This window comes from Pseudomonas putida (assembly GCF_004357765.1).
Classification (GTDB): Bacteria; Pseudomonadota; Gammaproteobacteria; order Pseudomonadales; family Pseudomonadaceae; genus Aquipseudomonas; species Aquipseudomonas putida_U.
Genome location: NZ_SMTE01000003.1, coordinates 223,235 through 279,295, shown reverse-complemented (window position 1 = coordinate 279,295; position 56,061 = coordinate 223,235). Strand labels below are relative to the sequence as shown.

The following is a 56,061-nucleotide window of genomic DNA, read 5'->3' as shown; positions in this document are numbered from 1 at the left end:
GGTGCAAGCTTGGTAGTTGGATATGCGTTGAGCAACGCCGGTGAGGGGTCGGCAGTCGGTGACCTGCTGATGATGGCTGCAGTTATCGCATGCGGCTTGGGCTACGCAGAGGGTGCGAAGCTTTCCCTGAGATTGGGCGGATGGCAAGTAATCAGTTGGGCCTTGGTAGCAGCGTTACCCCTGATGCTTTTGATGACCATTGTCAGTCTTCCCACAGCTGAGGCGCTAGACCAGGTGAGCGTCCCTGCATGGTTCAGCCTTGGTTATGTGTCGCTGTTCAGCATGCTGATCGGATTCGTCTTCTGGTACCGGGGACTTGCCCAGGGTGGCATTGCAGCTGTTGGTCAACTGCAGCTCCTGCAGCCGTTCATGGGGCTTGGGTTAGCGGCACTGTTACTTCACGAGCACGTGAATTGGATGATGCTCGTGGTCACTTTGGGAGCTGTCCTGTGTGTGGCCGGGGCGAAGAAGTTCGCCCGCTAGCCACGGCGCCGCTGCAGAGTGCACAGGTACAAAAAAGCCCGCTAGTGCGGGCTTGAAGGGGAAACCGTGCAGATTTTCTGTGAACCTACACTCGATCAGAAGTCCAGGTTCGAAACCGACAAGGCATTGCTCTCGATGAAGTCACGACGTGGCTCGACCGCATCACCCATCAGGGTGTTGAAGATCTGGTCAGCGGCGATGGCGTCTTCGATGGTGACCTTGAGCATGCGGCGCACAGTCGGGTCCATGGTGGTTTCCCACAACTGATCCGGGTTCATTTCACCCAGACCTTTGTATCGCTGGATGGTGTGGCGCTTGGTGGTCTCGTTCATCAACCAATCCAGGCCTTCCTTGAACTCGACGATCGCCTTACGACGCTCACCACGCTGCACGTACGCGCCTTCGCCCAGCAAGCTGGCGAGTTTGGCGCCGACGTTGACCACGGTGCGATAGTCGTTGCTGCCGAAGAAGTCGCGGTTGAAAGTCACGTAGCTCGCCAGGCCATGGGAGATGATCTCCACTTCAGGCAGCCAGATATTACGTTCCTTATCCTCACGCAGGCTGGTCTTGTAAGCCAAGCCCGACTTCTGGTTGTTGCTCAGACGCTCTTGGAACTTGGCCAACCACGCCTGCATGACGTCGTGATCACCCAGCTGCTCCAAAGTGACTTCCGGCAGATAGATGAAATGCTCGGTCAACTCTTCCGGATACAGACGCGACAGACGCTTGAGGGTCTTCATCACGCTACGGAACTCATTCACCAGGGCTTCCAGCTGCACGCCGGACACAGCAGGGGCCGATTCGTCCAGGTGCAGGCTAGCATCTTCGAGGGCCGACTGAGTCATGTATTCTTCCATGGCCTCGTCGTCCTTGATGTACTGCTCTTGTTTACCTCTCTTCACCTTGTACAGTGGCGGCTGGGCAATATAGATGTAGCCACGCTCGACCAGCTCTGGCAACTGACGGAAGAAGAAGGTCAGCAGCAGGGTACGAATGTGCGAACCGTCGACGTCAGCATCGGTCATGATGATGATGTTGTGATAGCGCAACTTGTCGATGTTGTACTCTTCGCGGCCAATACCACAGCCCAACGCAGTGATCAGCGTGCCCACTTCCTGAGACGAGATCATCTTGTCGAAACGGGCTTTCTCGACGTTCAGGATCTTGCCCTTGAGCGGCAGGATCGCCTGGGTACGACGGTTACGACCTTGCTTGGCCGAGCCACCTGCGGAGTCACCCTCCACTAGGTACAGTTCGGAAAGAGCAGGGTCCTTCTCCTGACAATCCGCCAGTTTGCCTGGCAGGCCGGCGATATCCAGTGCGCCTTTACGGCGGGTCATCTCGCGGGCTTTACGGGCCGCTTCACGGGCGCGGGCAGCGTCGATCATCTTACCGACGACGGCCTTGGCTTCGTTGGGATTCTCCAGCAGGAAGTCTGCGAAGTACTTGTTCATCTCCTGTTCCACGGCAGTTTTCACTTCCGAGGAGACCAACTTGTCCTTGGTCTGGGAGCTGAACTTCGGATCCGGCACCTTCACAGAAATGATCGCGGTCAGGCCTTCACGTGCGTCGTCACCAGTGGTGGCGACCTTGTTCTTCTTGGCCAGACCCTCCTGCTCGATGTAGCTGTTGAGGCTACGTGTCAGTGAGGAACGGAAGCCCACCAGGTGGGTGCCGCCATCACGCTGCGGAATGTTGTTAGTGAAGCACAACAGGTTCTCGTTGAAGCTATCGTTCCACTGCAGGGCGATTTCGACACCGACGCCATCATCACGCTGAACGCTGAAATGAAACACCTGAGAGTTGATCGGCGTTTTATTGGTATTCAGGTATTCGACGAAAGCACGCAGACCACCTTCGTACTTGAAGAACTCTTCCTTGCCGGAGCGCTCATCTTTCAGCAGGATGCCGACGCCCGAGTTGAGGAACGACAACTCGCGAATACGCTTGGCCAGAATGTCCCAGCTGAAGTGAATGTTCTTGAAGGTTTCAGCCGAAGGCTTGAAATGAATATGGGTACCGGTGGTTTCGCTATCACCTACCACGGCCATCGGCGCCTGTGGCACGCCATGAACGTAGGTCTGCTCCCAGATCTTGCCACTGCGGCGAACGGTGAGGACCAGCTTCTCCGAGAGAGCATTGACGACCGAGACACCTACACCGTGCAATCCGCCGGAAACCTTATAGGAGTTGTCATCGAACTTACCGCCGGCGTGCAGTACGGTCATGATGACCTCGGCGGCGGAAACGCCTTCCTCTTTATGCACATCGACAGGGATGCCGCGACCGTTGTCGCGCACACTAATGGATTCGTCCGGGTGGATGATCACCGTGATGTCATCGCAGTGCCCGGCAAGGGCTTCGTCGATCGAGTTGTCGACCACTTCGAAGACCATGTGGTGCAGGCCGCTACCGTCATCGGTGTCGCCAATGTACATGCCGGGACGCTTGCGCACGGCATCCAAACCTTTCAGCACCTTGATGCTGGAGGAATCGTACGTTTGATTTTCGCTCATGCCTTCACTCCCGATGGTCGTGGGTCTGGGTGATACGGCCCTGTTCCACGTGGAACAAAGCAACTGGCGTTTCCGTCTGCCAGCCTTCCCTCAGTAATTCGTGATCCACACAGGTGATGAACACCTGGCAGCGTAATTCTTCTAGCAAGCGACACAGCGCACGGCGATGCTGGTCGTCCAATTCGGACGGCAAGTCATCCACCAGATAAATACAGTGACCGCGACGAGCCTGGCTGACGAGGTGGCCTTGGGCAATGCGCAGTGCGCACACCACCAACTTCTGCTGACCACGAGACAAAATGTCAGCTGCGTTATTGGCAGCCAGACGCAGGCGTAGATCAGCACGTTGCGGGCCGGCTTGGGTATGGCCCATCTGCTGATCACGCAGGAGAGAGGAGGCGAGTACTTCGTTGAGTTCCCGGTCCTTGTCCCAGCCTCGGTAGTAGCTAAGGGTCAACCCATCCAGCTCGACCAGTTCGCTCAGGGTTTGCTCGAAGACAGGCTTCAAGGCCTTGATATAGTTGCGACGGTATTCATCTATTTCCGCGCTGGCCAGGCATAATTCCCGGTCCCAGGCGGCTTGCGAAGCTGGGTCAAGTGTACCATGCCGCAACCATGAGTTCCGCTGCCGCAGCGCCTTCTGCAAACGCTGCCATGCGGGCATGAACCGGGGTTCCACGTGGAACACTCCCCAGTCGAGGAACTGCCGGCGAATTTTTGGGGCTCCCTCCAGCAGACGGAAGCTGTCGGGGTTGATCAGCTGAAGCGGCAACAATTCTGCCAACTGCGCCGCACTGCGGGCATTCTGCCCGTCGATACGGATGGTGAACTCCCCCTGACGTTCCCGGGAGACGCCCAAGTTACTGGTTCCACCCTCGATCAGCTGCACTTCGCCGAACACCGTGCAAGCCGGCTGTTCGTACTGGATCACCGGATTCAGACGTGTGCTGCGAAAAGAACGGGCTAACCCGAGCAAATGCACAGCTTCTAGCACGCTGGTTTTGCCGCTGCCGTTAGCGCCGTAAAGAATGTTGATGCGGGGGGAGGGAGAGAGAGTCACCGGGTGCAAGTTGCGCACCGCGGTGACCATGATACGTCGAAGAGACATTGTGCCTATTACGGGTTACAGACGCATCGGCATGACAACGTAGGACGAGTCGTCATTGCCAGCCTCCTGCAACAGGGCGCTGCTGTTGGAATCCGACAGAATCAGGCGCACCTGCTCGGTCGTCATCACACCCAGCACGTCCAACAGGTAGCTGACGTTGAAACCGATCTCCAACGAGCTGCCATCGTAATCGACGCTGATTTCTTCTTCTGCCTCTTCCTGCTCGGGGTTGTTGGCCTGAATCTTCAGCTGACCGGCCGCCAGTTGCAGCCGAATACCGCGGTACTTCTCGTTGGACAGAATCGCGGTACGGCTGAATGCCTCACGCAGCGCCTGGCGGTCACCCAGCACCAGCTTGTCACCGCCCTTGGGCAGCACGCGCTCGTAGTCGGGGAACTTGCCATCCACCAATTTGGAAGTGAAGGTAAACTCGCCGGTGGTGGCACGAATGTGGTGCTGGCCGAGGACGATGCTGACCATACCTTCCGGGTCGGTGAGCAGGCGAGCCAGTTCCAGGATGCCCTTGCGTGGAACGATGACCTGGTGGCGATCGGATTGGCCGATCTGCGCCTGCATCGAGCACAGTGCTAGACGGTGACCATCGGTAGCCACGGCGCGGAGGGTGTCGGTCGACACTTCCAGCAACATGCCGTTGAGGTAGTAACGGACGTCCTGCTGCGCCATGGCGAAGCTGGTGCGCTCGATCAGGCGACGCAACTTGCTCTGCTCGAGGTTGCAGGTCAGCGAGCCTGGGCCTTCCTCAACGGTGGGGAAGTCGTTGGCCGGCAGGGTCGACAGGGTGAAGCGGCTGCGGCCAGCTTTGACCAGCAGCTTCTGCTCATCGACCTTGATGTCGATCAGCGCATCGCTGGGCAGGCTCTTGCAGATGTCCATCAGCTTACGCGCCGGGACAGTGATCTCGCCCGGCTCGGCCGGCTCTTCCAGTTGTACCCGACCAACCAGCTCGACTTCCAAGTCGGTACCGGTCAACGACAGCTGCTGGCCTTGCACGACCAGCAGTACGTTGGACAGCACCGGCAAGGTCTGACGGCGCTCGACGACACCGGCGACCAGTTGCAGAGGTTTCAACAGGGCTTCGCGTTGAATGGTGAAATGCATGGTCTAGTCCCTTGCCTTCAATAAGCTGCGCCGACGCCCATCAGGTCGTCAGCGTGCGCAGCAGGTTCTTGTAGTCCTCGCGGATGTCCGCGTCGGATTCCTTCAATTCGTTGATCTTGCGGCAGGCGTGCAACACCGTGGTGTGGTCCCGACCACCGAACATGTCGCCGATCTCCGGCAGACTGTGGTTGGTCAGCTCCTTCGACAGTGCCATGGCTACCTGGCGCGGGCGCGCAACAGAGCGTGAACGGCGCTTGGACAATAGATCGGCGATCTTGATCTTGTAGTACTCGGCTACCGTGCGCTGAATGTTATCCACACTCACCAGCTTGTCCTGCAGGGCGAGCAGGTCTTTCAGCGATTCGCGAATCAGCTCGATGGTGATGTCGCGGCCCATGAAGTGGGAGTGTGCAATGACGCGCTTGAGCGCGCCTTCAAGTTCACGCACGTTGGAACGGATACGCTGGGCGATGAAGAACGCGGCATCGTGAGGCAACTCGACCTTGGCCTGGTCGGCTTTCTTCATCAGGATCGCTACGCGGGTTTCCAACTCGGGCGGCTCTACCGCCACGGTAAGGCCCCAGCCGAAACGAGACTTCAGGCGCTCCTCAAGGCCTTCGATCTCCTTCGGATAACGGTCGCTGGTGAGAATCACCTGTTGACCGCCTTCGAGCAGGGCGTTGAAGGTGTGGAAAAACTCCTCCTGCGAACGCTCCTTGCGTGCGAAGAACTGAATGTCATCGATCAGCAATGCGTCCACCGAACGGTAAAAACGCTTGAATTCATTGATGGCATTGAGCTGCAGCGCCTTCACCATATCGGCAACGAACCGCTCGGAATGCAGGTAAACCACCTTGGCATTCGGATTTTTCTTCAAAAGATGGTTGCCGACCGCGTGCATCAAGTGGGTCTTACCCAGGCCAACGCCGCCATAGAGGAACAGCGGGTTGTAGCCATGCTTGGGATTGTCGGCGACCTGCCAGGCAGCCGCGCGCGCCAGTTGGTTCGACTTACCTTCCACGAAGGTCTCGAAGGTGAAGGTGCGGTTCAGGTAGCTGGTGTGCTTGAGCGCCCCCTCGACCTGCACGGTGCGTTGTTCGGTACGTCCCGTTGCAGACGGCGCAGGAGCGTTGTCGGCCATGGCGTCGAAGCTATCACGAGAAGACGTCTCTGTATCGTCATTGACAGGCGTGGGCTCGGCGACAGGTGCCGCCGCGGGTTCCACAGGCATGGCCACCGCTGCAGCTGGCTTGGCCTGGCTCTGCGCCAGCGAAGCTGCCACTGCGGCGCTGACCGGCGCATTGGGCGCCGCGCGTGGCGCGGAACTGCGACGGCTGCCTATTAATAAGGAAAGGGCAGGCGCCATCCCACTGCCTTGCTCACCCAGCAGCTCGAGCAAACGCCCCAGGTACTTTTCATTGACCCAATCGAGAACGAAACGGTTAGGCGCATAGACGCGCAACTCGTCGCCTTCGGCTTCGACCTGTAGCGGACGGATCCAGGTGTTGAATTGCTGGGCAGGCAGTTCGTCGCGCAGAAGCTCCACGCACTGCTGCCAAAGTTCCACTGACACGGATATCCCCTGAGTTGAAAGCCGGATGAGGCAAAAACAAACCGCCATTGTACCGGTCGAGAGCGCACTTATCCACATGTGGAAACGCTAGGAATCGCGACAAAACAGCCATTTAGCGACCGAAATGTCTTTTCGACTCGGTGAATAAGGTCTGTGGATAACCCACCATGAGGGCTATGCACAACCCTGGTCACCAGCCTGTTGATAACTCGCCTGTGGATAAGCACGCATTCGTTCCACAGGTTCTACCCATGTCCAGCACAAGCGCAGCACCTGTTACCGACAAGGTTTCGATTTTCTGTACAGCCCATGAATAAAGGGCTGCAACTAGTTATCCACAGAAGGTTATCCACTTAAGATCTATAAGTTCTTCAGAAAAGCTTTTTATATGTCTCTTCTTTTTTTAAGTGTTTGTCGATCTGCTTGCCTGCCCCAAGCCGACCGCTGCCTGACATCTCGAGGGTCCACTACTTACCTGTTCAGCAACACCGTCCGGCAAGGAAAGGCTGGTTGGAAATTGACCTATGGGCTTGCTTTCTCTAGAATCGCCGATCTCTTAAAAAGGGGGCCATTCCGGCCCGTAGTCGACAAACCCAGGTAACACGCCATGAAACGTACTTTCCAACCAAGCACCATCAAGCGCGCTCGCACCCACGGCTTCCGTGCCCGTATGGCTACCAAGAACGGCCGTGCTGTTCTGTCGCGTCGTCGTGCCAAAGGCCGTAAGCGTCTGGCCATTTGATTTTTCGGCACAGGTGGTGAGTCAGGACTTCAGTCGGGAAAAGCGACTGCTTACACCCCGGCACTTCAAAGCGGTCTTCGACTCCCCAACCGGCAAGGTTCCAGGGAAAAACCTGCTGATCCTTGCACGCGAGAACGGTCTCGATCATCCACGCCTTGGCCTGGTGATCGGTAAGAAGAGCGTCAAGCTCGCTGTTCAACGCAATCGCCTAAAGCGCCTGATGCGCGATTCCTTTCGTCTGAACCAGCAGATGCTCGCTGGCCTGGACATCGTGATCGTCGCGCGCAAGGGATTGGGTGAGATAGAAAACCCGGAATTGCACCAACACTTTGGCAAGCTCTGGAAACGCCTGGCCCGTAGCCGGCCTAAGCCAGAGGCAAACGCCGATTCCGCAGGGGTAGACAGCCGAAATGCGTAAACTGGCACTCGTTCCGATCCAGTTTTACCGTTATGCCATCAGTCCCCTGATGGCCAGCCACTGTCGTTTCTACCCCAGTTGCTCCTGTTACGCCTATGAAGCCATCGAAAACCATGGCCTCTTGCGTGGTGGGTGGCTAGCCGTTCGTCGCCTGGGGCGTTGTCATCCGTGGAACGACGGCGGTTTCGATCCCGTTCCACCCGCTCCTTCCTCCCGAACTTCTTCGATAGCCGAGTAATCATGGATATTAAACGCACGATCCTGATCGTCGCCCTGGCAATCGTGTCCTACGTCATGGTCCTCAAGTGGAACCAGGACTACGGTCAGGCTGCTCTGCCGACTCAGCATACTGCTGCCAGCACCCAAGCCCCGGCCTTGCCCGATGGCGTGCCGGCCGGTACCGCCGGCGCCAGCGCCGATGTGCCGAGCGCTAATGCCGAATCCAGCCCTGCGGAACTTGCCCCGGTCGCGACCAGCAAGGACCTGATCCGGGTCAAGACCGATGTCCTGGACCTGGCTATCGATCCGGTCGGTGGTGACATCGTCCAACTGACCCTGCCGAAATACCCACGTCGCCAAGACCATCCGGACATTCCGTTCCAGCTGTTCGACAACGGCGGCGAGCGCGTCTACCTGGCACAAAGCGGCCTGACCGGCGCCAACGGCCCGGACGCCCGTCCTTCCGGTCGCCCCCTGTACGCTGCCGAACAACGCAGCTACCAGCTGGCCGATGGTCAGGAACAACTGGTGGTCGACCTCAAGTTCAGTGACAACGGCGTCAACTACATCAAGCGCTTCAGCTTCAAGCGCGGTGAGTACGACCTCAACGTCACCTACCTGATCGACAACCAGAGCACCCAGACCTGGAACGGCAACATGTTTGCCCAGCTCAAGCGTGACGCCAGCTCCGACCCATCGTCGAGCACTGCCACCGGCACCGCCACCTACTTGGGCGCGGCCATGTGGACAGCGTCCGAGCCGTACAAGAAAGTGTCGATGAAAGACATCGACAAGGGTGGCCTGAAAGAAAGCGTTTCTGGTGGCTGGGTTGCCTGGCTGCAGCACTACTTCGTGACCGCCTGGGTACCTGCCAAGTCGGATACCAACACCGTCCAGACCCGCAAGGACAGCCAAGGCAACTACATCATCGGCTATACCGGCCCGACCATCAGCGTTCCGGCTGGCGGCAAGGTCGAGACCAGCGCGATGCTGTACGCCGGTCCCAAGATCCAGTCCAAGCTCAAGGAACTGTCCCCAGGCCTGGAGCTGACTGTCGACTACGGTTTCCTGTGGTTCATCGCCCAGCCGATCTTCTGGCTGCTGCAACATATCCACAGCCTGTTGGGCAACTGGGGCTGGTCGATCATCGTCCTGACCATGCTCATCAAGGGTCTGTTCTTCCCACTGTCGGCTGCCAGCTACCGTTCGATGGCGCGTATGCGTGCCGTTTCGCCGAAACTTGCTGCACTGAAGGAGCGCTTCGGTGACGATCGCCAGAAGATGTCTCAGGCGATGATGGAGCTGTACAAGAAAGAGAAGATCAACCCGCTGGGTGGCTGCTTGCCGATCCTGGTGCAGATGCCAGTGTTCCTGTCGCTGTACTGGGTACTGCTGGAAAGCGTCGAGATGCGTCAGGCTCCGTGGATGCTGTGGATCACCGACCTGTCGATCAAGGATCCGTTCTTCATCCTGCCGATCATCATGGGCGCGACCATGTTCATCCAGCAGCGTCTGAACCCGACTCCGCCCGATCCGATGCAGGCCAAGGTGATGAAAATGATGCCGATCATCTTCACCTTCTTCTTCCTGTGGTTCCCGGCTGGTCTGGTGCTGTACTGGGTTGTGAACAACTGCCTGTCGATCGCACAGCAGTGGTACATCACCCGCAGCATCGAAGCAGCGAGCAAAAAAGCTGCTGCATAACGGGCTACTACGCTAGCCTGTGAATAAAAACGCCCCCTCGGGGGCGTTTTTGCTATCTGTCGTTTTGTCGTAGAGGCTCTCGAGCATGAACACTGTGCGTGAAACCATTGCTGCCATCGCCACCGCCCAGGGCCGCGGCGGGGTCGGTATCGTCAGGCTGTCCGGACCGCTGGCCAGCCAGGCCGGGCAGTTGATCACCGGCCGCACACTGACGCCGCGCCATGCCCACTATGGGCCGTTCCGTGACGAGCAGGGGTTGGTGCTGGATGAAGGCATCGCGCTGTTCTTCCCCGGTCCCAACTCGTTCACCGGTGAGGATGTGCTCGAACTACAGGGCCATGGCGGTCCCGTGGTGCTGGACATGCTGCTACAGCGCTGTGTACAAGTCGGCTGCCGACTGGCGCGCCCAGGCGAATTCAGCGAACGTGCATTTCTCAACGACAAGCTCGACCTGGCTCAGGCCGAAGCGATCGCCGACCTGATCGAAGCCAGTTCCAGCCAGGCTGCCCGCAACGCCTTGCGCTCGCTGCAGGGCGAATTCTCCAAACGTGTGCACAGCCTGACCGAGGCGTTGATTGCGCTGCGTATCTACGTGGAAGCAGCGATCGACTTCCCAGAGGAGGAAATCGACTTCCTTGCCGACGGCCACGTGTTGTCGATGCTCGATGCCGTGCGTGCGGAGTTGTCCACAGTCCAGCGTGAGGCCGGGCAGGGCGCCTTGCTGCGTGACGGGATGACCGTGGTGATTGCTGGCCGGCCCAACGCCGGTAAATCGAGCCTGCTGAACCAGCTGGCCGGGCGCGAGGCCGCGATCGTCACCGATATCGCCGGCACCACCCGGGACATTCTTCGCGAACATATCCACATCGACGGCATGCCCCTGCACGTGGTCGATACTGCCGGCTTACGTACCACCGATGATCATGTGGAAAAAATCGGCGTGGAACGTGCGCTCAAAGCCATCGGCGAGGCGGACCGCGTGTTGTTGGTGGTGGACTCGACCGCGCCCGAGGCCGACGATCCCTTCGCGTTGTGGCCGGAATTTCTCGACCAACGGCCAGACGCCGCCAAGGTCACGCTGATTCGCAACAAGGCTGATCTCAGCGGCGAGCGGGTTGCCCTGGAACAATGTGATGACGGCCATGTCACCATCACCTTGAGCGCCAAGGGCGATGATCAAGGTCTCCAGCTACTGCGCGACCACCTCAAAGCTTGCATGGGTTATGAGCAGACCGCAGAAAGCGGTTTCAGCGCCAGACGGCGTCATCTGGATGCGCTGCGCCAAGCCAGCTCGCACCTGGAGCACGGACGCGCCCAACTGACCCTGGCCGGCGCAGGCGAGCTGCTGGCCGAAGATTTGCGGCAAGCGCAGCAGGCATTGGGTGAAATCACCGGCGCGTTCAGCTCCGATGACTTGCTGGGGCGCATCTTCTCGAGTTTCTGCATCGGTAAATAATCCACAGCCACTGGCTGACCAAAGCCGCTCCTTCGGGGGCGGCTTTTTTTTGCCTGTGAGTTGTGCAGATGGCGAGGATGAGCGGAAAAATGCTTCAAGGTATTTCATGCACAGGCACGATGACGCCCTCAGGAGGTCTGTGGATAACCGACCTTCAGCTCCGTTGATAACCGGGCTTTTTTGTTGAGGACAATCACGCTTGTGGGTAAACAGTCATTTAATCCACAGGCTGAATGACGTTATCCATAGCCCTCAGGGTCGCTAAGCCACAGGGTTTAATTTCTCTGTACAGCACGTCAATAAAGGGATACAGCATCTTATCCACAGAAAAGGCTGTGCATAAGAATAAACATAAAAACAAAGCTTTTATAAATTTCTCTTCTTTGATTTCTGTTGTCTGCCACTCATCCACAGACTGTTCAAATTTTGCTCAGAAGGTTCCTTTGCAGGGGGTTAAGTCCCTATACTTGTCCGCTTATCTTCTCTATTCGCAAAACAGGCACGAGGTGCGTGGTGGATTTCCCTTCCCGTTTTGAAGTGATCGTCATCGGCGGCGGCCATGCCGGTACCGAGGCTGCGCTTGCGTCTGCACGCATGGGTGTGAAAACCCTGCTGCTGACCCACAACGTGGAAACCCTCGGTCACATGAGCTGCAACCCGGCCATCGGTGGCATCGGTAAAAGCCATCTGGTCAAGGAGATCGATGCGCTCGGCGGCGCCATGGCGCTGGCTACCGACAAGAGCGGCATCCAGTTCCGTATCCTGAATAACCGCAAGGGCCCGGCGGTGCGCGCTACTCGCGCCCAGGCCGACCGCGCCATCTACAAATCGGTGGTGCGGGAGATCCTGGAAAACCAACCCAACCTGTGGATATTCCAGCAGTCCTGCGACGACCTGATCGTCGAACAAGACCAGGTCAAAGGTGTGGTCACCCAGATGGGTCTGCGCTTCTTCGCCGAATCCGTGGTCCTCACCACAGGCACCTTCCTCGGTGGTCTTATCCACATCGGGCTACAGAACCATTCCGGTGGCCGCGCCGGCGATCCACCTTCGATCGCCTTGGCTCACCGCATGCGTGAACTGCCGCTGCGCGTCGGTCGCCTGAAAACCGGTACCCCACCGCGGATCGATGGTCGCTCCGTGGACTTCTCGGTCATGACCGAGCAACCCGGCGACACGCCGATCCCAGTGATGTCCTTCATGGGCAACGCGCAGATGCACCCGCGTCAGGTCAGTTGCTGGATTACCCACACCAACGCCCGCACCCACGAGATCATTGCCTCGAACCTCGACCGGTCTCCGATGTACTCTGGTGTGATCGAAGGCGTCGGTCCGCGTTACTGCCCGTCGATCGAAGACAAGATTCATCGCTTCGCCGACAAGGAAAGCCACCAGGTGTTCATCGAGCCGGAAGGCCTGACCACCCACGAGCTGTACCCCAACGGTATTTCCACTTCGCTGCCATTCGATGTGCAGCTGGAGTTGGTGCGCTCGATCCGCGGTATGGAAAACGCCCATATCGTGCGTCCGGGATACGCTATCGAGTACGACTACTTTGACCCGCGTGACCTCAAGTACAGCCTCGAGACCAAGGTCATCGGCGGTCTGTTCTTCGCCGGCCAGATCAACGGCACCACCGGTTACGAAGAAGCCGGCGCTCAGGGCCTGCTGGCCGGGACCAACGCCGCGCTCCGGGCCCAGGGCCGCGAAAGCTGGTGCCCACGTCGCGACGAGGCGTACATCGGCGTATTGGTTGACGACCTGATCACCCTGGGAACTCAAGAGCCGTACCGCATGTTCACTTCGCGCGCCGAGTACCGCTTGATTCTGCGCGAGGACAACGCCGATCTCCGCTTGACCGAAAAAGGCCGCGAGCTGGGTTTGATCGACGATGAGCGCTGGGCCGCCTTCTGCGCCAAGCGCGATGGTATCGAGCGTGAGGAACAACGCCTGAAATCCACCTGGGTGCGGCCGAATACCGACCTGGGCCAGGCCATTGTGGATAAGTTCGGCACGCCGCTGAGCCACGAGTACAGTCTGCTCAACCTGCTGGCCCGTCCGGAAATCGACTACGCTGGCCTGATCGAGGCGACGGGGGGTGAGGTGATCGATCCACAGGTTGCCGAGCAGGTCGAGATCAAGACCAAGTACGCGGGGTATATCGATCGCCAGCAAGACGAGATCGCCCGGCTGCGTGCCAGCGAAGACACCCGCCTGCCTGTGGATATCGACTACACCACCATTTCTGGCCTGTCCAAGGAGATCCAGGGCAAGCTCGGCCAGACCCGCCCGGAAACCTTGGGCCAGGCTTCGCGCATTCCCGGTGTCACCCCGGCGGCGATTTCCCTGTTGTTGATACATCTGAAAAAACGCGGCGCTGGCCGCGAATTGGAGCAAAGCGCTTGAGTTCCCTGGTCACCCCGCAACACGCTGAAGAGTTGTCCACAGGTGCGCGCCAGCTCGGTGTCGAGCTTGGCGCCGAGCAGCACGAGAAGCTGTTGGGTTACCTGGCCCTGTTGATCAAATGGAACAAAGCCTACAACCTGACCGCCGTGCGCGATCCCGATGAAATGGTGTCCCGCCATCTGCTCGACAGCCTGAGTGTCATGCCGTTTATCCACAGCGAGCGTGAGCGGTGGCTGGATGTCGGCAGTGGCGGTGGTATGCCTGGAATCCCTCTGGCGATCCTGCATCCGCACAGGCAGGTGACGGTGCTCGACGCCAACGGCAAGAAAACCCGCTTCCTGACCCAGGTGAAAATGGAGCTCAAGCTGGACAACCTCACGGTTATCCACAGCCGGGTCGAAGCCTTCCAGCCTGCACAACCGTTCGACGGCATCATCTCCCGCGCCTTCAGCAGCATGGAGAATTTCACCAACTGGACCCGCCATCTGGGCGACACCGGGACGCAATGGCTTGCAATGAAGGGGCTGCATCCTGCCGATGAACTGGTAGCATTGCCCGCAGACTTCACAGTGGAAAGCGAGCAGGCCCTGACCGTTCCGGGTTGCCAGGGCCAGCGCCATCTGCTGATACTGCGCCGCAAGGCTTGACTGGGAACACACGCAACAATGGCTAAGGTATTCGCAATCGCGAACCAGAAAGGTGGTGTGGGCAAGACCACCACCTGTATCAATCTCGCTGCATCGCTGGCTGCGACCAAGCGTCGTGTGCTGCTGATCGACCTCGATCCGCAGGGCAACGCGACCATGGGCAGCGGTGTGGACAAGCACGAGCTCGAGCACTCGGTCTACGACCTGCTCATCGGCGAATGCGATCTCACCCAGGCCATGCATTACTCCGAGCACGGCGGCTACCAACTGCTGCCGGCCAACCGCGACCTGACCGCCGCGGAAGTGGTACTGCTGGAGATGCAGGTCAAGGAGAGCCGCCTGCGCAACGCGCTGGCGCCGATCCGCGAGAACTACGACTTCATCCTGATCGACTGCCCGCCGTCGCTGTCGATGCTGACACTGAACGCATTGGTCGCCTCCGACGGGGTAATTATCCCCATGCAGTGCGAGTACTACGCACTGGAAGGTCTCAGCGACCTTGTGGATAACATCAAGCGGATTGCCGCCCGTCTGAACCCTGAGCTGAAAATCGAAGGCCTGCTGCGGACCATGTACGATCCGCGGTTGAGCCTGAACAACGACGTTTCGGCCCAGCTCAAGGAGCATTTCGGCGAGCAGCTGTACGACACGGTGATCCCGCGCAACATTCGTCTGGCCGAGGCGCCGAGTTTCGGCATGCCTGCACTGGCCTACGACAAGCAATCGCGCGGCGCGCTGGCCTACCTGGCCCTGGCCGGGGAAATGGTCCGCCGGCAACGCCGTCAGTCACGCACTGCACTAACAACTTAAGGAATCCGCATGGCCGTTAAGAAACGGGGACTCGGACGTGGGTTGGATGCACTGCTCAGTGGTCCTTCCGTCAGCGCGCTCGAAGAGCAGGCTGTCAAGATCGACCAGAAAGAACTGCAACACTTGCCCGTCGAGTTGATCCAGCGCGGCAAATACCAGCCGCGCCGCGACATGGACCCGCAGGCGCTGGAAGAACTGGCGCACTCGGTTCGCACCCATGGCGTGATGCAGCCGATCGTGGTTCGCCCCATCGGTGACAACCGCTACGAGATCATCGCCGGCGAGCGCCGCTGGCGCGCCACTCAGCAGGCCGGCCTGGATACCGTTCCGGCCATGGTCCGCGAGGTGCCTGACGAAGCCGCCATCGCCATGGCGCTGATCGAGAACATCCAGCGCGAGGACCTCAACCCACTGGAAGAGGCCCTGGCACTGCAGCGCCTGCAGCAGGAATTCGAACTGACCCAGCAACAGGTTGCCGATGCCGTCGGCAAGTCGCGGGTGACCGTGGCCAACTTGCTGCGCCTGATTTCACTGCCCGAGGCGATCAAGACCATGCTCGCCCATGGCGACCTGGAGATGGGCCACGCTCGTGCCTTGCTCGGTCTGGAAGAAGATCGTCAGGAAGAGGGGGCGCGTCATGTTGTCGCACGTGGTCTGACCGTGCGCCAAACTGAGGCACTGGTGCGCCAGTGGCTCAGCGACAAACCTGATCCGGTCGAACCGAGCAAGCCCGATCCGGATATCGCACGCCTTGAACAGCGGCTCGCAGAGCGCCTGGGCTCTGCCGTGCAGATTCGCCACGGCAACAAGGGCAAAGGCCAGTTGGTTATTCGTTATAACTCGCTTGACGAGTTGCAAGGCGTGCTTGCTCACATCCGCTGAAACAATTCCAGTTGTAGCGCGCAGTCGGAAATCACTACCCAATAGTTGAATAGGGGTTAATCCACCCCTATACTCTGCGCGCATTTTGTCGGCACAAATTATGCCAAGTCATAGCTGACTTGTTGGTCGACTTCGAAGGAGCAGTTGTGATGGAAATACGCACGCCAAACCGCTTGCCTTTCCATCGCTGGGCGGTTTTTCCCGTACTGCTGGCCCAATGCATCGTGTTTCTGTCGGCAACCTTGGTGTTGTGGCAGTGGCAAGGGGGAGTCAGTGGTTACTCGGGTCTCTGCGGAGGTCTGATCGCCTGGCTGCCCAACGTGTATTTCGCCTGGAAGGCATTCCGCTTTAGCGGAGCCCGGGCAGCGCAGGCCATCGTCAAGTCGTTTTACGCGGGCGAGGCAGGCAAGATGATTTTGACGGCAGTGCTGTTCGCACTGACCTTTGCAGGAGTGAAGCCATTGGCGCCGTTGGCAGTATTCGGCGTCTTCGTGCTGACCCTTTTGGTCAGCTGGTTCGCGCCCCTGCTGATGAATAAAAGACTTTCGAGACCTTAGGGCGTTTGAGGCAACCATGGCAGCAGAAACCGCTTCGGGCTATATCCAGCACCACTTGCAGAACCTGACCTACGGTCAACTACCAGACGGCAGCTGGGGCTTCGCCCATTCGGCTGCAGAAGCCAAGGCAATGGGCTTCTGGGCGTTCCACCTGGACACCCTGGGTTGGTCCGTCGCGCTGGGTCTGATCTTCCTGTTCATCTTCCGCATGGCGGCCAAGAAGGCGACTTCCGGCCAACCAGGCGGTCTGCAGAACTTCGTGGAAGTCCTGGTGGACTTCGTCAACGGCAGCGTGAAGGACTCCTTCCACGGCCGTAGCCCAGTGATCGCCCCACTGGCACTGACCATCTTCGTCTGGGTGTTCCTGATGAACGCCATCGACCTGGTACCGGTCGACTGGATTCCTCAACTGGCCATCCTGATCTCCGGTGATCCGCACATTCCGTTCCGCGCCGTGTCGACCACCGACCCGAACGCGACCCTGGCCATGGCCTTCTGCGTGTTCGCCCTGATCATCTTCTACAGCATCAAGGTCAAAGGCCTGGGCGGCTTCATCGGTGAGCTGACCCTGCACCCGTTCGGCAGCAAGAACATCTTCGTGCAGATCCTGCTGATCCCGGTGAACTTCCTGCTGGAATTCGTCACCCTGATCGCCAAGCCGATCTCGCTGGCACTGCGTCTGTTCGGCAACATGTACGCCGGCGAACTGGTGTTCATCCTGATCGCCGTGATGTTCGGCGCAGGCATCCTCTGGCTCAGCGGCCTGGGCGTGGTGCTGCAGTGGGCGTGGGCTGTGTTCCACATCCTGATCATCACCCTGCAAGCCTTCATCTTCATGATGCTTACCATCGTCTACCTGTCGATGGCTCACGAAGATAACCATTAAGACCGCCTGGCGTGTCTGAATAGCCTTCCCCGCTCGTTTGGGGGGAAGGCTTTATAAAGTCCGCAAGGGCAGCTGTACCAAACGATTTGTTTTACCGCTTCAAACTAAAAACCTAACCAATACGACGTAAAAGTCGGGAGGAAAGATGGAAACTGTAGTTGGTCTGACCGCTATCGCTGTTGCTCTGCTGATCGGCCTGGGTGCTCTGGGTACCGCCATTGGTTTCGGCCTGCTGGGCGGCAAGTTCCTGGAAGGCGCTGCTCGTCAGCCTGAAATGGTCCCGATGCTGCAGGTCAAAATGTTCATCGTTGCCGGTCTGCTCGACGCCGTAACCATGATCGGTGTTGGTATCGCCCTGTTCTTCACCTTCGCGAACCCCTTCGTAGGTCAGATCGCCGGCTAATCACTCGTTTCCAACGAGTTGATTGATGTGATGGACAAAGACCGAGCGAGGTGTTGGCGTGAACATTAATGCAACCCTGATTGGCCAATCCGTTGCTTTCCTGATTTTTGTACTCTTCTGCATGAAGTACGTATGGCCTCCGGTCATCACTGCTCTGCAAGAGCGCCAAAAGAAGATTGCTGACGGCTTGGACGCTGCCAACCGCGCAGCTCGCGACCTGGAGCTGGCCCAAGAGAAAGCGGGTCAGCAACTGCGTGAAGCTAAAGCACAGGCAGCCGAAATCATTGAGCAAAGCAAGAAACGCGCTGCTCAGCTTGTCGAGGAAGCCCGTGATCAGGCCCGCGTCGAAGCTGACCGTGTGAAGGCTCAGGCTCTGGCCGAGATCGAACAGGAACTGAACAGCGCTAAAGACGCTCTGCGTGCCCAAGTGGGTGCTCTGGCCGTTGGTGGTGCTGAAAAGATCCTTGGCGCCACAATCGATCAAAACGCGCATGCGGAGCTGGTTAACAAACTGGCCGCTGAAATTTAAGCGAGGGCGATCATGGCAGAACTGACCACGTTGGCCCGACCTTACGCTAAGGCTGCCTTTGAGCATGCCCAGGCCCATCAGCAACTGGCCAATTGGTCAGCCATGCTCGGCCTGGCTGCTGCGGTGTCGCAAGACGACACCATGCAGCGCCTGCTCAAGGCCCCGCGACTGACGAGCGCAGAAAAGGCCGCCACGTTCATTGACGTGTGCGGTGACAAGTTCAATGCACAGGCACAGAATTTCATTCATGTTGCCGCGGAAAACGACCGTCTCCTGCTTCTGCCGGAGATTGCCGCCCTGTTCGACCTGTACAAGGCCGAGCAAGAGAAATCCGTGGACGTGGAAGTCACCAGTGCCTTCGCGTTGGACCAAGAACAGCAAGACAAACTCGCCAAGGTTCTCAGTGCACGGTTAGGCCAGGAAGTGCGCCTGCACGCGTCGGAGGATGCCAGCCTGATTGGCGGCGTCGTCATCCGCGCAGGTGACCTGGTAATCGATGGCTCTGTTCGCGGCAAGATCGCGAAACTGGCCGAAGCATTGAAATCTTGAGTTTGAAGGGGCAGCAGAGCAATGCAGCAACTCAATCCTTCCGAAATTAGTGAAATTATCAAGGGCCGCATCGACAACCTCGATGTGAGCTCCCAAGCCCGTAACGAAGGTACCGTTGTTTCGGTATCCGACGGTATCGTGCGAATCCACGGTCTGGCCGACGTCATGTACGGCGAAATGATCGAATTCCCCGGTGGCGTCTACGGCATGGCCCTGAACCTGGAGCAAGACTCCGTAGGTGCAGTGATCCTGGGTGCCTATGACACCCTCGCCGAAGGCATGAGCGCCAAGTGCACCGGCCGCATCCTGGAAGTTCCGGTCGGTAAGGAACTGCTGGGTCGCGTCGTTGACGCACTGGGCAACCCGATCGATGGCAAAGGTCCACTGGGCAACACTCAGACCGACGCGGTCGAGAAAGTCGCTCCGGGCGTGATCTGGCGTAAGTCGGTAGACCAGCCTGTACAGACTGGCTACAAATCCGTCGACGCCATGATTCCTGTCGGCCGTGGCCAGCGCGAGCTGATCATCGGTGACCGTCAGATCGGTAAGACCGCCATGGCCATCGACGCCATCATCAACCAGAAAGACTCCGGTATTTTCTGTGTTTATGTTGCTGTCGGTCAGAAGCGCTCCACCGTCGCCAACATCGTTCGCAAGCTGGAAGAAAACGGCGCCCTGGCCAACACCATCGTGGTCGTTGCCAGTGCTTCGGAATCCGCTGCGCTGCAGTTCCTGGCTCCTTACGCCGGCTGCACCATGGGCGAATTCTTCCGTGACCGCGGTGAAGATGCCCTGATCGTTTACGATGACCTGTCCAAGCAGGCCGTTGCCTACCGTCAGATCTCCCTGCTGCTGCGCCGTCCACCAGGACGTGAAGCGTACCCAGGTGACGTGTTCTATCTCCACTCCCGTCTGCTGGAGCGTGCTTCCCGCGTTTCGGAAGAGTACGTCGAGAAGTTCACCAATGGCGCAGTCACTGGCAAGACCGGTTCCCTGACCGCCCTGCCGATCATCGAAACTCAGGCTGGCGACGTTTCCGCGTTCGTTCCGACCAACGTGATCTCGATCACCGACGGTCAGATCTTCCTGGAATCGGCCATGTTCAACTCGGGCATCCGCCCTGCAGTGAACGCCGGTGTTTCGGTATCCCGTGTAGGTGGTGCCGCTCAGACCAAGATCATCAAGAAGCTGTCCGGTGGTATCCGTACCGCTCTGGCTCAGTACCGTGAACTGGCTGCATTCGCCCAGTTCGCTTCCGATCTGGACGAAGCGACCCGCAAGCAGCTGGAGCATGGTCAGCGCGTAACCGAGCTGATGAAGCAGAAGCAGTACGCGCCGATGTCCATCGCAGACATGGCTCTGTCGCTGTACGCCGCTGAGCGTGGTTTCCTGACTGACGTAGAAGTCTCCAAGGTCGGCAGCTTCGAGCAAGCGCTGATCGCCTTCTTCAACCGTGATCACGCTGAACTGATGGCGAAGATCAACGTGAAGGGTGACTTCAACGACGAAATCGACGCAGGCCTGAAAGCCGGTATCGAGAAGTTCAAGGCCACCCAGACCTGGTAAGCCGCAGCGGGGGCCCTGGCCCCCGCTTGCTAACCTGATAGGTGATACATGGCAGGCGCAAAAGAGATTCGCAGTAAGATTGCGAGCATCAAAAGCACGCAAAAAATTACCAGCGCCATGGAGAAAGTGGCGGTCAGCAAGATGCGCAAGGCACAAATGCGCATGGCTGCTAGCCGTCCTTACGCGGAGCGTATCCGCCAGGTAATCGGTCATCTGGCCAACGCCAACCCGGAATACCGCCACCCGTTCATGATCGAGCGCCCTGTAAAGCGCGCCGGTTATATCGTGGTGAGCAGTGACCGTGGTCTGTGCGGTGGCTTGAACACCAACCTGTTCAAGGCCCTGGTCAAGGACATGAACGTAAACCGCGAACAGGGCGTTGAAATCGACCTGTGCGTGATCGGCAGCAAGGGTGCGGCATTCTTCCGTAACTTTGGCGGCAACGTCGTAGCTGCGATCAGCCACTTGGGCGAAGAGCCATCGATCAACGATCTGATCGGCTCCGTCAAAGTGATGCTGGACGCCTACCTGGACGGCCGCATCGATCGCCTCTCGGTGGTTTCGAACAAGTTCATCAACACCATGACCCAACAACCGACGGTCGAGCAATTGGTACCGTTGGTGGCAACCCCGGATCAGGATCTCAAGCATCACTGGGATTACCTGTACGAACCCGACGCAAAAGAGCTGCTGGACGGCTTGATGGTGCGTTACGTGGAGTCGCAGGTCTACCAGGCGGTGGTCGAGAACAACGCTGCTGAACAAGCGGCCCGGATGATCGCCATGAAGAACGCCACAGACAACGCCGGTGATTTGATCAAAGAGCTGCAATTGATCTACAACAAGGCGCGTCAGGCTGCGATCACCCAGGAGATCTCGGAAATCGTCGGCGGCGCTGCCGCGGTTTAACGGTTCACATATTCAGAGGATCCAGCTATGAGTAGCGGACGTATCGTTCAAATCATCGGCGCCGTCATCGACGTGGAATTCCCACGTGACGTCGTGCCGAGTGTATACAACGCGCTGAAAGTACAAGGCGCGGAAACCACCCTCGAAGTTCAGCAGCAGCTGGGCGACGGCGTGGTTCGTACCATTGCGATGGGCTCCACCGAAGGCTTGAAGCGCGGTCTGGATGTCGTCGACACCGGCGCTGCCATCTCCGTTCCTGTTGGTAAGGCCACTCTGGGCCGCATCATGGACGTTCTGGGCAACCCGATCGACGAAGCCGGCCCGATCGGCGAAGAAGAGCGTCGCGGTATCCACCAGCCAGCGCCTTCGTTCGCTGACCAGGCAGGCGGCAACGACCTGCTGGAAACCGGCATCAAGGTTATCGACCTGGTTTGCCCGTTCGCCAAGGGTGGTAAGGTTGGTCTGTTCGGTGGTGCCGGTGTCGGCAAGACCGTTAACATGATGGAACTGATCCGTAACATCGCCATGGAACACAGCGGTTACTCCGTGTTCGCTGGTGTGGGTGAGCGTACTCGTGAGGGTAACGACTTCTACCACGAGATGAAGGACTCCAACGTTCTCGACAAAGTAGCGCTGGTCTACGGTCAGATGAACGAGCCACCAGGAAACCGTCTGCGCGTAGCGCTGACCGGCCTGACCATGGCCGAGAAGTTCCGTGACGAAGGTAACGACGTTCTGCTGTTCGTCGACAACATCTATCGTTACACCCTGGCCGGTACCGAAGTATCCGCACTGCTGGGCCGTATGCCGTCGGCGGTAGGTTACCAGCCGACCCTGGCTGAAGAGATGGGCGTTCTGCAAGAGCGCATCACCTCCACCAAGGAAGGTTCGATCACCTCCGTTCAGGCCGTATACGTACCTGCGGACGACTTGACCGACCCGTCGCCAGCCACCACCTTCGCCCACTTGGACGCCACCGTCGTTCTGTCCCGTGACATCGCCTCCCTGGGTATCTACCCAGCGGTCGACCCACTGGACTCGACTTCGCGCCAGCTGGACCCGAACGTGATCGGCAACGAGCACTACGAGACCGCTCGTGGCGTTCAGTATGTTCTGCAGCGCTACAAAGAGCTGAAGGACATCATCGCGATCCTGGGTATGGACGAACTGTCCGAAAGCGACAAGCAACTGGTTGCCCGTGCTCGTAAGATCCAGCGCTTCCTGTCGCAGCCGTTCTTCGTGGCCGAAGTCTTCACCGGCTCGCCAGGCAAGTACGTGTCCCTGAAAGACACCATCGCTGGCTTCAGCGGCATCCTCAAAGGTGACTACGACCACCTGCCAGAACAAGCGTTCTACATGGTCGGCAGCATCGACGAAGCGATCGAGAAAGCCAAGAAACTGTAATCCCGGCGCCCCGCAAGGGGCGCTAATCAGGTTGAGGCAAGCAGATGGCTATGACAGTCCATTGCGATATCGTCAGCGCGGAAGGAGAAATCTTCTCCGGTCTGGTCGAGATGGTGGTTGCGCACGGCAACCTGGGCGATCTGGGTATCGCTCCGGGCCACGCGCCGCTGATCACCAATCTGAAACCAGGTCCGATCACGTTGACCAAGCAGGGTGGCGATCGCGAGGTGTTCTACATCTCTGGTGGCTTCCTCGAAGTGCAGCCGAACATGGTCAAGGTACTCGCCGATACCGTGCAACGTGCCGCCGACCTGGACGAAGCCTCCGCTCAGGATGCCGTCAAGGCAGCTGAGAAGGCCCTGCATGAGAAAGGCGCGGATTTCGACTACTCAGCCGCATCCGCACGTCTGGCCGAGGCCGCAGCCCAGCTGCGCACCGTCCAGCAGATCCGCAAGAAGTTCGGCGGCTAACACCGCTGGCTTCATGTAGATTGAGAAAAAGGGTAGCCATCGGCTACCCTTTTTCTTTTTCTGTTCCCCCTCAGTCGGTCGTGTCTGACCGCCCCGGATTGGTAGCCAGTCAATGTCACTCGATATCGTTATCCTCGCCGCCGGCCAAGGTACCCGTATGCGCTCGGCGCTGCCCAAGGTGCTCCACCCGGTCGCCGGCAACTCCATGCTCGGCCATGTTATCCACAGCGCTCGCCAGTTGCAGCCGCAGGGCATTCACGTGGTCATCGGCCACGGCGCCGAGCTGGTGCGTGAGCGCCTGGCCGCCGACGACCTGAACTTCGTCATGCAGGACAAGCAGCTGGGTACCGGCCACGCCGTGGCCCAGGCCCTGCCGGCGATCACTGCCGACACCGTGCTGGTGCTCTACGGCGACGTACCGCTGATCGAGGTGGAAACCCTGCAGCGTCTGTTGGCCAAGGTCAGCGACCAGCAGCTCGGCCTGCTGACCGTGACCTTGCAGGACCCTACCGGCTACGGCCGCATCGTGCGCGACGCCCAAGGTCAGGTGACCGCCATCGTCGAGCACAAGGACGCAACCGACGCGCAGAAGGCGATCAAGGAAGGCAATACCGGCATCCTTGCCTTGCCAGCCGCCCGCCTGGCTGACTGGATGAGCCGTCTGTCCAACGACAATGCCCAAGGCGAGTACTACCTGACCGACGTCATCGCCATGGCCGTGGCCGACGGCCTGGTGGTGGCCACCGAACAGCCCCATGACCCGATGGAAGTGCAGGGCGCCAACGACCGTCGCCAGTTGTCCGAGCTCGAGCGCCATTACCAGTTGCGTGAAGCCCGCCGACTGATGGCCCAGGGGGTGACGCTGCGTGATCCGGCACGTTTCGACGTGCGCGGTGAGGTAACGGTTGGGCGTGATGTGCTGATCGACATCAACGTGATTCTCGAAGGCAAGGTCGTCATCGAGGATGACGTGCAGATTGGCCCGAACTGTGTGATCAAGAACAGCACCTTGCGCAAGGGTGTGGTCGTCAAAGCCAACAGCCATCTGGAAGGCGCGATGATGGGCGAGGGCAGCGATGCCGGCCCGTTCGCTCGCCTGCGCCCGGGCAGTGTGCTGGACGCCAAGGCCCATGTGGGTAACTTCGTCGAGTTGAAGAATGCACACCTGGGCGAAGGCGCCAAGGCCGGCCATCTGACCTACCTGGGTGATGCCGAGGTCGGCGCACGCACCAACATTGGTGCCGGTACCATCACTTGCAACTACGATGGCGCCAACAAGTTCAAGACCGTGATGGGGGAGGACGTGTTCATCGGGTCCAACAATTCGTTGGTGGCGCCTGTGGATATCAAGGATGGCGCGACTACCGCAGCCGGTTCGACCGTTACCCAGACCGTGGAAGCAGGTCAGTTGGCCGTGGCGCGGGCGCGTCAGCGCAACATCGATGGGTGGAAGCGTCCCGAGAAGATCAAGAAGAGCTGAGTTATACACAGCTGCTTCGATCGAAAGCCGACTTATGTGCATAAGTCGGCTTTTTTATTGCTTTACCGCTCCTACAGGGGACGAATTCGTCTTTAAACTTATCCACAGCTTGACGAATCGATGATCTTAGGTTTTGATTGCAACCATTATCTTTCGAATCGAAACTTAAGCGCTCATGTCGAAACGCAATACCCCTCAGCGTCGTCACAATATCCTGGCCTTGCTCAACGAGCAGGGCGAGGTGAGCGTGGACGCCTTGGCACGGCGCTTCGAGACCTCGGAAGTGACCATCCGCAAGGACCTCGCCGCCCTGGAGGCCAACGGCCTGCTGCTGCGTCGCTACGGTGGAGCGGTGCCTGTACCACAGGAGATGCTCGGTGAAACCGCGCAACCGGTATCGGCCTACAAGAAGGCCATCGCCCGCGCTGCGGTCGCACGCATTCGCGAACACGCCCGCATCATCATCGACAGCGGCAGCACCACTGCCGCCATGATCCCGGAGCTAGGGCGCCAACCCGGTTTGGTCGTGATGACCAACTCGTTGAACGTCGCCCGCGCCATCAGCGAACTCGAACACGAGCCGGTGCTGTTGATGACCGGCGGCACCTGGGACCCGCATTCCGAGTCGTTCCAGGGCCAGGTCGCCGAGCAGGTACTACGCTCCTACGATTTCGACCAGCTTTTCATCGGCGCGGATGGGATCGACCTTACCCGTGGCACCACCACCTTCAACGAACTGCTCGGCCTGAGCCGGGTCATGGCCGAAGTCGCCCGTGAAGTGATCGTGATGGTCGAGTCCGATAAGGTTGGGCGAAAGATCCCAAACCTCGAGCTGCCCTGGAGCAGCGTGAGCACCCTGATTACAGACGAACGCCTGCCCGCAGCGGCACGCGAACAGATACAAGCCCGCGGCATCAATCTGATCTGTGCCGCGATCAGCCAGGAGCAATGACTATGTGTGGAATCGTCGGAGCAGTAGCCGAGCGCAACATCACCGCCATCCTGATCGAAGGCCTCAAGCGCCTGGAGTACCGCGGGTACGACAGTGCCGGCCTGTCCGTCTACACCCAGCAAGGCGAGCTCCAGCGTCTGCGTCGCATCGGCAAGGTCGCCGAGCTTGAGGCGGCTAATACCGCCGACCCACTGATCGGCCAGTTGGGCATCGCCCATACCCGCTGGGCCACCCACGGTGCGCCGACCGAAGGCAATGCCCACCCTCATTTCTCCGGCAACGAAGTTGCCGTGGTGCACAACGGCATCATCGAAAACCACGAAGAACTGCGTGAAGAGCTCAAGGACCTGGGCTACGTGTTCGCCTCGCAGACCGACACCGAGGTGATCGTCCACCTGATCCACCACACCCTCAAGTCCATTCCGGACCTTGCCGGCGCGCTCAAGGCGGCAATCAAGCGCCTGCACGGTGCGTACGGCCTGGCGTTGATCAGCGTGAAACAACCCGACCGCCTGGTCGCCGCCCGCAGCGGTAGCCCGCTGGTGATCGGCCTGGGCCATGGCGAGAACTTCCTGGCCTCCGACCAGCTTGCGTTGCGTCAGGTCACCGACCGCTTCATGTACCTGGAGGAGGGTGACATCGCCGAGATTCGCCGCGACCAGGTGACCATCTGGAACCAGGCCGATGACCAGGTTCAGCGTGAGGTGGTGCAATACCACGAAGGCGCCGAGGCTGCCGACAAAGGTGCCTATCGTCATTTCATGCTCAAGGAGATCCACGAGCAGCCGGCTGTGGTACAGCGGACTCTGGAAGGGCGCCTGGGCAAGGACCACGTGCTGGTGCAGGCCTTCGGTCCACAGGCGGCCGAGCTGTTCGCCAAGGTGCGCAACGTGCAGATCGTCGCCTGCGGCACCAGTTACCACGCCGGTATGGTCGCCCGTTACTGGCTCGAGAGCCTTGCTGGTATTCCGTGCCAGGTCGAAGTCGCCAGCGAGTTCCGCTACCGCAAGGTGGTGGTCCAGCCTGACACCCTGTTCGTCTCGATCTCCCAGTCCGGCGAAACCGCAGACACCCTGGCCGCCCTGCGCAATGCCAAGGAACTGGGCTTCCTCGGCAGCCTGGCGATCTGCAACGTCGGCATCAGCTCGTTGGTGCGTGAGTCTGACCTGACCTTGCTGACTTTGGCCGGTCCGGAAATCGGCGTAGCCTCTACCAAGGCCTTCACCACCCAGTTGGTATCGCTGATGTTGCTGACCCTGGCCCTCGGCCAGGTACGCGGGACCCTCGAGGCCGGGGTGGAAGCCGAGTTGGTCGAAGAGCTGCGTCGCCTGCCGACCCGCCTGGGCGAAGCCCTGGCCATGGACAGCACTGTGGAAAAGACCGCCGAGCTGTTCGCCGACAAGCACCACACCCTGTTCCTCGGCCGAGGCGCGCAGTACCCGGTGGCGATGGAAGGTGCGCTCAAGCTCAAGGAAATCTCCTACATCCATGCCGAAGCCTACCCGGCCGGTGAGCTCAAGCATGGCCCGCTGGCGCTGGTGGACAGCGACATGCCGGTGGTGACCGTGGCGCCGAACAACGAACTGCTGGAGAAGCTGAAGTCGAACCTGCAGGAAGTCCGTGCGCGGGGTGGTGAGCTGGTGGTGTTCGCCGATGAACAGGCGGGTATGACCAATGGCGAAGGTACCCATGTGATCAAGGTGCCGCATATCGCCGATGCCCTGGCGCCGATTCTGTACACCATCCCGCTGCAGTTGCTGTCGTATTACGTGGCGGTGTTGAAGGGTACGGATGTGGATCAGCCGCGGAACCTGGCGAAGTCGGTGACGGTGGAGTGAGGCGCTGACGGTCGCGTCGTGGTTGCTCGCATCATCCTTTGAATGCCCCGCAGGCTTACGCCTGCGGGGCATTTTCGTCAAACGGCCTTGGCCTTCATCAGCCCGATCTCAGCATCGTCGAGCAGTGCCTTGGCCAGGGCTGTGAGGTAATACGAGGCCCAGATCAGCGTGTGGTTTCGCTCCATCAGGCCATCCAGGGTCATGTCCCGTGCGTAACCCATCAGTTCGGAAGCTTGTTCGCGGGCGAACTGGCAGTCGATGCCGGGCTCGATGCGAAACAGTGGTTGGCTTTGGCCTTCACCTTGGTAGAAGCAGGTTTCGCCGGGTATGACGGCGGTTGTGGTCATTGTCGATCTCCCTTCGAAAATTGTGGTTGTCTGGGCGGGCCTCTTCGCGGGCAAGCCCGCTCCCACAGGATCGACATCGCTTTCGAATGCGAAGGGGTACCTGTGGGAGCGGGCTTGCCCGCGAAGAGGCCCGCCCAGGCAACCCATCACTTAATGCAGCGTTCGCGGCTCGGTCGGCAGATGCGCCCGCATCTGCGCGTGCTCTTCCGCCGACTCCAACAAGGCCTGCACAGTCGCCATCTCATGAATCACGGCCTGCATGATCTTCGAGCTTGGACTGACAGGGTTGAGCAGCACGGATTGGCTGGCGACGGATAAGGCGCAAAGGATGTGCTCGAAGGCCTGCACGAGGGTGTCTTGCAAGGCGATGGACGATTCGAGGGAGGAAGCGGGTGGATCGGGGACTAACTTGCGCATATGCACCTCTGGGATCAGTGGGGCTACCACAAGCTCGCTGTCAAACAAGAGGGTGGCAGCTGTACGCGGGTTGACAGACCGAGGATCCCAGAGTGACTCGGCGCACACGAAGGTGCCCCGCGCACAGCCGCCATAGCGCTTGCGCGTGTCTGAGATAGGGTCGGCCTGTCAAAGCCGGTCGCTGTTTCACCAGCGACTTCCCGAGACTAGGCCCCCATTCCAGCAGTAGCAATGGTTTGGCAGGCGCAAGAGTATGAATCGGAAATGCCCTACAAAAAATAGAATTAGTCTGAAACAGAACTGATGTTTTTTGTTTAATGCGCAATGGTTTTCACATTATGTGGGCCGCATCGGGACCTATCGCAGAACAGCACCTTGACCAGACCGTTGAGATCTCCCTTCGAGTACTTTGGTTGTCTGGGCCGGCCTCTTCGTGGGCAAGCCCGCTCCCACAGGTACCCCTTCGCATTCGAAAGCGATGTTGATCCTTTGGGAGCGGGCTTGCCCGCGAAAAGGCTCGCACGGACTGCACATGACTTAGTGCAGGCCTGCACAGGTAACCATGGCCTTACCTCAACGGAATGGTCAGTTGTTCAATGACCGCTTGCGTGCTTGGCCTCACCCCTCGCCACCAGGCAAAAGCCTCGGCAGCCTGCTCGATTAGCATGCCGACTCCATCGGCAAGGCGTTTCACACCCTTGGCCTGAGCTTGGCCTAGGAAAGGTGTAAGTCCTTTGCCATAGGCCAGTTCATACGCCAGCCGCGTGCTCTCGAACACACTGTCAGGCAGAGGCGGTAGTTCGCCGCTGAGGCTGGCGGAGGTGGCGTTGACCACGATGTCGAAGGTCTGCTCATGCAGTTCCTCGTACCGGCTGATTCGTAGCCGAGGATGATCCACCTCGTTACGCAGGGCTACTGCCTTGGCCATGTCTCGGTTGGCGATCACCAGCTCGCTGGGCCCCGCCTGCAGGAATGGCAATAGCGCTCCGCGCGCTGCTCCGCCGGCACCGAGCAACAACACCCGACGATCGCGTAGCGGCTCGTCGAGGTTCTCTTCGATGTCCCGGAGCAGGCCGATACCATCGAAGTTCTCGGCGTAGAGGCTGCCATCCTCGAACTTCAGCGCATTGGCCGCCCGCGCCAGCTGCGCCCGCTCGCTACGCCGGTCAGCGAGCTCGAAGGCACGCAGCTTGAACGGGGCGGTGATGTTCATCCCCAGCCCGCCCTCACGGTGAAACTGCAGGACTTGGCTCTCGAAGCCCTCGGGTTCTCCTTCGATGGCGTCATACACCAAGGTCTGTCCGCAGGCCTGGGCGAACAAGCCATGGATCAGGGGGGACTTGGTGTGGTTGATCGGCCTGCCGATCACTGCGTAGCGGTCGCTCATCGTGCATCTCCATGGGTAAACAGCACACCGTCAGACTGCATGGCGGTGATTTCATCAGGACTGAAGCCCAGCGCTGCGGCCACCTCGGCATTGTGTTGGCCGAGATCCGGGGCCACCTGATAGAGGGTGGTGTCGCAGTCCGAGAAGCGGAACGGCAGGTTGGGCAGTCGCAAGGTGCCGTAGCGTGGGTGCTGCTGCTCGATGACCATGTTGCGCGCCTGGATCTGCGGGTCGGCCAGTACCTCGTCGATGCGCTGCACCTTGGCGCTGGGGATGTCGATGGTGTCGAGCAACGCGAGGATATCGGCCACCTGGCGCGCGCCGACCCAATCGCGAACTACCGCGAGGATCGCCTGACGATGGGTGTTACGGCCGTTGAGGCTGTGGAAGCGGTGATCGCTGCCGAATCCGGGCGGCCCGCCATTGGCTTCGAGCATGACCGCAAAGCGCTGCCAGGCGTCGTCGACCTGGGCGGCGATGACCAGGTCGCCATCAGCGGCGCGGAACACGCCATACAGCGTCGAGGTCGGCATGTCGTGGCCGGTCTGCTCGGGCAGCACGCTGCCATCGGACAAGGTGTAGCACTGCACTGCGTACTCGTGCATCGACACCAGCGTGTCATACAGGGCCATGTCGATATGCTGCCCGCGGCCGCTGCTGACCCGGCCCAGCAGTGCTGCATTGATCGCGGCCACGGCATGGATGCCGGTATACATGTCGCCCAGGGAAATCCGCAGCAGCGGCGGGGCCTCGCCTGGTACGCCGACCATCTGCATGATGCCGCTCTTGGCCTCGGCGATCAGTCCGAAGCCCGCGCGGTGCGCATCTGGGCCAGTGTGGCCGTAGGCGGAAATCGAGCAGTACACCAGGCGCGGATTGCGTGCGGCCAACTCGGCATAACCCAAGCCAAGCTTGTCCAAGGCACCGGGGCGGTAGTTTTCGATGAAGACGTCGGCCGAGTCGGTGAGGCGCTGCATGAAGGCTTTGCCGCGCGGGTCCTTCATGTTCACACTGACGCCCTGCTTGCCCATGTTCAACTGCAGGAAGTAACCACTCTGCTGGTCATCCAGGGTGAACGCATGCTGGCGGCCGGCATCGCCGCTGCCTGGCCGTTCGACCTTGATCACCTCTGCGCCCAGCGCCGCAAGACAGCGGCCCACATACGGTCCGGCGAGGAAGTGGCTGTAGTCGATGACGCGGATACCCGCCAATGGCAATGCCTGGCTCATCCTTCGATCCTCCTGGGCACCATCAAGCGGTGTTCGCCGCGCTGCACCACTTCGCCGTGCTGGTTGATCAACTCCGAAGGCAACACCACGATGCCCCAGCCCGGCCGGCTTTTGCTCGGGCGCATCGCTCCGACGCGCATGCGTACGTGCAACACATCGTTGACCTTTATCGGCAGCACGAAGTCCCAGGTCCAGCCCAGTGACATGCCCGGCAGGAAACGATACTCGCACCGGGTCTTGAGACCGTCGGCAATGGAGAGGCCGAACAGGCCGTGGGCGACCAGGCAACCGAAGTGGCTGGCGTTGGCATACTCCTCATCGACGTGCACCGGGGTGTGGTCGCCGGTGAGATCGGCGTAGGCCAGGATGCGCTCGCGGGTCACGGTGTAAGTGGGGCTTATGCATTCATCCCCTTCGCGGGCATCGTCCCAGTATTTTTCCATCACGCTCATGACAGCACCTCTGCCCGTGGGTCGATGGACAGGGCCTGGGCAACGCAACGGGCGGGCATCGCCTGGATGAATTCCACTGCCAGGCCGTCGGGCAGGCGCAACCAGTTGCGGCCTTGGGGCATTGCGCTGACGCCGAAACGCTGGGCGGCCGACAAAGCGGCTTCGAGGTCTTCACACATGATGCCCAGGTGTGCCATGCGTCCCTCTGGGCCGGTGAAGTCCGGCTGGTGAATGAACTGCAAACCGCCGAGGGTCCAATACTGTGCGGGCTCCTCGATGTCGCCCTGCACTTCGCGCATGGTCATGCCACACACTTCACTGAAGAATCGGATATGCCACTGGATGTCCTGCACCCAGAACGCGACGTGCTCGAGGTAGGCTTTTGGCTGGCTCATGGGTGCTCCCTTCTCTGATGATCGGCCATGGCGCGTTCGATGCCCTTTATGCAGGCCACCAGGGTCGCGTTGACCGGTGTGGCCACGCCATGGCGCTGGCCCCAGCGCACGACAGAGCCGTTGATGAAGTCGATCTCGGTGATCGAGCCTTTTTCCAGGCTCTGCAGCATCGAAGTGCGGAAGCTCGCCGGCAGACCTTCGGCAGCCAACTGCCAGGCAGCGTCAGGACTGCTCAGGCTCAGGCGGATACCGGCGCGCTCGGCGACGCTGATGGCTTCGGCCACAGCTGCCTTGGCGGTGTTCTCCAGCAGCGGCTCGCTGTACAGCTGGCCGTAGCTGAGCATGGTTATGCCGCTGAGCGCGCCGGTAGCGACGTTGACCAGCAGCTTGTCCCACATGGTGCCGAGGATATTGTCACTGACCACCGTGGTCAGTCCGGCGCTGTTGAAGACCTCGGCGATGGCTTGCACGCGCGGTGTCAGCTGGCCATCGAGCTCGCCGATAAACGTCTGTTTTCCTGCGACGCCGGCGCGGATCGAACCCGGTGCCAGGAGCACACCGCCGACGTAGGTCTTGCCGGCCAGCACGCGCTCGCGCCCCACCGCCTCAGCGAGGATATCCTCGTGACCCAGGCCGTTCTGTAGCGACAGCACCAGCGTCTGTGACCCGATCAGGGGACTGGCGCTGGCCATGGCCTCGGCGGTGTGGAACGACTTGACCAGTACCACCACCAGATCGGCTACGCCGACGTCTTCGGCATTGATCGCGGCATTGACCCGCACATGGCGTTCGCCGCGTTCGTCCTGCACCTGCAGCCCATGCTGGTTCATCGCCTCGACATGTGCTCGGCCTCGGTTCAACAGCCAGGTTTCATGCCCCGCCTCACTCAAGGCCGCGCCGATGGCGCAACCCAGGGCTCCCGCGCCCAGAATGCAGATTTTCACGTCGCAGACCTCCTGTGGTTTGCGACCACCTTATGCAGCGGGACTTATCTGGGCTATACAATGGACCCAATACCACTATTGGGATTTTCAATAATGAATGGCTTGGAGGCGTTACCCGAGCCCAAGCTGCTGCAGCTGTTCGACGTGCTCTATCACTGCCGCAGTGTGACCCGCGCTGCCGAACAGCTGGGTCAGAGTCAACCGACCGTGAGCATCTGGCTGGCACGTCTGCGTGAGCAGCTGAACGATCCGCTGTTTGTCCGCACGCCCGGAGGCATGGCCCCTACGCCCCGTGCCGATCAATTGATCGGGCCATGCCGGGAGGTGCTGGAATCGCTACGCCGGCTCACCGCCTGGGAGCCGCAGTTCGTTCCGGCGACCGCGCAACGGCGCTTCCGCCTCTGTGTCAGCGATGCCAGCCACATCACTCTGCTGCCCAGCATCCTCAATTACCTGCGCACTCACGCGCCTGGGATTCGCCTGGAAGCCGTCCGCATAGACGGCAATACGGAAAGCGCGTTGGAGTCGGGTGAGGCGGATCTGGCTATCGGCTTCGTGCCTTGGCTAGGGGGCGGCATGTATCAGCAGGTGCTGTACGAACAGGATTGGGTCTGCCTGAGCAATCCGCAGCATCCTCGGCTCGGACAAGGGATGAGCCTGGAGCGTTACTGCGCCGAGGGGCATGTGCAAATCAGTTCAGGAACGGGGCAGAAGTTGTTGGAAGCTGGGTTGGCACGCGCGGGGATCGAGCGCAGGATCATGCTGGAACTGCCAGCATTTCTCGGCTTGGGTATGATCATCGGGACGACCGATCTGGTCGCTACGTTACCGCGGCATATAGGGCAGACACTCGCTGACATGCATGAGCTACGGCTCCATGACTGCCCGGTTGTGGTGGAGGGGTTCACCGTCAAACAGCACTGGCATGCGCGGTATCATCAGGACAGCGGCAACCGGTGGATCAGGGGCGTCGTGCGAACGTTGTTCAGAACCGAACAATGAGCCGCTGTGAGTCGCCCCTGTCTTGTTGGATGCGCCTGCCTCCTGACCGGGCTGCACATCATCGTCATGGCTCCGTGTTCAGTGCAATACCTGGCTCAAGAACAATCGACTGCGCTCACTTTGCGGGTTGTCGAAGAACGCCTCCGGCGTGGCCTGCTCGACAATTTCACCCTGGTCCATGAACACCACCCGGTGCGCCACGGTACGGGCGAAACCCATTTCATGGGTCACGCACAGCATGGTCATGCCGTCTTCGGCAAGGCTGACCATGGTGTCGAGCACTTCCTTGACCATTTCCGGGTCCAGCGCCGAGGTCGGTTCATCGAACAGCATGATCTTGGGCTTCATGCACAATGCCCGGGCGATCGCGACCCGCTGCTGCTGGCCACCGGACAGCTGCCCGGGGAATTTGTGGGCCTGCTCGGGAATGCGCACGCGTTCCAGATAATGCATCGCCACTTCTTCAGCGTGGCGACGTGACACCTTGCCTGCCCAGATCGGTGCGAGTGTGCAGTTCTGCAGAATGGTCAGGTGCGGGAACAGGTTGAAATGCTGGAACACCATGCCGACTTCGCGGCGGATGGCCTCGATCTGCCTGACGTCGCTGGTCAGTTCGGTGCCTTGGACCACAATCCGGCCTTCCTGGTGTTCTTCGAGGCGGTTCAGGCAGCGAATAGTGGTCGATTTGCCCGATCCCGACGGGCCGCAGAGCACGATACGCTCGCCCTGATGCACGGTCAGGTTGATGTTCTTCAGTACCTGGAAAGTCCCGTACCACTTGTTGATGTTCTCCATCTGGATCATGGCTTGCCTGGCCATTGAAGCCTGGGGATTGCGGATCGCTTCACTCATTTGAAACTCCTTGCCGGAGCACAGGCCCGCCGTCCCGATGGAGGCGGGCACGCCAGATAGGGGAAAGGGTGCGCAGGTGCCTTTGGATCAGTGCAGGACGCTTTCCAGGAACTGCCGGGTGCGCGGTTCCTTGGGTACGCTGAACACCTCGGACGGCGGCCCGGTTTCGATGATCTTGCCGCCGTCGAAGAACACCACGCGATCGGCCACTTCACGGGCGAAACCCATTTCGTGGGTCACCACGATCATGGTCATGCCTTCGGCAGCCAAGCCCTTCATCACGTTCAGCACATCGCCGACGGTCTCCGGGTCCAGCGCGGAGGTGGGCTCGTCGAACAGCATCAACTTGGGTCTCATCGCCAACGCGCGAACGATGGCCACGCGTTGTTGCTGGCCGCCGGACAACTCTGCCGGATAATGCTCGGCCTTGTGGCGCAGTCCGACCCGGTCCAGCAACGCCAAGGCATGGGCCTGTGCTTGCTGCTTGGTCGCGCGCTTGAGCTTTACCGGCGCGAGGATCATGTTTGCCATCACGGTCATGTGGGGGAACAGCGTGTAGTCCTGGAACACCATGCCCACTTCCTCACGAAGCTTCGCCAGCGCCTTGCGGTCACCGGCGTTGGCAGAGTCGCCATTGCCGATCACCACGGTGCCCTGCGACGGCTCCTCCAAGCTGTTCAGGCAGCGAATGAAGGTGGACTTGCCCGAGCCGCTGGGACCGATGATGACCACCACTTCACCTTGGCGAACGTCCATGTCCACCCCCTTGACCACCTCGTGTTGCCCAAAGCTTTTATGCAGGTCGCGAACCGTCAGGATTGTGCTCATAGGCCCGCCTGTGCCCGGGTCAGGGCTTGCAGGTTGAGGTGAGCCGCGCTCAGTCGCTCGCGGCGCTGTTGATTGGCGGCGCGTTCAGCCGACAGTCGCTCCCTGGCACGGGCCAGGCTGGGCTTCAGCGAACCCAGCGACGGGCCGCCTGCGGAGGTACGCCCTTGCACGTTGCTGACCGGGTCCAGGCATTCGCGCACCTTTTGCTCGGACAGCTTCAGCGCGTGGCCCAGTTGTTCGATGGCGCAGGCATCGATCATCTGGGTGGTGATCTGATTCGCCAACAGGCCTTGATCCATCGCCATGCGCACCACGGCGCCGACCACGTGGTGGGCTTCGCGGAACGACAGATCCACCTCGCGCACCATCAGGTCGGCCAGGCCCGTTGCCGTGGAGAAGTCTTCACCGGCACGGCGCACCGCCAGATCGATGTTCGGGGTCGCGGTGCGCAGCACCAGGTCCAGCAGTTTCAGGCAGCGTAGGCTTTCTTCGGCGGCTTCCCAGAAACCACGGGTGCCTTCGCGGTTGCCATCGCCGGTGTGCGAGAAGTTGGTGCCTTTGATGGTGACGCTTGCCCCCATCAGCAAGCCGACGATGTGTCCGCTGCGGCCCTTGAGATACTCCAGCACGGTCGGGTTCTTCTTTTGCGGCATGATGCTGGACGTCGCCGCGACACTGTCAGGGAAGTCGATGAGGTTGAACTCATTGGTGCTCCACACGAAGTAATCCTGCGCAATGCGGCTCCAGAGCACCGCCAGGTTGCTCAGGTGCGACAGACTTTCGAGCAGGAAGTCCCGCGAGCCGATGGCATCCAGCGCGTTGTCCAGATAACCGTCGAAGCCTAGCAACTCGGCGGTGCGCGAGCGGTCGATGGCGAACGGCGTACCGGCGAACGCCGCTGCGCCAAGTGGGCACTGGTTCATGGAATCCAGGGTCTGGATCAGGCGTTTGCTGTCGCGTTCCAGTGCCTGCTCCACCGCGCTGAGGTAGTACCCATAGGTGATCGGTTGTGCAGGTTGCAGGTGGGTGTAACCGGGCATTACCACTTCAGCGAACATCTCGGCACAGCGAATGGCCGTTGCTCGCACGTTCATCAGCTCGTCGATCAGGTCCATCAACAGGTCGCGACACCGCAGGCGATCGAGCGTGGCAAGAATGTCGTTGCGGCTGCGACCGGTGTGCAGGCGCCCGCCGATGTCGGCGCCGATCTGTTCGATCAGGTGCGCTTCATAGTTGAAGTAGGCATCTTCGCGCGACGGATCCAGCTCGACCGCATCCGGCCCGGCATGCTCCATGTCCAGCACGCCTTTGGCCAGCGCACTGGCGTGTTCGCCACGAATCAGGCCCTGTTCGGCGAGCATCAGGATGTGCGCCTTGTTGACGTTGCCCAGGTTGGCGAAACCACTGGCGAAGCCTTCCAGGCGTGGGCGATAGATGTACTCGTTGACTTCCGGCGCAGTGCTTTCCTTCAGGCGCCGACTGACTTTGGATTCTTGCATTTTGGAACCTCTCCAATAGAAGTACGTACCGCCGGGCGACCCAGACGACGTTCGAGATAGCGACTGAGCCAGGTCAGTGCCGAGCAGATGACGAAGTACACGAGCAACACCACGCCGTAGACCTCGAATGCCGGGCTGACGCCGGTCATGACGGTTTCGCGTTCGATGATGATCTGCCCGACCTTGAGGAATTCGCCCACACCTACCAGCGCGCCCAGGGAAGTGGCTTGCACCAGGATCGTCAGCAACCCGGTGTAGGCCGGCAGAATGGCTTTCATCGACTGTGGCACGACCACGTGCAGGTAGATCTGCCAAGGGCGCAGGCCCAAGGCCCAGGCGCTTTTCCACTGATGTCGGGATACCGACTCCAGACCGCCTCGGACGATCTCGATACCGTTGGCGCTGCCCCACAGGGTCAGGCCCACGGTGACGGCGGCGAACGGGCTCAGATCCACACCGAACATCGGCGCCCCGAAGAAGATGAAGAACACGTTGACGATCAGTGGAATCGAGCGGAACAGCTCCACATAGGCATGAATCGTCCACCCCAGCGCGCGGTTCTTGACCGTGGCCAGCACACCGAGCACTGCCGAGATCAGCGTGGTGAACAGCAGCACCACCAGCGCCAGGCGCAGGGTCATCAACAACCCTTTGGAAACGAAGCTCCAGTTTTCGAGAATGAAGTTCATGGTTGCCTCACTGCCTGAAAGGTCGATGCAGGTGGGCCGACAGCCGCCCGGTCAACAGTGCGAGCACGCCCACCAGCACCAGGTACATGACGCAGATGGCAGTGAACATCTCGATGGCGCGGAAATCCGTGGCAATGCGGTCCACCGCCACGAAGGTCAACTCTGCCAAGCCGATGGCCTGCAAGTACGAGGAGTTCTTAAGCAGCGAGATCGCGGTATTGAGCATCGCCGGCAGGCTCGTGCGAAAAGCGATCGGCAGGGCCACCAGCGCGAAGTACTGCACCGGCTTGAGGCTGAGCGCCAAGCTGGCCTCACGCATACCGTGCTCCACGGTGGCCAGGCCGCCACGGATGTTCTCGATCTGGTAAGCCCCTGCCCAGAGCGACAGGCAAAACACCCCTGACCAGAACAGCGACAGTCCCAGCCCCACGGCTGGCAAGCCGTAGAAGATGAAGAACAGTTGCACCAGGATCGGCGTATTGCGGATCAACTCCACATAGAACGCTACGACCTGCGAGAGGACGGGTACCTTCATGACCCTCACCGCGCCGCCCAGCACACCGATCAACAGCGAGAAGACGATGGCGAGCGCCGTTATCTTCAGCGTCATCAGCACGCCGTCGAGTAACGCCGGCCACTGCGCCATCAGGTAATGGATATCGAAACTCATGATGGCGGCCGATCAGAGCGATTCGGCAGGTTTGGCCTGCTCGAAGACACTGATGTAATAGCTTTGGATGTTCTTGGGAACGAACTGCGCGACCCAGCCACGGAACAGGTGTTCTTCACGCATACGCAGTACCGCTGCGCTCAGGTAGTCGCGCCACTCTTCGTCGTTCTTGCGCACGCCGATGGCGGCATCGGAGATCTGAAAAGGTTCGCCGATCAGACGGGCGTCCTTGTCATTGTCGGCCACCACCACCAGCGTTGCGGCGTCGTGGGTGTAAGCGTCGGCACGGCCCTGGCGGAAAGCCTGCAAGGCGTCGGCGGCGCTGTTCATGCGCAGCGTTTTCACGTCGGGCATGTGATCTTCGAACCACTTGGCCTGCACTGAGCCTTTGAGCGTTGCGAGCGTCTTGCCCTTGAGGTCGGAGATCTTCTGCACAGGGCTGTCTTTCTTGACCACCACGTCACTCGCGCCCCAGCGGTAGGGCGTGGTGAAGTCGATCACGCGTTGACGCTCCGGCGTGACACCGAGCGTGGCGATGAGGAAGTCCACCTTGCGACCAAGTAGTTGCGGCACTCGGTTTTCGGCGGTCACACAGGTGAAGCTGACCTTGTCCTTGGAGCCCAGGGCCCAAAACGACACTTGTTTCGCCATTTCCACTTCGACGCCGGCAAATTCCCCCTTTTCGTCTTGGTAGCCATAGGGCGGCTGGTCGCACCGCACACCAACACGCAGTTGGCCTGCCTCTTTGATAGCTGCCGGAACCGCCGGCAAGTCAGAGGCCCGAGCGGTGGATACCGCAGCCAACGACATGCACGACAAAGCCAGCGCAGCGCTTAGTTTTTTATACGAGAACGACATGATGCCTCCTGATTACCTGGCTGCATCGCCACACCGGCGTGCGACGAAACGATGAGTACAAGAGCAGGGCTGAAAAGTGTGGGGGAGCACCGGTTTTATTCTGGTTCTGCCGGCATGTGCTCGATTGGCATCGCGTTGCATCGGTGCAGACGTCGATGTGGGTCTAGTTATAAGATCTCCGTGTCATGCAATCAAATGACAATACATCAACCCGTCATGCAGAAATGATATGGCTATGAACTTCAAGCAGATCGAAACCTTCCGGGCGGTGATGCTCAGCGGCTCAATGACGGCGGCTGCGCAAGCGCTGCATACCTCGCAGCCAAACGTCAGCCGCCTGATCGCGCAGCTCGAACGGTCCAATGGCTTCAAATTGTTCGAGCGGATGGGCGGGCGATTGGTGCCTACCGATGAGGGCGCACAGTTCTTCGCCGATGTGGAGCGTGCCTTCATCGGGCTGCAAAGCCTGGAAAGCTCCGCCCAGAACCTCAAGCGTGGAGGTACCAGCCGGTTGCGCATCGGAGCCGTGCCATCGCTGACCCATGGCTTGCTGCCGGCGATCATCCAGCGCTTCCGCCAGCAGAATCCGCACGTTCATATCTCCATACACACCAATGACTCGCCGAACGTTGCACACTGGGCCGCTACGCGTTTCTGCGACGTGTGCCTGGTGTCCTACGTCGCGGAAGACATGGCCGGCGTGCAGTCGGAGATCATCTGCGATGTGCCCGGCGTGTGCATTTTCCCCAAGGGACATCGTCTTGGCAGTCTCGAGACAGTGACCCCGGCTGACCTCAAGGGCGAGGAATTCATCTCGTTGTCGCACACCGATGGCTCGCGCACGCGCCTCGACCGCCTCTTCGCCGAAGAGGACCCGCGCGTGCTCAATCTGGATGCCACCCACGCCGCCACCGTCTGCTCGTTGGTCGGCCTGGGCCTTGGCGTCAGCATCGTCAGCCCGCTTGTGGCCTGCGAGTATCTGCATACCGGTATCGATATGCGTCCGTTTACCCCGCAGCTGCGCTTCTATACCTACCTGCTGCTTTCATCCGATCGCCCCGAAAATCTGCTCACCCAGAGGTTCCGGGTACTGGCAGGGGAGATGCTTAGAGGGGCCGCTCAGACGACCTTGCAACCCGGCGGCGCAGTGGGTGGTTGAGCGCTGAACGAGCCGCGCAGCCAACAAAGTGGGGGCGTTCCACGGCAAAGCCATGGCCGTCGCGTCTGTGGATGCCCCATGAGAGGGTCGGATTCAGGTCAGTGAAGGTCGCATCTTGAGCTTCGCCTTGGCACTGTTGTCAGTAGGGTGGTGGCACCTGGCCATTTTTCAGCCATGTGCTGATCAGGTTCACCTCACACCTCCACCTTGCCATGGCCCATAAAAAGAGCAGGTGGAACGCTCCATTTTCACTGCCCTTTCGATAAAAAAAACCATGGGGAGTAAGACAATGCGGCTTAGAAACAGGAGCCTGCTGGCACTGGCCATCACGTCGATGGCGGGAAACGTGGCGATTGCAGGTCAGTCCGACAGTAAAGGATTCATCGAGGACAGCCACCTCGACTTCATGACCCGCAACCTTTACTGGAATCATGATTACCACAGCGGGCATAACAACGCCGATAGCACTGCAGACCGTGACCGGCGCGAATGGGGCCAAACCTTCCGGCTCGATTACACCTCAGGCTTCACCCAGGGCACGGTTGGATTCGGCGTGGATGCGAGTGCCTACACGGTCATCAAGCTCGATGGCGGGGCAGGGCATTCGGGGCAAGCCAACGTTCTGGTTCCGGACGGCAATAGCACTGCGCGCGAAGCCTCTTCGGCCGGTGCCAACGTCAAGCTGCGGGTGTCGGAGACCGAGCTCAAGTACGGTAACAATCTGCGCCCATATAACCCGGTGTTCGCACCTGCCGATGCCCGCTTGACCCCTGGAACGGCCCAAGGGTTCTGGTTGACCAGCGGCGAGATCGAAGGGCTGGCCGCAGAAGCGGGGCACCTGACGGCCGCCAAGGATTTCAACAGCACCAACATGTCGGACGACTTCTACGCCGCATACGCCGGGGTAGGTTCCAGCACGGTCGATTTCGTCGGCGGTACCTATTCGGTGACCGACCAGCTGAGCCTCGGTCTCTATGGCGCTGAGTATGAAGATATCTGGCGTCAGTACTATGGGAACGTCAACTATACCTATCCGTTGAGCGACACCCAGAGCCTGAACTTCGATGCCAATCTGTATCGCACCGTGGACGAAGGCAGTGCCCTGGCGGGGGACATCAACACCACGGCGTACTCTCTGGCCGCGGCGTATACGGTCGGGGCGCACACCTTCAAGCTGACCTACCAGAAGATTCACGGCGATCAGCCGTTCGACTACCTGGGGATGGGGCCCGGTACGTTCCATGACTCCATCTACCTGGCCAACTCCTCGCAGTTGGTCGACTTCAACGGCCCCAATGAGAAATCCTGGGGCGTGTTCTACAACCTCGACATGACCACGTATGGTGTGCCCGGGTTGTCGTTCGGTGCTCGCTACATCGTGGGCCGCGATGTCGATGGCAGCAAGATGGATGCTGACAGCCCCTATAACTTCTATGGCTCGCAGAGCAGTGAGGAGCATTGGGAGCGTGACATCGATGTCAAATACGTCGTACAAGGCGGGCCTGCCAAAGACCTGTCCGTTCGCTTGCGCCAAGCCACCCATCGGATCGGTAACGGCGCTTCGGATGCCTCTGCGGACCAGATTCGTCTGATCGTCGAGTATCCCTGGAGCATCTTCTGATCGCCGTACGACCCGCTTTCGTGGGTGCGTAACCCCTTGAGCACAAGGCACTCTCCAGCCCGTCCCTGGAGAGTGCCTGTGTCGTTCCTCCCCGCTAGTCGCTATTCATTGATCGCTTTCTTGCATCAATCGATGAGAATTCAGCGATTATCCTCAGCCGCAGTTTCGCCGATCATTCCAGCAACAAGCTCTTACAAATCTTAAAAAAAGCTGGAGATCCACCATGAGTCTGCCGTCACATCCGGCGCCCAAGGGCACCTCAAAAGCCGGGATGGTGTTCCGGGTCACGTCCGGGAATTTCCTCGAACAATTCGACTTCTTCCTGTTCGGCTTCTACGCCACCTATATCGCCGCGGCGTTCTTCCCCGCTTCCAACGAATTCGCGTCTTTGATGATGACCTTTGCCGTGTTCGGCGCAGGCTTCCTCATGCGTCCGCTCGGTGCAGTGATCCTGGGTGCTTACATCGACGATGTCGGCCGGCGCAAAGGGCTCATCGTCACGCTTGCAATCATGGCCAGCGGCACCTTGTTGATCGTGCTGGTGCCGAGCTACGCCAGCATCGGCCTGTGGGCGCCGGTCCTGGTGCTGCTAGGACGCCTGCTGCAGGGCTTCTCGGCGGGTGCCGAGCTCGGTGGCGTCTCAGTGTATCTGGCAGAAATGGCCACGCCTGGACGCAAGGGCTTCTACGCCAGTTGGCAATCGGCTAGCCAGCAAGTGGCGATCGTCGTCGCCGCCGGCTTGGGCTTTGGCCTCAATCAGTGGCTGTCGACCAGCGAAATCGGCGCATGGGGCTGGCGCGTGCCGTTCGGCGTCGGCTGCATGATCATCCCGATGATTTTCATCCTGCGTCGCAATCTGCAGGAAACCGAAGAGTTCACCGCGCGCAAGCACCGCCCGAGCATGAAGGCCGTGCTGGCCACCCTGTTCGCCAATGCCAGCGTGGTGTTGCTGGGCATGCTGATGGTGGCCATGACCACCACTGCGTTCTACATGATCACTGTGTATGCGCCGACCTTCGGTAAGACCGTTCTGCAACTGAGCACCAGCGACGCTCTGATCGTGACCCTGCTGGTGGGGGTGTCCAATTTCATCTGGCTGCCGATCGGCGGCGCCCTGAGCGATCGATTCGGCCGCAAGCCGCTGCTCAGCGCCATGTCCCTGCTGACCCTGCTCAGTGCCTATCCGGCCCTGTCGTTCCTGGCCCAGGCGCCGACCTTCGGCCACATGCTCGAAGTGTTGCTATGGTTCTCGTTCCTGTATGGGCTGTACAACGGCGCCATGATTCCAGCGCTGACCGAAATCATGCCAGTGGAAGTGCGGGTTGCCGGCTTCTCGCTGGCCTACAGCCTGGCCACAGCGATTTTCGGCGGTTTCACCCCGGCCATTTCCACCTGGATGATCCACGCTACAGGCGACAAGGCTGCGCCAGCCTATTGGATGATGTTTGCCGCGCTTTGTGCGTTCGTCGCCACCTGGATGCTGTATCGTCGACTCGCCCACCGCGCAGTGGTGGCCGCATGATCCGCGCGATGAAAGGATTGCTGGCCGCCAGCCTGGTTGCCGGTTGTGGCTTGGCCCACGCTGCCGAATTGACCGTGATGACTTCCGGCGGCTTCACTGCCGCCTACCAGCAGCTCGGTCCGCGCTACGCCGAGCAGAGCGGCGATACGCTGGTCAGCGTGTATGGGCCGTCGATGGGCAAGGCTCCCGAGGCGATACCCAACCGTCTGGCGCGTGGCGAGCACGCCGATGTGGTGATCATGGTCGGCTATGCCCTGGACGAGCTGATCCGCCAAGGCAAGGTCGACCCGGCTTCCCGTGTGGAGCTGGCCGATTCGCGCATCGGCATGGTGGTTAAGGCAGGGCAGCCCAAGCCCGCCATCGGCACCCCCGACGAGTTGAAGCAGACCTTGTTGGCGGCCAAGTCGGTGGCCTATTCGGACAGTGCCAGCGGTGTGTACGTCGAGAAACAGCTGTTCAAGAAGCTGGGTATCGCCGACCAGCTCGCGGGCAAGAGCACCATGGTCGAGCGCATTCCGGTTGCCTCGCAAGTCGCCAAAGGCACCTACCAGATCGGCTTCCAGCAGGTGGCCGAACTGTTGCCGGTGGCCGGGGTGACCTATGTGGGCAAAATACCGGAGAGCCTGCAGTCGGTGACCCGCTTCGCGGCGGGTATTCCCAAGACGGCCGAACATCCGGCGCAAGCGCGACACCTGCTCGACTATCTGGCCTCGCCCGCGGTACAGCCGACCGTGCGTGCCACCGGCCTGGACTCAGTCGCCCGGTAGAACACCCGGCAGTTCACGGATCAGGCGCACCATCTCAAGTGCCGCGGGCGTCAGCGTACGCCCGCGGCGTTTTATCAGACCCATCTTGCGGATAACCTCCGGCTCGACCAGTGCAACGCTGGCGAGCACAGGGTGTGGCGATAGGGGCAGAGCGATCGACGGGACTGCAGCAATGCCCACCCCCGCTTCGATCAAGCCCAGCAAAGTGGTCACATGCCGGGCTTCGCACACGCTTTCCCGGGCCACTTGCATCCCGGCGAGGGCGCGATCCAGCACCAGACGGTTGCCAGACGATTTGCCCAGCGTGATGTAGTCATGCTGGTAGGCCTCGGTCCAGCTCACCGACTCACGTTGTGCCAGCGGATGATCCTGGCGGCAGGCGATGACGTAGTGCTCCTCGAGCAAGGTGCTGAATTCGATTTCAGGGGCGAGGTTGCCGGTGAAACTGAGGCCGAAATCCGCTTCGCCCGAAGCCACCGCGGCACTGACCTCGTTGGCCGAGGCATCGATCAGATTGATGCGCACTTTCGGGTACTGTCGGTGAAAGGCGCGGATGGCGTTGGGCATGAAGTAGTAGGCCGCCGAGGGGACGCAGGCGATGGTCAGGGTGCCGGTGCGCAGCGCGCCGCCGTCACCGACACTGAGCAGCGCCAGGTCCAGATCATCCAGCAGGCGTTCGACCTGGGGGAGGAAGGCGCGTCCGACGTTGGTCAGCGAGACCTTGCGCGTGGTGCGCTCCAGCAGTTTGACCCCCAATGCCGATTCGAGCTTCTCAATGCGCCGGCTCAGAGCCGACTGGGTAATGCGAATGGTGTCGGCAGCGCGGCGGAAGCTGCCTTGCTCGACCACGGCGCGGAAGGCTTTGAGGTCGTTCAGGTCGAAATTGATGCTCACCCAAGGGCTCCGCTGGATTGATCGAAGGCGCGCACGAATGGTAGGGATAAATCACCGGTGTAGCCAGCAGTGAAAGACCCCATCATCCGTCGACCGCTCTAGACCAAGGTCTGGTCCGCAGGAAAGTCCGCACGAATGAACTACCCTATTTCGGTGGTGTTCGAAATGTAGTGCGTCGTGCCCCGTAAATGGAAAGGAGGGTCATTCATGCTTGCGCAACTTCCACCTGCGTTGCAGAGCCTGCATCTGCCGCTGCGCCTCAAACTGTGGGACGGTAACCATTTCGACCTGGGGCCGAGCCCGCAGGTGACCATCCTGATCAAGGAGCCTCAGCTGATCTCCCAGCTGACCCATCCCAGCATGGACGAACTCGGTACCGCCTTCGTCGAAGGCAAGATCGAGCTGGAAGGTGACATAGGTGAAGCCATTCGAGTGTGCGATGAGCTCAGCGAAGCCCTGCTGACCGATGAGGAGGATGCTGTACCGACGCGCATGGCCCACGACAAGGACACCGACGCCGAAGCCATCTCGTACCATTACGATGTGTCCAATGAGTTCTACCAACTCTGGCTCGATCAGGACATGGCCTATTCCTGCGCCTATTTCCGAGAGCCGGACAATACCCTGGACCAAGCCCAGCAAGATAAATTCGACCATCTCTGCCGCAAGCTTCGGCTGCAGGCCGGTGACTACTTGCTGGATGTCGGCTGCGGCTGGGGCGGCTTGTCCCGCTTCGCAGCGCGTGAGTATGGCGCCAAGGTGTTCGGCATCACCCTGAGCAAAGAGCAACTCAAGCTCGGCCGCCAGCGCGTGCAGGCCGAAGGGCTGGCCGACAAGGTCGATCTGCAGATCCTCGACTACCGTGACCTGCCGCAGGATGGCCGCTTCGACAAGGTGGTCAGCGTCGGCATGTTCGAGCACGTTGGCCACGCCAACCTGGCGCTGTATTGTCAAAAGCTGTTCGGTGCCGTGCGCGAAGGTGGCTTGGTCATGAACCATGGCATCACGGCCAAGCATGTCGATGGTCGGCCGGTCGGCCGGGGCGCCGGTGACTTCATCGACCGCTATGTGTTCCCCCATGGCGAGCTGCCGCATTTGTCCATGATCAGCGCCAGCATCTGTGAAGCCGGGCTCGAGGTGGTAGACGTGGAAAGTCTGCGCCTGCACTACGCCAAGACCCTGCACCACTGGAGCGAGAACCTCGAGAACCAACTTCACCGCGCTGCGGCGCTGGTGCCTGAGAAGACCTTGCGGATCTGGCGCCTGTACCTGGCCGGCTGTGCTTATGCCTTCGAAAAGGGATGGATCAACCTGCACCAGATCCTCGCGGTCAAACCCTTTGCAGACGGGCACCATGACTTGCCCTGGACGCGCGAAGACCTGTACCGGTGAATGAAAGGGGCTGCAGTGCAGCCCCTTCTTATTTACAGGATGGGTGAAATCAATCGGGCAATGCGCATGCCCAGTTGCTGGATGCGGTGGGTATCCTGGCTGTCCTCGGCGGTGATTTCCCGAGCCTGATCGAAATCCTCGAGCAGCATGGCCTCCACCTGATCGGCGAACGCTCGGTCCACGGTGAGCAAAGTCATCTCGAAATTGAGCCGGAATGAACGGTTGTCCAGATTGGCACTGCCGATCGCGCTCACCTCGTCATCCACCAGTACTACCTTCTGGTGCATGAAGCCCGGCTGATAGCGGAACATGCGCACGCCTGCGCGCACGGCTTCGAAGGCGAACAGGCTGGATGCCGCATAGACGATCTTGTGGTCCGGCCTGGCCGGTATCAGCACCCGTACATCGACCCCGCGCAGCACTGCCAGGCGCAGGGCAGCGAAAACGGCCTCATCGGGAATGAAATAGGGGCTGGTGATCCATACCCTCTGAGTGGCGGAGTGGATCGCTTCGAGGAAGAACAGCGAGCAGGTCTCCTGTGGGTCGGCCGGCCCGCTGGCGAGCGCCTGGCAGAGCACGCCGTCATCCGGGTAGCTATCGGGCAGGATCAGCGGTGGCAACTCCCGGGCCGCCCAGTACCAGTCTTCGGCAAAGGACTCCTGCAGGCAGGCCAGTACCGGGCCGCTGATCTCGACATGGGTATCGCGCCAGGGCGACAGCCGTGGATTACCGCCCAGGTACTCGTCGCCGACGTTCAGCCCTCCCAGGAAGCCGACCATGCCATCGACCACGACGATCTTGCGGTGGTTACGGAAGTTGACCTGGAAGCGGTTGAACCAGCCACGGCGGGTGGCGAACGCATGGATCTGCACGCCACCTTCACGCAGCTGTTGGCTGTAACGCGCCGGCAAGGCATGACTGCCGACCCGGTCATACAGCACGTACACCTTTACGCCCTCGGCTGCCTTGCGTAGCAGTAACTGCTGCAGCGATTGTCCCAGGGCGTCGTCATGGATGATGAAGAACTGCACCAGCACCACTTCGCGGGCATCGGCGATAGCGCTGAAAATGGCGTCGAAAGTCGCCTCGCCGTTGATCAGCAGCTTGACCTGGTTGTTGGCCAGGCACGGCATCCGTCCTAGTTTGGGCATTGCGCGAAGGGCGGCATAGCTGGCGGATTCGCGGGCGGTCAGTGCCTCTTCGACCCAGGGCCGCCAGTTGAGGTTGGCCATGGCCACGTGCATCTCCTGGTTGGCCTGACGTCGCGCCTGGATGTAGGCATAGAACGAACGGGCACCGAAGACCAGGTAGGGAACGAGAGTGAAGTACGGTATGAAGAACAATGACATCGCCCAAGCGATGGCACCTTGAGCGGTGCGCACGGTGAATAACGCGTGCAGGGCAGCGGCGATACCCAGTAGGTGAATCAGGCCGAGTACGTAACCGAAGAAATACGGGCTGTGATAATCCATACGCATCCTGCCTGGCGAATACACTGTGGATAACAGAACACGTTCCACTCGAGGCTTGCAACCCACCTGCAGTATTGGCGTCTAAGACTCAGCCCGGCCGGCTGGCCGGTTCATTTCGAGGAGCGTTCATCCATGAAGAATCGTCTGCCACTGTTGGCGTCACTGTTGGCCTCGGCCCTGGGCCTTGGCAGCCCATTGGTGCAAGCGCAGATGCTGCAACCTGGCTTGTGGGAACTGACCACCAGCAACATGCAGGTCGACGGAAAACCACTACCGGACATGGAATTCATGCTGGGCCAGTTGAAGAATCTGCCGCCCGAGCAGCGCGCAATGTTGGAGGGCACACTGGCCAAGCAGGGGGTCAGCATTGGCGGCAAAGGCGTGCGCTCTTGCCTGACCCCTGAGCAGGTCGCTACCAACGATATTCCCCTACAGGATCCGCAATCTGGTTGCACCCAGAAAATCACCGACCGCACCGGCAATGTCTGGAAGTTTCAGTTCAGCTGCCCCAAGGCGCAGGGTACTGGGCAAGCGACCTTCCTCAGCGACAAGGAGTTCACCACTCAGGTGAGCGGCACCTTCAATGCCTCGGGCGTCCAGCAACAAGGCAGCATGAACACCCGGGCCGTTTGGTTGGGCAACGACTGTGGCACGGTCAAGCCACGGACCTGATTGATCTCACCACTGCCAGCGGCTGACCGCTACTGCGTCGTGGGCATGCAGGCTCTCTGCGTGTTCCACGCGCACGGTGAATGCGGTCGCCCAGGCTTGCTGGCGCAAGGTGTCATGTATTCGTCGCGCCGCATCCTCGCAGAACATCAAGTTCTGTCCGTTGGCCAAGGCGAAAGCTTGCTCGTCGGCGCGCTTCACTGCGGTCTGCACGGCGGTGCCCAGGCTGGCTTCGACCTGATCGATCAACTCGGTCAGCGGTAGTGAGGCCTGATGGTTGCGCAGCCGTACCTGGATCCGGGCCAGACTGCGCTGGCTATGAGGGGTCGCTACGATGCCTTGGCTGCTACCCAGCCAAGCCATCACCCGTTCGTGGTCTGGTTGCTCCCCTGCGAAGTCGGTTTGGAATTGTTGCTGGATCAGTTGTCGGGCGAGCGCCGCTGAGCAGGGACAGGTCGATGAGTAAGAGACGTCCACCGATAGTTCCACGTGGAACATTTCATTTTCTATCCTTGCATCGACCGCTATCGCGTAGCTCTTCCAGCCTGCCAGTGGGCTGATGAGTGCAGGTCGTTTCAGTGGCAACTCGAACGTCAAGCGCACATAGGCGGCATCGGAGAGGTCGTCATGACTGGCAACGAATTCCGCCAACAACTGACGAAGGCTCAAGGGCGTCAGCGTCTGTTGCTCCAGGTATTCAAGGGCAAGGTACAGCCGCGACATGTGAATGCCTCGCGAAGTGCCGTCCACCAAGCTGACGCCAGCGTCGGCTTTGGCCAGAACGCTGCGTCCTTCAACCTGGATCGGCAACGTGATACCGCACATGCCGACCCATGCCAGAGGAGTGGCGTGATCGCGTGATTGGATGGCGACGTCGGGAAGCGTGAGACTGGTCATCTGAAGTACCGGGAGTGAAGGGTCAGCGGCATCCGCCAACCAGGCTGCAGTGCAAATTGAAGCGTTGGCCACTGGAACTGGACACCCGATTCAGCGTGGTCCAGCCAATGCGCCGGCTGTATCCGAACCAGGCTTCGCCATCGCTGGATAGCCCCGTGAACAACGTGAACGTGCCGTAGCGGATGTTGGTCTGCGACCACAGCCGGCGTGTCTCGCTGTCGAAACCCCGCAGGTAAAAGTGGCTGCCTTCGGTGCGCACGCTGTAATAGCTGCCATTAGCGCCCTGACACGCCAGCAGCGTTGCGCTTCGGGTGCATAGCGCCAGACCGTTTGCAGGCGCGATTGCCAGTGCCTGTAAAGGGCACCCGAGCATCAGCACCAACAGGGCGATGGGCAGTTTGGTTTTCATGGGCGAATGACACTGGCGACGAAAGTGGCTTGGCGAAATTGTATTGTTACTTTATAACATTGTGCAATGCATCGTTTCGAATGCGTCTGCCTGACGAGGTCTTGTCCATGTCCAATCGCCTTCCTGTCACCGTCTTGTCCGGCTTCCTGGGAGCCGGCAAAAGCACCTTGCTCAACCATGTCCTGCGTAACCGTGAAGACCTGCGGGTCGCCGTGATCGTCAACGACATGAGTGAAATCAACATCGACGCCAGCGAGGTGCAGCGCGACGTCACCTTGAACCGTGCCGAAGAAAAGCTGGTGGAGATGAGCAACGGTTGCATCTGCTGCACCCTGCGAGAAGACCTGCTCGAAGAGGTGGCGCGCCTGGCGCGCGAAGGGCGGTTCGATTACCTGCTGATTGAGTCCACGGGCATCTCCGAGCCACTGCCGGTGGCCGAAACCTTCACCTTCCGCGACGAACAAGGGCGCAGTCTCTCCGACATGGCGCGCCTCGACACCATGGTCACCGTCGTCGACGGCCTTAACTTCCTGCGCGATTACCAGGCTGCCGATGCTTTGGCCAGCCGAGGAGAAACCCTGGGTGAGGACGACGAGCGCTCGATCAGCGACCTGCTCATCGAGCAAGTAGAGTTCGCCGATGTGCTGTTGCTGAGCAAGATCGACCTGATCGGACAGCATGAGCGCGAAGAGCTCATAGCCATCTTGCGCAGCCTCAACGCCCGGGCGCAGATCGTGCCGATGGTGATGGGCCAGGTGCCGCTGGCGCGGATCCTCGATACTGGCCTGTTCGACTTCGACCAAGCCGCGCAATCGCCGGGCTGGCTGCGCGAGATGCGCGGCGAGCATGTACCGGAAACCGAAGAGTACGGGATTGCGGCGAGCACCTGGGTAGCTCGACGTCCTTTGCATCCGCAGCGCTTCTTCGATTTTATCCACAAGGACTGGAGCAATGGTCGCCTGCTGCGCTCCAAGGGTTTTTTCTGGCTGGCCAGCAAGTTCCAGGAGGCCGGGAGCTGGTCCCAGGCCGGTGGCATGATGCGTCACGGTCTGGCCGGTCGCTGGTGGCGTTTCGTACCGCGTGAACACTGGCCCCAGGATGAGCAAGGCACTGCCGAGATTCTCAAGCACTGGAGCGCCGAAACCGGCGATTGCCGCCAGGAACTGGTGTTCATCGGCCAGAACATCGATTTCGCACGGTTATCCACAGAGCTGGATGCCTGCCTGTTGAGCGATGAAGAGATGGCGCTTGGCCCGATGGCCTGGCTGCGCCTGGAAGACCCCTTCGGTCCATGGCTGGCCGAGGAGGCAGCATGAGTCTGGCCCATCGCGCTGTGGATATCTGCCAAGTGCAGGGCGAATCTCCTAAGGTGCTGGCGGAAATCTTCCAGGATGGCGTCAATTTGGCCGTGTGGCAGCGACGCCTGCCCGCGCAGTTGGAGGATTTCGCGGCCTTGGTCATCAGCCTCGGGCAGCCTCTGGCCGATCAACGGGTGGTGGAGGTGAACGAGAACGAACCTCCGCAACTCGTTGGTTTACTGCGCGAAGCCGCGGATTTACAAGGATACGAGGCGTTCGTCGCTGACGTGACCTGGCTGCTGTCGGCCTACACCTGTCTGCTGGGTGCGCGGCGGGTGGGCTTACGCCTGCGAGTTTTGCACAGCGCCATGTGCCCGCGCTTTCATGTGGATAACGTTCCTGTGCGATTGCTGACGACCTATGTCGGCCCTGGCAGCGATTGGCTGGAAGAAGGCGTGGTAGAGCGGTCCGGCCTGCACCTAGCGCCCGCGCCTGTGGATAAAATTCAGCGCTTGCGCACCGGTGATGTGGCACTGCTCAAGGGCGAGAAATGGCTGGGTAACGAGGGCGCGGGACTTATCCACCGTTCGCCGGCCAGCCAGCAGGGGCGCCTCCTGCTCAGCCTTGACTGGCTGGCATGACGGGGCATAGTGGGGATCCATCCCCAGCGAAATGACCCCATGCTGCAGAACATTCCTACCCACGTGATCGCTGGGCCACTCGGTGCCGGCAAGACCAGCCTGATCCGGCACCTGATGACCCAGCGCCCGCAGGGCGAGCGTTGGGCTGTGCTGGTCAATGAGTTCGGCCAGGTCGGACTCGATGCGGCCCTGCTCAGCCGCGACGAGGACGGTATCGCCATCGGTGAAGTGGCGGGGGGTTGCCTGTGCTGCGTCAATGGCATGCCATTTCAGGTCGGGTTGGGGCGCCTGCTGCGCAAGGCTCGCCCGGATCGCTTGTTCATCGAGCCATCCGGATTGGGGCATCCTCTGCAGTTGCTGCGGCAGCTGGGCGCGGCTCCTTGGCTGGGCGTGTTGAGCGTGCAGCCTTTGGTGGTGGTGCTCGATGCCAAAGCGATGAGCCGTGGCGATCCGCTGCCGGAGGCCCAATCGCAGGCGCTGGCCGCGGCCGGGCTGGTCGTTGTGAACAAGAGCGAGGCTGTGGATGAATCGTCCAGGCTGTTGATAAAGCAGCAGCTAGGCGAGATTCCAGCGCTCTGGACCGAGCAGGGACGAATAGGTCTCGCTCGGCTTCCGATTTTACCCACAGGCAGGCTGGAAGTGTCCGAGGAAGCCGCGTGGCCTGTGGACAGTGTTGCTGCACCGGCAGCTGCCCTGTGGACAGATCCGCGTATGCCGATATGCCTGGCCGAAGCCGGTGAAGGAGGCTGGAGTATCGGCTGGCGCTGGCACCCGAGCCGGCAATTCGATCCACAGCTGCTGCAGGCAGTGCTGCAAGCCCTGCCTTGGAAGCGCGCCAAAGGGGTTATCCACAGTCCCACCGGGTGGCTGTCCTTCAATGGTCTGGACGGGTCGCTGCCGCCTGTGGCGCCCAGCGACTGGCGCAGGGATTCGCGGATCGAGTTGATTTTCGACCAGCCCCAGGTCCGCCAGACCCTCCACGACGCGGTCCAACGCTGCGTGATCGACTAGGTGTGCGAACTTCTCAGTTATGCCAGCGGTTGTGCTCTTGCCGCCACTGCTGCATTTCGATCACATTGCCGGCACGGGGCGGAGTCTTGATCTCGAACGGGTAGGGCGCCAGCTCTATCTGCACGCTATGGGCACCGAACTGAGTCACCGTCCCTGGATGACGCTGCTCACCGGTGACGGTGAACTCGAAGGCATAGATGCGCGCCAGACGCTTGCGGCCTTTGGCATCACGCACGAAAGCGATGCGCTTGAGGGCCACGGCATCGTCGAGCAGCTCGAGGTCGAGCTTGGCGCAATGCTGCTTGACCCGCTCCAGGGCCTTTTCGCGCAGCCCGTGGTTATGCCATAACCATGCACCCGCCGTGGCCACCAGCATCAGGACGAAGAGGTTTTCCAGGGTCAACATTTGCATATGCTCCAAACAGGTTGATCCAGCTTAACTGCGTCCCTGGCCTGTCGTACAGGTGGCGATCGCGTTCATACTGCACCGCGCACAACTCTTGAAACAGCTTTGGAATCTTCCCACATGAAACGTACCCCTCACCTGCTCGCGATTCAGTCCCACGTGGTGTTTGGCCACGCCGGAAACAGCGCCGCGGTGTTCCCCATGCAGCGGATCGGGGTGAACGTGTGGCCGCTCAACACCGTACAGTTCTCCAACCACACTCAGTATGGCCAGTGGGCTGGCGAAGTGCTCGCTCCGGCGCAAATTCCTGCGTTGGTGGAAGGCATTGCCAACATCGGCGAGCTGGGTCATTGCGATGCGGTGCTGTCCGGCTACCTGGGCAGCGCCGAACAAGGACGGGCGATCCTGGCAGGTGTCGAGCGCATCAAGGCGGTCAACCCCAAGGCCCTGTACCTGTGCGACCCGGTCATGGGGCATGCGCAGAAGGGATGCATCGTGCCACAGGAGGTCAGTGACTTCCTGCTCCACGAGGCCCTGGCCAAGGCGGACATCCTCTGCCCCAACCAGCTGGAGCTGGACAGCTTCTGTGGCCGTGAGCCGCAGTCGCTGGAGGATTGCGTGGACATGGCCCGCTCGCTGCTCGAGCGCGGGCCGCAGGTGGTGCTGGTCAAGCACCTTGCCTATCCGGGGCGTGGCGAGGACCAGTTCGAGATGCTGCTGGTAACCCGCGAGGCCAGTTGGCACCTGCGTCGACCGTTGCTGGCGTTCCCGCGCCAGCCGGTCGGTGTGGGTGACCTGACCTCTGGGTTGTTCCTTGGCCGTGTGCTGCTGGGCGACAGCTGGCAGCAGGCGTTCGAGTTCACGGCGGCCGCGGTGCACGAAGTGCTGCTGGAGACCCAGGCCTGCGCCAGCTACGAATTGCAGCTAGTCAGGGCTCACGACCGAATCGCCCATCCGCGGGTGCGTTTCGAAGCACAGCGCCTGGCGGTCTAGATCGCGTCGGTCTTGAGGTTCTGGTAGCGCTGTTCCAGCTCCTGACGGATCTGGCGGCGCTGTTGACCTTGCAGGAAGCGGCGCTTTTCTTCGCTGGTTTGTGGCTGACGCGGCGGCACCGCAACCGGACGGCGGTTGTCGTCGACCGCAACCATGGTGAAGAAACAGCTGTTGGAATGGCGCACAGAGCGTTCGCGGATGTTTTCGGTCACCACCTTGATGCCCACCTCCATGGAGGTGTTGCCGGTGTAGTTGACCGACGCCAGGAAGGTCACCAGCTCGCCGACATGCACGGGCTCGCGGAAGATCACCTGGTCGACCGAGAGGGTGACTACGTAGCTGCCGGCATATCGGCTGGCACAGGCATAGGCCACTTCATCGAGATACTTGAGCAACGTGCCGCCATGCACGTTTCCAGAGAAGTTGGCCATGTCCGGGGTCATCAGGACGGTCATGGTCAGCTGGGCGTTTCCAGGTTCCATAGTGTGCTCACGGTGAGGTTGCGCTGAATCGGGGCGGGTATCTTCGGACACTTCTGTTTCCCCTCTCGAAATCTTTGCCTTCCTGGTACGGGACGTTGGCTGACGCTCCATCGTCACGCTTCGCTGCAGGATAAAAACGTCGCCTCGCTTGGCCGTTTTCCTGCCGATCTGTTTCTACATATTGCATCACCTTTCGCCGGCGAGGTGCGATGTTACCCTGAGTACGCCCATGCAACATGGGCTTCGCTGCACTCAATACACCAAGTACTAGCTGCTCGTACGGGATCGCTCGGCAGAGCAGCGGACTGCCCAGGGCCTCGACACAAGGAGTATCGCGCCATGCATGCCATCAGCTTCATTCAGGATCTGGCCGTGATCATGCTGGTTGCAGGGGTGGTGACGGTGCTTTTCCACAGGCTCAAGCAGCCAGTCGTCCTTGGTTACATCGTGGCAGGCTTCATCATCGGCCCGCACACCCCGCCGTTTGGCCTCATCCATGACGAAGACACCATCAAGATCCTTGCCGAACTGGGGGTGATCTTCCTGATGTTCTGCCTGGGTCTGGAGTTCAGCTTACGCAAGCTCTTCAGGGTTGGCGCTACCGCGTTCATTGCGGCGTTTCTGGAAATCGTCCTGATGATCTGGTTGGGCTTCGAAATAGGCCGCTGGTTCGGATGGACCACCATGGACTCGCTGTTCCTCGGTGCGATCCTGGCAATTTCCTCGACCACCATCATCGTCAAGGCGCTCAATGACCTGAAGATGAAAAACGAGCGTTTCGCCCAGCTCATCTTTGGCGTGCTGATCGTCGAGGACATACTCGGCATCGGCATCATCGCTCTGCTATCGGGCATCGCGGTCAGCGGTACGGTCAGTTCCGGCGAAGTGTTCTCGACCGTGGGCAAGCTTTCGCTGTTCATGATCGTCGCGCTGGTCATCGGCATCCTGCTGGTCCCGCGGCTGTTGGCCTACGTGGCGAAGTTCGAAAGCAACGAGATGCTGCTGATCACCGTCCTGGGCCTGTGCTTCGGTTTCTGCCTGCTGGTGGTCAAGCTCGAATACAGCATGGTCCTGGGCGCCTTCCTGATCGGTGCGATCATGGCCGAGTCGCGTCAGCTGTTGAAAATCGAACGCCTGATCGAGCCGGTGCGTGACCTCTTCAGCGCCATTTTCTTCGTCGCCATCGGTTTGATGATCGACCCTCAGGTGCTGCTCGACTATGCCTGGCCGATC

General features: G+C 60.2%; 57 protein-coding genes (2 of these 57 only partly in view). 34 read left to right on the top strand and 23 right to left on the bottom strand.

The window, feature by feature from the left end; genetic code table 11:
* Positions 1-483: the 3' portion of a DMT family transporter gene (locus tag E2H86_RS05915; protein WP_133325902.1), read on the top strand. 387 nt of this gene lie to the left of the window's left edge; only the last 483 of its 870 coding nucleotides appear in the window; its start codon lies beyond the left edge, outside the window; the stop codon is at positions 481-483.
* A 95-nt stretch (positions 484-578) separates the two neighbouring features.
* On the opposite strand, the gene gyrB is transcribed toward E2H86_RS05915, so the two are convergent.
* The 4 genes from gyrB to dnaA are packed head-to-tail and all read right to left on the bottom strand — an operon-like array spanning position 579 to position 6,799.
* The gene (gene gyrB, locus E2H86_RS05910; RefSeq protein ID WP_133325664.1) at positions 579-2,999 is read right to left on the bottom strand and encodes a DNA topoisomerase (ATP-hydrolyzing) subunit B; all 2,421 of its coding nucleotides are present in this window, start codon (positions 2,997-2,999) and stop codon (positions 579-581) included.
* Between the two features lie 4 nt (positions 3,000-3,003).
* Positions 3,004-4,107, bottom strand: a complete 1,104-nt coding sequence (gene recF / locus E2H86_RS05905; RefSeq protein WP_133325662.1) for a DNA replication/repair protein RecF — start codon at positions 4,105-4,107, stop codon at positions 3,004-3,006.
* 15 nt (positions 4,108-4,122) lie between these two features.
* Positions 4,123-5,226: a DNA polymerase III subunit beta gene (dnaN, locus tag E2H86_RS05900; protein ID WP_133325660.1), complete on the bottom strand. Its 1,104-nt coding sequence runs from the start codon at positions 5,224-5,226 to the stop codon at positions 4,123-4,125.
* A gap of 40 nt (positions 5,227-5,266) precedes the next feature.
* On the bottom strand, positions 5,267-6,799 hold the full coding sequence (gene dnaA, locus E2H86_RS05895) for a chromosomal replication initiator protein DnaA (protein ID WP_133325658.1): 1,533 nt from the start codon (positions 6,797-6,799) through the stop codon (positions 5,267-5,269).
* A 607-nt stretch (positions 6,800-7,406) separates the two neighbouring features.
* On the opposite strand from dnaA, the gene rpmH reads away from it, so the two are divergent.
* The 21 genes from rpmH (at position 7,407) to glmS (ending at position 27,626) form a co-directional block, all read left to right on the top strand.
* Positions 7,407-7,541: a 50S ribosomal protein L34 gene (rpmH, locus tag E2H86_RS05890; RefSeq protein ID WP_003253163.1), complete on the top strand. Its 135-nt coding sequence runs from the start codon at positions 7,407-7,409 to the stop codon at positions 7,539-7,541.
* 13 nt (positions 7,542-7,554) lie between these two features.
* Positions 7,555-7,959 carry a ribonuclease P protein component gene (gene rnpA, locus E2H86_RS05885; protein ID WP_133325900.1) on the top strand — a complete coding sequence of 135 codons (405 nt, stop codon included), beginning with the start codon at positions 7,555-7,557 and terminating at the stop codon, positions 7,957-7,959.
* Positions 7,952-8,197 carry a membrane protein insertion efficiency factor YidD gene (gene yidD, locus E2H86_RS05880; RefSeq protein ID WP_011536514.1) on the top strand — a complete coding sequence of 82 codons (246 nt, stop codon included), beginning with the start codon at positions 7,952-7,954 and terminating at the stop codon, positions 8,195-8,197. The genes rnpA and yidD overlap by 8 nt, the downstream gene beginning before the upstream one ends.
* A 2-nt stretch (positions 8,198-8,199) precedes the next feature.
* Positions 8,200-9,882, top strand: coding sequence for a membrane protein insertase YidC (yidC, locus tag E2H86_RS05875; protein ID WP_133325656.1), 1,683 nt, complete (start codon positions 8,200-8,202; stop codon positions 9,880-9,882).
* 85 nt (positions 9,883-9,967) lie between these two features.
* Positions 9,968-11,338: a tRNA uridine-5-carboxymethylaminomethyl(34) synthesis GTPase MnmE gene (gene mnmE / locus E2H86_RS05870; RefSeq protein WP_133325654.1), complete on the top strand. Its 1,371-nt coding sequence runs from the start codon at positions 9,968-9,970 to the stop codon at positions 11,336-11,338.
* 513 nt (positions 11,339-11,851) lie between these two features.
* On the top strand, positions 11,852-13,744 hold the full coding sequence (gene mnmG / locus E2H86_RS05865) for a tRNA uridine-5-carboxymethylaminomethyl(34) synthesis enzyme MnmG (protein WP_133325652.1): 1,893 nt from the start codon (positions 11,852-11,854) through the stop codon (positions 13,742-13,744).
* The gene (rsmG, locus tag E2H86_RS05860; RefSeq protein WP_133325650.1) at positions 13,741-14,391 is read left to right on the top strand and encodes a 16S rRNA (guanine(527)-N(7))-methyltransferase RsmG; all 651 of its coding nucleotides are present in this window, start codon (positions 13,741-13,743) and stop codon (positions 14,389-14,391) included. Before mnmG ends, rsmG begins: the two co-directional genes overlap by 4 nt.
* Before the next feature lie 18 nt (positions 14,392-14,409).
* Positions 14,410-15,201 (top strand): ParA family protein, encoded by a 792-nt coding sequence (locus E2H86_RS05855; RefSeq protein WP_133325648.1) that lies wholly within the window; start codon positions 14,410-14,412, stop codon positions 15,199-15,201.
* 9 nt (positions 15,202-15,210) lie between these two features.
* Positions 15,211-16,083, top strand: a complete 873-nt coding sequence (locus E2H86_RS05850) for a ParB/RepB/Spo0J family partition protein (RefSeq protein WP_133325646.1) — start codon at positions 15,211-15,213, stop codon at positions 16,081-16,083.
* Between the two features lie 149 nt (positions 16,084-16,232).
* Complete coding sequence (locus E2H86_RS05845) at positions 16,233-16,640, top strand: F0F1 ATP synthase subunit I (RefSeq protein ID WP_133325644.1); 408 nt, start codon at positions 16,233-16,235, stop codon at positions 16,638-16,640.
* 16 nt (positions 16,641-16,656) lie between these two features.
* On the top strand, positions 16,657-17,526 hold the full coding sequence (gene atpB, locus E2H86_RS05840) for a F0F1 ATP synthase subunit A (protein WP_023383137.1): 870 nt from the start codon (positions 16,657-16,659) through the stop codon (positions 17,524-17,526).
* A 145-nt stretch (positions 17,527-17,671) separates the two neighbouring features.
* On the top strand, positions 17,672-17,929 hold the full coding sequence (atpE, locus tag E2H86_RS05835) for a F0F1 ATP synthase subunit C (protein ID WP_003097235.1): 258 nt from the start codon (positions 17,672-17,674) through the stop codon (positions 17,927-17,929).
* 58 nt (positions 17,930-17,987) lie between these two features.
* Positions 17,988-18,458, top strand: a complete 471-nt coding sequence (locus tag E2H86_RS05830; RefSeq protein ID WP_003260032.1) for a F0F1 ATP synthase subunit B — start codon at positions 17,988-17,990, stop codon at positions 18,456-18,458.
* A 12-nt stretch (positions 18,459-18,470) separates the two neighbouring features.
* Positions 18,471-19,007, top strand: a complete 537-nt coding sequence (locus E2H86_RS05825; RefSeq protein ID WP_133325642.1) for a F0F1 ATP synthase subunit delta — start codon at positions 18,471-18,473, stop codon at positions 19,005-19,007.
* A gap of 21 nt (positions 19,008-19,028) precedes the next feature.
* Complete coding sequence (gene atpA, locus E2H86_RS05820) at positions 19,029-20,573, top strand: F0F1 ATP synthase subunit alpha (RefSeq protein ID WP_133325640.1); 1,545 nt, start codon at positions 19,029-19,031, stop codon at positions 20,571-20,573.
* A 48-nt stretch (positions 20,574-20,621) separates the two neighbouring features.
* Positions 20,622-21,482, top strand: coding sequence for a F0F1 ATP synthase subunit gamma (gene atpG, locus E2H86_RS05815; protein WP_133325638.1), 861 nt, complete (start codon positions 20,622-20,624; stop codon positions 21,480-21,482).
* 27 nt (positions 21,483-21,509) lie between these two features.
* The gene (atpD, locus tag E2H86_RS05810; protein ID WP_009684662.1) at positions 21,510-22,886 is read left to right on the top strand and encodes a F0F1 ATP synthase subunit beta; all 1,377 of its coding nucleotides are present in this window, start codon (positions 21,510-21,512) and stop codon (positions 22,884-22,886) included.
* 44 nt (positions 22,887-22,930) lie between these two features.
* Complete coding sequence (locus E2H86_RS05805; protein ID WP_043214185.1) at positions 22,931-23,356, top strand: F0F1 ATP synthase subunit epsilon; 426 nt, start codon at positions 22,931-22,933, stop codon at positions 23,354-23,356.
* Between the two features lie 112 nt (positions 23,357-23,468).
* The gene (glmU, locus tag E2H86_RS05800) at positions 23,469-24,836 is read left to right on the top strand and encodes a bifunctional UDP-N-acetylglucosamine diphosphorylase/glucosamine-1-phosphate N-acetyltransferase GlmU (protein ID WP_133325636.1); all 1,368 of its coding nucleotides are present in this window, start codon (positions 23,469-23,471) and stop codon (positions 24,834-24,836) included.
* Between the two features lie 175 nt (positions 24,837-25,011).
* On the top strand, positions 25,012-25,788 hold the full coding sequence (locus E2H86_RS05795) for a DeoR/GlpR family DNA-binding transcription regulator (RefSeq protein ID WP_133325634.1): 777 nt from the start codon (positions 25,012-25,014) through the stop codon (positions 25,786-25,788).
* 2 nt (positions 25,789-25,790) lie between these two features.
* A complete protein-coding gene (gene glmS / locus E2H86_RS05790; protein WP_133325632.1) occupies positions 25,791-27,626 on the top strand; it encodes a glutamine--fructose-6-phosphate transaminase (isomerizing) in 1,836 nt (611 codons plus the stop codon).
* 77 nt (positions 27,627-27,703) lie between these two features.
* Here the strand turns inward: glmS and E2H86_RS05785 are convergent, their stop codons facing one another.
* The 7 genes from E2H86_RS05785 to E2H86_RS05745 form a co-directional block, all read right to left on the bottom strand.
* On the bottom strand, positions 27,704-27,973 hold the full coding sequence (locus E2H86_RS05785) for a DUF3077 domain-containing protein (protein WP_133325630.1): 270 nt from the start codon (positions 27,971-27,973) through the stop codon (positions 27,704-27,706).
* Between the two features lie 150 nt (positions 27,974-28,123).
* Entirely contained in the window at positions 28,124-28,390 is a 267-nt protein-coding gene (locus E2H86_RS05775) for a hypothetical protein (RefSeq protein WP_133325628.1), read from the bottom strand.
* Between the two features lie 568 nt (positions 28,391-28,958).
* Positions 28,959-29,777 (bottom strand): shikimate dehydrogenase, encoded by an 819-nt coding sequence (gene aroE, locus E2H86_RS05765; protein WP_133325626.1) that lies wholly within the window; start codon positions 29,775-29,777, stop codon positions 28,959-28,961.
* On the bottom strand, positions 29,774-31,006 hold the full coding sequence (locus E2H86_RS05760) for a CaiB/BaiF CoA transferase family protein (protein WP_133325624.1): 1,233 nt from the start codon (positions 31,004-31,006) through the stop codon (positions 29,774-29,776). Before E2H86_RS05760 ends, aroE begins: the two co-directional genes overlap by 4 nt.
* Positions 31,003-31,458, bottom strand: coding sequence for a MaoC family dehydratase (locus E2H86_RS05755; protein ID WP_133325622.1), 456 nt, complete (start codon positions 31,456-31,458; stop codon positions 31,003-31,005). Before E2H86_RS05755 ends, E2H86_RS05760 begins: the two co-directional genes overlap by 4 nt.
* Positions 31,455-31,853, bottom strand: coding sequence for a VOC family protein (locus tag E2H86_RS05750; protein WP_133325620.1), 399 nt, complete (start codon positions 31,851-31,853; stop codon positions 31,455-31,457). The genes E2H86_RS05755 and E2H86_RS05750 overlap by 4 nt, the downstream gene beginning before the upstream one ends.
* Complete coding sequence (locus tag E2H86_RS05745) at positions 31,850-32,797, bottom strand: ketopantoate reductase family protein (RefSeq protein WP_133325618.1); 948 nt, start codon at positions 32,795-32,797, stop codon at positions 31,850-31,852. The genes E2H86_RS05750 and E2H86_RS05745 overlap by 4 nt, the downstream gene beginning before the upstream one ends.
* A 93-nt stretch (positions 32,798-32,890) precedes the next feature.
* Here E2H86_RS05745 and E2H86_RS05740 point away from each other — a divergent pair, with 93 nt between their 5' ends.
* Positions 32,891-33,799, top strand: a complete 909-nt coding sequence (locus tag E2H86_RS05740; protein ID WP_133325616.1) for a LysR family transcriptional regulator — start codon at positions 32,891-32,893, stop codon at positions 33,797-33,799.
* 78 nt (positions 33,800-33,877) lie between these two features.
* Here E2H86_RS05740 and E2H86_RS05735 read toward each other — a convergent pair whose 3' ends face one another.
* The 6 genes from E2H86_RS05735 to E2H86_RS05710 all read right to left on the bottom strand — a co-directional run bounded on the left by E2H86_RS05735 (position 33,878) and on the right by E2H86_RS05710 (position 39,195).
* Positions 33,878-34,651 (bottom strand): amino acid ABC transporter ATP-binding protein, encoded by a 774-nt coding sequence (locus tag E2H86_RS05735; RefSeq protein WP_133325614.1) that lies wholly within the window; start codon positions 34,649-34,651, stop codon positions 33,878-33,880.
* Between the two features lie 87 nt (positions 34,652-34,738).
* Positions 34,739-35,479 (bottom strand): amino acid ABC transporter ATP-binding protein, encoded by a 741-nt coding sequence (locus E2H86_RS05730; RefSeq protein ID WP_133325612.1) that lies wholly within the window; start codon positions 35,477-35,479, stop codon positions 34,739-34,741.
* The gene (gene argH, locus E2H86_RS05725) at positions 35,476-36,978 is read right to left on the bottom strand and encodes an argininosuccinate lyase (RefSeq protein WP_133325610.1); all 1,503 of its coding nucleotides are present in this window, start codon (positions 36,976-36,978) and stop codon (positions 35,476-35,478) included. Before argH ends, E2H86_RS05730 begins: the two co-directional genes overlap by 4 nt.
* Entirely contained in the window at positions 36,948-37,667 is a 720-nt protein-coding gene (locus E2H86_RS05720; protein WP_133325608.1) for an amino acid ABC transporter permease, read from the bottom strand. The genes argH and E2H86_RS05720 overlap by 31 nt, the downstream gene beginning before the upstream one ends.
* Positions 37,668-37,674: 7 nt before the next feature.
* A complete protein-coding gene (locus tag E2H86_RS05715) occupies positions 37,675-38,337 on the bottom strand; it encodes an amino acid ABC transporter permease (RefSeq protein ID WP_133325606.1) in 663 nt (220 codons plus the stop codon).
* A gap of 12 nt (positions 38,338-38,349) precedes the next feature.
* On the bottom strand, positions 38,350-39,195 hold the full coding sequence (locus tag E2H86_RS05710; protein WP_133325604.1) for a transporter substrate-binding domain-containing protein: 846 nt from the start codon (positions 39,193-39,195) through the stop codon (positions 38,350-38,352).
* A 235-nt stretch (positions 39,196-39,430) separates the two neighbouring features.
* Here E2H86_RS05710 and E2H86_RS05705 point away from each other — a divergent pair, with 235 nt between their 5' ends.
* From E2H86_RS05705 to E2H86_RS05690, 4 genes are all read left to right on the top strand, one after another.
* Complete coding sequence (locus E2H86_RS05705; protein ID WP_133325602.1) at positions 39,431-40,354, top strand: LysR substrate-binding domain-containing protein; 924 nt, start codon at positions 39,431-39,433, stop codon at positions 40,352-40,354.
* Between the two features lie 289 nt (positions 40,355-40,643).
* Positions 40,644-41,975 carry an OprD family porin gene (locus E2H86_RS05700; protein WP_133325600.1) on the top strand — a complete coding sequence of 444 codons (1,332 nt, stop codon included), beginning with the start codon at positions 40,644-40,646 and terminating at the stop codon, positions 41,973-41,975.
* Between the two features lie 223 nt (positions 41,976-42,198).
* The gene (locus tag E2H86_RS05695) at positions 42,199-43,497 is read left to right on the top strand and encodes an MFS transporter (RefSeq protein WP_133325598.1); all 1,299 of its coding nucleotides are present in this window, start codon (positions 42,199-42,201) and stop codon (positions 43,495-43,497) included.
* A gap of 8 nt (positions 43,498-43,505) precedes the next feature.
* Complete coding sequence (locus tag E2H86_RS05690; protein ID WP_230385191.1) at positions 43,506-44,264, top strand: substrate-binding domain-containing protein; 759 nt, start codon at positions 43,506-43,508, stop codon at positions 44,262-44,264.
* Here the strand turns inward: E2H86_RS05690 and E2H86_RS05685 are convergent.
* Positions 44,250-45,158 (bottom strand): LysR family transcriptional regulator, encoded by a 909-nt coding sequence (locus E2H86_RS05685; RefSeq protein WP_133325594.1) that lies wholly within the window; start codon positions 45,156-45,158, stop codon positions 44,250-44,252. The genes E2H86_RS05690 and E2H86_RS05685 overlap by 15 nt on opposite strands.
* A 207-nt stretch (positions 45,159-45,365) precedes the next feature.
* On the opposite strand from E2H86_RS05685, the gene cfaB reads away from it, so the two are divergent.
* Positions 45,366-46,550 carry a C17 cyclopropane fatty acid synthase CfaB gene (cfaB, locus tag E2H86_RS05680; RefSeq protein WP_133325592.1) on the top strand — a complete coding sequence of 395 codons (1,185 nt, stop codon included), beginning with the start codon at positions 45,366-45,368 and terminating at the stop codon, positions 46,548-46,550.
* 32 nt (positions 46,551-46,582) lie between these two features.
* Here cfaB and cls read toward each other — a convergent pair whose 3' ends face one another.
* Positions 46,583-48,022 carry a cardiolipin synthase gene (cls, locus tag E2H86_RS05675; protein WP_133325590.1) on the bottom strand — a complete coding sequence of 480 codons (1,440 nt, stop codon included), beginning with the start codon at positions 48,020-48,022 and terminating at the stop codon, positions 46,583-46,585.
* A 132-nt stretch (positions 48,023-48,154) separates the two neighbouring features.
* Here cls and E2H86_RS05670 point away from each other — a divergent pair, with 132 nt between their 5' ends.
* Complete coding sequence (locus E2H86_RS05670) at positions 48,155-48,694, top strand: DUF3617 domain-containing protein (RefSeq protein WP_133325588.1); 540 nt, start codon at positions 48,155-48,157, stop codon at positions 48,692-48,694.
* A 6-nt stretch (positions 48,695-48,700) separates the two neighbouring features.
* Here the strand turns inward: E2H86_RS05670 and folE2 are convergent, their stop codons facing one another.
* Positions 48,701-49,588: a GTP cyclohydrolase FolE2 gene (folE2, locus tag E2H86_RS05665; protein WP_133325586.1), complete on the bottom strand. Its 888-nt coding sequence runs from the start codon at positions 49,586-49,588 to the stop codon at positions 48,701-48,703.
* A gap of 22 nt (positions 49,589-49,610) precedes the next feature.
* Entirely contained in the window at positions 49,611-49,997 is a 387-nt protein-coding gene (locus E2H86_RS05660) for a glutamine synthetase (RefSeq protein WP_133325584.1), read from the bottom strand.
* Between the two features lie 107 nt (positions 49,998-50,104).
* Between E2H86_RS05660 and zigA the strand changes: the two genes are divergently transcribed.
* Genes zigA through E2H86_RS05645 form a run of 3 tightly spaced genes read left to right on the top strand, consistent with a single transcriptional unit; the run spans position 50,105 to position 52,947 of the window.
* Positions 50,105-51,313: a zinc metallochaperone GTPase ZigA gene (gene zigA, locus E2H86_RS05655; protein WP_133325582.1), complete on the top strand. Its 1,209-nt coding sequence runs from the start codon at positions 50,105-50,107 to the stop codon at positions 51,311-51,313.
* Positions 51,310-51,936, top strand: coding sequence for a DUF1826 domain-containing protein (locus tag E2H86_RS05650; protein WP_133325580.1), 627 nt, complete (start codon positions 51,310-51,312; stop codon positions 51,934-51,936). Before zigA ends, E2H86_RS05650 begins: the two co-directional genes overlap by 4 nt.
* 39 nt (positions 51,937-51,975) lie before the next feature.
* Positions 51,976-52,947 (top strand): CobW family GTP-binding protein, encoded by a 972-nt coding sequence (locus tag E2H86_RS05645; RefSeq protein ID WP_133325578.1) that lies wholly within the window; start codon positions 51,976-51,978, stop codon positions 52,945-52,947.
* A gap of 13 nt (positions 52,948-52,960) precedes the next feature.
* Here the strand turns inward: E2H86_RS05645 and E2H86_RS05640 are convergent, their stop codons facing one another.
* Positions 52,961-53,353, bottom strand: a complete 393-nt coding sequence (locus tag E2H86_RS05640; protein ID WP_133325576.1) for a DUF3301 domain-containing protein — start codon at positions 53,351-53,353, stop codon at positions 52,961-52,963.
* A 120-nt stretch (positions 53,354-53,473) separates the two neighbouring features.
* Here E2H86_RS05640 and pdxY point away from each other — a divergent pair, with 120 nt between their 5' ends.
* Positions 53,474-54,346: a pyridoxal kinase PdxY gene (gene pdxY / locus E2H86_RS05635; RefSeq protein ID WP_133325574.1), complete on the top strand. Its 873-nt coding sequence runs from the start codon at positions 53,474-53,476 to the stop codon at positions 54,344-54,346.
* Here pdxY and E2H86_RS05630 read toward each other — a convergent pair.
* Entirely contained in the window at positions 54,343-54,828 is a 486-nt protein-coding gene (locus E2H86_RS05630; RefSeq protein WP_133325572.1) for an acyl-CoA thioesterase, read from the bottom strand. The two genes, pdxY and E2H86_RS05630, sit on opposite strands and share 4 nt — an antisense overlap.
* 339 nt (positions 54,829-55,167) lie before the next feature.
* Here E2H86_RS05630 and E2H86_RS05620 point away from each other — a divergent pair, with 339 nt between their 5' ends.
* Positions 55,168-56,061, top strand: the 5' portion of a protein-coding gene (locus tag E2H86_RS05620; protein WP_133325568.1) for a cation:proton antiporter. The gene runs 867 nt beyond the window's last position; the window shows 894 of its 1,761 coding nt (coding positions 1-894); it begins with the start codon at positions 55,168-55,170; its stop codon lies beyond the right edge, outside the window.

Excerpts from the sequence above, each read along its gene's own strand:
- E2H86_RS05720 (WP_133325608.1), bottom strand. The coding sequence starts at position 37,667 with ATGAACTTCATTCTCGAAAACTGGAGCTTCGTTTCCAAAGGGTTGTTG.
- gyrB (WP_133325664.1), bottom strand. The coding sequence starts at position 2,999 with ATGAGCGAAAATCAAACGTACGATTCCTCCAGCATCAAGGTGCTGAAA.
- E2H86_RS05735 (WP_133325614.1), bottom strand. The coding sequence starts at position 34,651 with ATGAGTGAAGCGATCCGCAATCCCCAGGCTTCAATGGCCAGGCAAGCC.
- E2H86_RS05740 (WP_133325616.1), top strand. The coding sequence starts at position 32,891 with ATGAATGGCTTGGAGGCGTTACCCGAGCCCAAGCTGCTGCAGCTGTTC.
- argH (WP_133325610.1), bottom strand. The coding sequence starts at position 36,978 with ATGCAAGAATCCAAAGTCAGTCGGCGCCTGAAGGAAAGCACTGCGCCG.
- cfaB (WP_133325592.1), top strand. The coding sequence starts at position 45,366 with ATGCTTGCGCAACTTCCACCTGCGTTGCAGAGCCTGCATCTGCCGCTG.
- E2H86_RS05855 (WP_133325648.1), top strand. The coding sequence starts at position 14,410 with ATGGCTAAGGTATTCGCAATCGCGAACCAGAAAGGTGGTGTGGGCAAG.
- yidD (WP_011536514.1), top strand. The coding sequence starts at position 7,952 with ATGCGTAAACTGGCACTCGTTCCGATCCAGTTTTACCGTTATGCCATC.
- E2H86_RS05825 (WP_133325642.1), top strand. The coding sequence starts at position 18,471 with ATGGCAGAACTGACCACGTTGGCCCGACCTTACGCTAAGGCTGCCTTT.
- atpA (WP_133325640.1), top strand. The coding sequence starts at position 19,029 with ATGCAGCAACTCAATCCTTCCGAAATTAGTGAAATTATCAAGGGCCGC.
- E2H86_RS05645 (WP_133325578.1), top strand. The coding sequence starts at position 51,976 with ATGCTGCAGAACATTCCTACCCACGTGATCGCTGGGCCACTCGGTGCC.
- folE2 (WP_133325586.1), bottom strand. The coding sequence starts at position 49,588 with ATGACCAGTCTCACGCTTCCCGACGTCGCCATCCAATCACGCGATCAC.
- recF (WP_133325662.1), bottom strand. The coding sequence starts at position 4,107 with ATGTCTCTTCGACGTATCATGGTCACCGCGGTGCGCAACTTGCACCCG.
- dnaN (WP_133325660.1), bottom strand. The coding sequence starts at position 5,226 with ATGCATTTCACCATTCAACGCGAAGCCCTGTTGAAACCTCTGCAACTG.
- E2H86_RS05690 (WP_230385191.1), top strand. The coding sequence starts at position 43,506 with ATGAAAGGATTGCTGGCCGCCAGCCTGGTTGCCGGTTGTGGCTTGGCC.
- E2H86_RS05730 (WP_133325612.1), bottom strand. The coding sequence starts at position 35,479 with ATGAGCACAATCCTGACGGTTCGCGACCTGCATAAAAGCTTTGGGCAA.
- yidC (WP_133325656.1), top strand. The coding sequence starts at position 8,200 with ATGGATATTAAACGCACGATCCTGATCGTCGCCCTGGCAATCGTGTCC.
- E2H86_RS05710 (WP_133325604.1), bottom strand. The coding sequence starts at position 39,195 with ATGTCGTTCTCGTATAAAAAACTAAGCGCTGCGCTGGCTTTGTCGTGC.
- E2H86_RS05670 (WP_133325588.1), top strand. The coding sequence starts at position 48,155 with ATGAAGAATCGTCTGCCACTGTTGGCGTCACTGTTGGCCTCGGCCCTG.
- zigA (WP_133325582.1), top strand. The coding sequence starts at position 50,105 with ATGTCCAATCGCCTTCCTGTCACCGTCTTGTCCGGCTTCCTGGGAGCC.
- aroE (WP_133325626.1), bottom strand. The coding sequence starts at position 29,777 with ATGAGCGACCGCTACGCAGTGATCGGCAGGCCGATCAACCACACCAAG.
- E2H86_RS05750 (WP_133325620.1), bottom strand. The coding sequence starts at position 31,853 with ATGAGCCAGCCAAAAGCCTACCTCGAGCACGTCGCGTTCTGGGTGCAG.
- glmU (WP_133325636.1), top strand. The coding sequence starts at position 23,469 with ATGTCACTCGATATCGTTATCCTCGCCGCCGGCCAAGGTACCCGTATG.
- pdxY (WP_133325574.1), top strand. The coding sequence starts at position 53,474 with ATGAAACGTACCCCTCACCTGCTCGCGATTCAGTCCCACGTGGTGTTT.
- E2H86_RS05785 (WP_133325630.1), bottom strand. The coding sequence starts at position 27,973 with ATGACCACAACCGCCGTCATACCCGGCGAAACCTGCTTCTACCAAGGT.
- E2H86_RS05700 (WP_133325600.1), top strand. The coding sequence starts at position 40,644 with ATGCGGCTTAGAAACAGGAGCCTGCTGGCACTGGCCATCACGTCGATG.
- E2H86_RS05760 (WP_133325624.1), bottom strand. The coding sequence starts at position 31,006 with ATGAGCCAGGCATTGCCATTGGCGGGTATCCGCGTCATCGACTACAGC.
- glmS (WP_133325632.1), top strand. The coding sequence starts at position 25,791 with ATGTGTGGAATCGTCGGAGCAGTAGCCGAGCGCAACATCACCGCCATC.
- atpB (WP_023383137.1), top strand. The coding sequence starts at position 16,657 with ATGGCAGCAGAAACCGCTTCGGGCTATATCCAGCACCACTTGCAGAAC.
- E2H86_RS05845 (WP_133325644.1), top strand. The coding sequence starts at position 16,233 with ATGGAAATACGCACGCCAAACCGCTTGCCTTTCCATCGCTGGGCGGTT.
- E2H86_RS05715 (WP_133325606.1), bottom strand. The coding sequence starts at position 38,337 with ATGAGTTTCGATATCCATTACCTGATGGCGCAGTGGCCGGCGTTACTC.
- E2H86_RS05850 (WP_133325646.1), top strand. The coding sequence starts at position 15,211 with ATGGCCGTTAAGAAACGGGGACTCGGACGTGGGTTGGATGCACTGCTC.
- mnmE (WP_133325654.1), top strand. The coding sequence starts at position 9,968 with ATGAACACTGTGCGTGAAACCATTGCTGCCATCGCCACCGCCCAGGGC.
- E2H86_RS05705 (WP_133325602.1), top strand. The coding sequence starts at position 39,431 with ATGAACTTCAAGCAGATCGAAACCTTCCGGGCGGTGATGCTCAGCGGC.
- E2H86_RS05755 (WP_133325622.1), bottom strand. The coding sequence starts at position 31,458 with ATGAGCGTGATGGAAAAATACTGGGACGATGCCCGCGAAGGGGATGAA.
- atpG (WP_133325638.1), top strand. The coding sequence starts at position 20,622 with ATGGCAGGCGCAAAAGAGATTCGCAGTAAGATTGCGAGCATCAAAAGC.
- E2H86_RS05795 (WP_133325634.1), top strand. The coding sequence starts at position 25,012 with ATGTCGAAACGCAATACCCCTCAGCGTCGTCACAATATCCTGGCCTTG.
- E2H86_RS05630 (WP_133325572.1), bottom strand. The coding sequence starts at position 54,828 with ATGGAACCTGGAAACGCCCAGCTGACCATGACCGTCCTGATGACCCCG.
- E2H86_RS05805 (WP_043214185.1), top strand. The coding sequence starts at position 22,931 with ATGGCTATGACAGTCCATTGCGATATCGTCAGCGCGGAAGGAGAAATC.
- E2H86_RS05660 (WP_133325584.1), bottom strand. The coding sequence starts at position 49,997 with ATGAAAACCAAACTGCCCATCGCCCTGTTGGTGCTGATGCTCGGGTGC.
- E2H86_RS05695 (WP_133325598.1), top strand. The coding sequence starts at position 42,199 with ATGAGTCTGCCGTCACATCCGGCGCCCAAGGGCACCTCAAAAGCCGGG.
- atpD (WP_009684662.1), top strand. The coding sequence starts at position 21,510 with ATGAGTAGCGGACGTATCGTTCAAATCATCGGCGCCGTCATCGACGTG.
- cls (WP_133325590.1), bottom strand. The coding sequence starts at position 48,022 with ATGGATTATCACAGCCCGTATTTCTTCGGTTACGTACTCGGCCTGATT.
- atpE (WP_003097235.1), top strand. The coding sequence starts at position 17,672 with ATGGAAACTGTAGTTGGTCTGACCGCTATCGCTGTTGCTCTGCTGATC.
- E2H86_RS05775 (WP_133325628.1), bottom strand. The coding sequence starts at position 28,390 with ATGCGCAAGTTAGTCCCCGATCCACCCGCTTCCTCCCTCGAATCGTCC.
- E2H86_RS05640 (WP_133325576.1), bottom strand. The coding sequence starts at position 53,353 with ATGTTGACCCTGGAAAACCTCTTCGTCCTGATGCTGGTGGCCACGGCG.
- rpmH (WP_003253163.1), top strand. The coding sequence starts at position 7,407 with ATGAAACGTACTTTCCAACCAAGCACCATCAAGCGCGCTCGCACCCAC.
- E2H86_RS05650 (WP_133325580.1), top strand. The coding sequence starts at position 51,310 with ATGAGTCTGGCCCATCGCGCTGTGGATATCTGCCAAGTGCAGGGCGAA.